This is a genomic window from Thermus sp. NMX2.A1, from assembly GCF_000511705.1.
In the GTDB taxonomy this organism is placed as follows: Bacteria; Deinococcota; Deinococci; order Deinococcales; family Thermaceae; genus Thermus; species Thermus scotoductus.
Map to the genome: position 1 here is coordinate 1 of NZ_ATNI01000025.1, position 51,864 is coordinate 51,864.

58 protein-coding genes and 2 tRNA genes are annotated in these 51,864 nt (G+C 65.1%); 39 read left to right on the top strand and 21 right to left on the bottom strand.

Annotated elements, in window-relative coordinates; translation table 11 throughout:
* Positions 1-74 precede the first annotated feature (74 nt).
* From TNMX_RS01150 to TNMX_RS01175, 6 genes are all read left to right on the top strand, one after another.
* Entirely contained in the window at positions 75-1,271 is a 1,197-nt protein-coding gene (locus TNMX_RS01150) for a maltose ABC transporter substrate-binding protein (protein ID WP_038028629.1), read from the top strand.
* A 131-nt stretch (positions 1,272-1,402) separates the two neighbouring features.
* Positions 1,403-2,731 carry an ABC transporter permease subunit gene (locus TNMX_RS01155; protein ID WP_038028633.1) on the top strand — a complete coding sequence of 443 codons (1,329 nt, stop codon included), beginning with the start codon at positions 1,403-1,405 and terminating at the stop codon, positions 2,729-2,731.
* On the top strand, positions 2,732-4,051 hold the full coding sequence (locus tag TNMX_RS01160) for a sugar ABC transporter permease (protein ID WP_038028636.1): 1,320 nt from the start codon (positions 2,732-2,734) through the stop codon (positions 4,049-4,051). It begins immediately after the preceding gene.
* A gap of 4 nt (positions 4,052-4,055) precedes the next feature.
* Positions 4,056-5,768, top strand: coding sequence for a glycoside hydrolase family 13 protein (locus TNMX_RS01165; protein ID WP_038028639.1), 1,713 nt, complete (start codon positions 4,056-4,058; stop codon positions 5,766-5,768).
* A gap of 10 nt (positions 5,769-5,778) precedes the next feature.
* Positions 5,779-6,171, top strand: a complete 393-nt coding sequence (locus tag TNMX_RS13185) for a hypothetical protein (RefSeq protein ID WP_253269345.1) — start codon at positions 5,779-5,781, stop codon at positions 6,169-6,171.
* 25 nt (positions 6,172-6,196) lie between these two features.
* Positions 6,197-8,437 carry an endonuclease MutS2 gene (locus tag TNMX_RS01175; RefSeq protein ID WP_038028642.1) on the top strand — a complete coding sequence of 747 codons (2,241 nt, stop codon included), beginning with the start codon at positions 6,197-6,199 and terminating at the stop codon, positions 8,435-8,437.
* Here TNMX_RS01175 and TNMX_RS01180 read toward each other — a convergent pair.
* Positions 8,434-8,835: a thioesterase family protein gene (locus tag TNMX_RS01180; RefSeq protein ID WP_038028725.1), complete on the bottom strand. Its 402-nt coding sequence runs from the start codon at positions 8,833-8,835 to the stop codon at positions 8,434-8,436. The two genes, TNMX_RS01175 and TNMX_RS01180, sit on opposite strands and share 4 nt — an antisense overlap.
* A 49-nt stretch (positions 8,836-8,884) precedes the next feature.
* On the opposite strand from TNMX_RS01180, the gene TNMX_RS01185 reads away from it, so the two are divergent.
* Positions 8,885-10,573 carry a M3 family oligoendopeptidase gene (locus TNMX_RS01185; protein WP_038028645.1) on the top strand — a complete coding sequence of 563 codons (1,689 nt, stop codon included), beginning with the start codon at positions 8,885-8,887 and terminating at the stop codon, positions 10,571-10,573.
* Between the two features lie 56 nt (positions 10,574-10,629).
* Complete coding sequence (locus tag TNMX_RS01190) at positions 10,630-11,079, top strand: arsenate reductase ArsC (protein WP_038028648.1); 450 nt, start codon at positions 10,630-10,632, stop codon at positions 11,077-11,079.
* 2 nt (positions 11,080-11,081) lie between these two features.
* Here the strand turns inward: TNMX_RS01190 and ubiE are convergent, their stop codons facing one another.
* A complete protein-coding gene (gene ubiE / locus TNMX_RS01195) occupies positions 11,082-11,801 on the bottom strand; it encodes a bifunctional demethylmenaquinone methyltransferase/2-methoxy-6-polyprenyl-1,4-benzoquinol methylase UbiE (RefSeq protein ID WP_038028649.1) in 720 nt (239 codons plus the stop codon).
* Positions 11,802-11,861: 60 nt separating this feature from the next.
* Between ubiE and TNMX_RS01200 the strand changes: the two genes are divergently transcribed.
* Both TNMX_RS01200 and TNMX_RS01205 read left to right on the top strand, forming a co-directional pair.
* Positions 11,862-13,694, top strand: a complete 1,833-nt coding sequence (locus tag TNMX_RS01200; protein WP_156919383.1) for an ABC transporter permease — start codon at positions 11,862-11,864, stop codon at positions 13,692-13,694.
* Positions 13,691-14,614, top strand: coding sequence for an ABC transporter permease (locus TNMX_RS01205; RefSeq protein ID WP_038028652.1), 924 nt, complete (start codon positions 13,691-13,693; stop codon positions 14,612-14,614). The genes TNMX_RS01200 and TNMX_RS01205 overlap by 4 nt, the downstream gene beginning before the upstream one ends.
* On the opposite strand, the gene TNMX_RS01210 is transcribed toward TNMX_RS01205, so the two are convergent.
* Genes TNMX_RS01210 through TNMX_RS01225 form a run of 4 tightly spaced genes read right to left on the bottom strand, consistent with a single transcriptional unit; the run spans position 14,602 to position 17,162 of the window.
* Positions 14,602-14,877: a hypothetical protein gene (locus TNMX_RS01210; protein WP_015718212.1), complete on the bottom strand. Its 276-nt coding sequence runs from the start codon at positions 14,875-14,877 to the stop codon at positions 14,602-14,604. The genes TNMX_RS01205 and TNMX_RS01210 overlap by 13 nt on opposite strands.
* Before the next feature lies 1 nt (position 14,878).
* On the bottom strand, positions 14,879-15,667 hold the full coding sequence (locus TNMX_RS01215) for a regulatory iron-sulfur-containing complex subunit RicT (protein WP_038028653.1): 789 nt from the start codon (positions 15,665-15,667) through the stop codon (positions 14,879-14,881).
* Positions 15,664-16,473: a DNA polymerase III subunit delta' gene (locus TNMX_RS01220; RefSeq protein ID WP_038028654.1), complete on the bottom strand. Its 810-nt coding sequence runs from the start codon at positions 16,471-16,473 to the stop codon at positions 15,664-15,666. The genes TNMX_RS01215 and TNMX_RS01220 overlap by 4 nt, the downstream gene beginning before the upstream one ends.
* On the bottom strand, positions 16,440-17,162 hold the full coding sequence (locus tag TNMX_RS01225; protein WP_015718215.1) for a metallophosphoesterase: 723 nt from the start codon (positions 17,160-17,162) through the stop codon (positions 16,440-16,442). Before TNMX_RS01225 ends, TNMX_RS01220 begins: the two co-directional genes overlap by 34 nt.
* Before the next feature lie 23 nt (positions 17,163-17,185).
* Here TNMX_RS01225 and TNMX_RS01230 point away from each other — a divergent pair, with 23 nt between their 5' ends.
* Both TNMX_RS01230 and TNMX_RS01235 read left to right on the top strand, forming a co-directional pair.
* The gene (locus TNMX_RS01230) at positions 17,186-17,809 is read left to right on the top strand and encodes a hypothetical protein (RefSeq protein ID WP_015718216.1); all 624 of its coding nucleotides are present in this window, start codon (positions 17,186-17,188) and stop codon (positions 17,807-17,809) included.
* A gap of 13 nt (positions 17,810-17,822) precedes the next feature.
* A complete protein-coding gene (locus TNMX_RS01235; RefSeq protein WP_015718217.1) occupies positions 17,823-18,023 on the top strand; it encodes a hypothetical protein in 201 nt (66 codons plus the stop codon).
* Positions 18,024-18,078: 55 nt separating this feature from the next.
* On the opposite strand, the gene TNMX_RS01240 is transcribed toward TNMX_RS01235, so the two are convergent.
* Complete coding sequence (locus TNMX_RS01240; protein WP_015718218.1) at positions 18,079-18,498, bottom strand: hypothetical protein; 420 nt, start codon at positions 18,496-18,498, stop codon at positions 18,079-18,081.
* Between the two features lie 60 nt (positions 18,499-18,558).
* A complete protein-coding gene (locus TNMX_RS01245; RefSeq protein ID WP_038028727.1) occupies positions 18,559-19,521 on the bottom strand; it encodes a hypothetical protein in 963 nt (320 codons plus the stop codon).
* Between TNMX_RS01245 and TNMX_RS01250 the strand changes: the two genes are divergently transcribed.
* On the top strand, positions 19,487-20,710 hold the full coding sequence (locus TNMX_RS01250) for an MFS transporter (protein WP_038028665.1): 1,224 nt from the start codon (positions 19,487-19,489) through the stop codon (positions 20,708-20,710). The two genes, TNMX_RS01245 and TNMX_RS01250, sit on opposite strands and share 35 nt — an antisense overlap.
* Positions 20,711-20,898: 188 nt before the next feature.
* On the opposite strand, the gene TNMX_RS01255 is transcribed toward TNMX_RS01250, so the two are convergent.
* Positions 20,899-23,067 carry a hypothetical protein gene (locus tag TNMX_RS01255; protein ID WP_156919385.1) on the bottom strand — a complete coding sequence of 723 codons (2,169 nt, stop codon included), beginning with the start codon at positions 23,065-23,067 and terminating at the stop codon, positions 20,899-20,901.
* Between the two features lie 455 nt (positions 23,068-23,522).
* On the opposite strand from TNMX_RS01255, the gene thrS reads away from it, so the two are divergent.
* The 9 genes from thrS to TNMX_RS01300 all read left to right on the top strand — a co-directional run bounded on the left by thrS (position 23,523) and on the right by TNMX_RS01300 (position 32,875).
* Positions 23,523-25,502 carry a threonine--tRNA ligase gene (gene thrS / locus TNMX_RS01260; protein ID WP_038028667.1) on the top strand — a complete coding sequence of 660 codons (1,980 nt, stop codon included), beginning with the start codon at positions 23,523-23,525 and terminating at the stop codon, positions 25,500-25,502.
* Positions 25,502-26,290: a PaaX family transcriptional regulator C-terminal domain-containing protein gene (locus TNMX_RS01265; protein ID WP_019550352.1), complete on the top strand. Its 789-nt coding sequence runs from the start codon at positions 25,502-25,504 to the stop codon at positions 26,288-26,290. The genes thrS and TNMX_RS01265 overlap by 1 nt, the downstream gene beginning before the upstream one ends.
* Positions 26,287-27,477 carry an ABC transporter substrate-binding protein gene (locus tag TNMX_RS01270; protein WP_038028669.1) on the top strand — a complete coding sequence of 397 codons (1,191 nt, stop codon included), beginning with the start codon at positions 26,287-26,289 and terminating at the stop codon, positions 27,475-27,477. The genes TNMX_RS01265 and TNMX_RS01270 overlap by 4 nt, the downstream gene beginning before the upstream one ends.
* A gap of 48 nt (positions 27,478-27,525) precedes the next feature.
* On the top strand, positions 27,526-28,743 hold the full coding sequence (locus TNMX_RS01275) for an ABC transporter substrate-binding protein (RefSeq protein ID WP_015718224.1): 1,218 nt from the start codon (positions 27,526-27,528) through the stop codon (positions 28,741-28,743).
* A gap of 134 nt (positions 28,744-28,877) precedes the next feature.
* Entirely contained in the window at positions 28,878-29,645 is a 768-nt protein-coding gene (locus TNMX_RS01280) for a sugar phosphate isomerase/epimerase (protein ID WP_038028670.1), read from the top strand.
* A 96-nt stretch (positions 29,646-29,741) separates the two neighbouring features.
* A complete protein-coding gene (locus TNMX_RS01285) occupies positions 29,742-30,467 on the top strand; it encodes a c-type cytochrome (protein ID WP_015718226.1) in 726 nt (241 codons plus the stop codon).
* A 13-nt stretch (positions 30,468-30,480) separates the two neighbouring features.
* Positions 30,481-30,963: a cytochrome c gene (locus TNMX_RS01290; RefSeq protein ID WP_038028672.1), complete on the top strand. Its 483-nt coding sequence runs from the start codon at positions 30,481-30,483 to the stop codon at positions 30,961-30,963.
* Positions 30,964-30,973: 10 nt separating this feature from the next.
* A complete protein-coding gene (locus TNMX_RS01295) occupies positions 30,974-31,603 on the top strand; it encodes a ubiquinol-cytochrome c reductase iron-sulfur subunit (protein WP_038028674.1) in 630 nt (209 codons plus the stop codon).
* A gap of 9 nt (positions 31,604-31,612) precedes the next feature.
* On the top strand, positions 31,613-32,875 hold the full coding sequence (locus TNMX_RS01300; RefSeq protein WP_038028675.1) for a cytochrome bc complex cytochrome b subunit: 1,263 nt from the start codon (positions 31,613-31,615) through the stop codon (positions 32,873-32,875).
* A 64-nt stretch (positions 32,876-32,939) separates the two neighbouring features.
* Here TNMX_RS01300 and TNMX_RS01305 read toward each other — a convergent pair whose 3' ends face one another.
* Complete coding sequence (locus TNMX_RS01305; RefSeq protein WP_038028677.1) at positions 32,940-34,559, bottom strand: 30S ribosomal protein S1; 1,620 nt, start codon at positions 34,557-34,559, stop codon at positions 32,940-32,942.
* Between the two features lie 198 nt (positions 34,560-34,757).
* Here TNMX_RS01305 and TNMX_RS01310 point away from each other — a divergent pair, with 198 nt between their 5' ends.
* The 5 genes from TNMX_RS01310 to TNMX_RS01330 are packed head-to-tail and all read left to right on the top strand — an operon-like array spanning position 34,758 to position 37,322.
* The gene (locus TNMX_RS01310) at positions 34,758-35,873 is read left to right on the top strand and encodes a M20 family metallopeptidase (RefSeq protein WP_038028679.1); all 1,116 of its coding nucleotides are present in this window, start codon (positions 34,758-34,760) and stop codon (positions 35,871-35,873) included.
* The gene (locus tag TNMX_RS01315; protein ID WP_038028681.1) at positions 35,870-36,346 is read left to right on the top strand and encodes a YbaK/EbsC family protein; all 477 of its coding nucleotides are present in this window, start codon (positions 35,870-35,872) and stop codon (positions 36,344-36,346) included. The genes TNMX_RS01310 and TNMX_RS01315 overlap by 4 nt, the downstream gene beginning before the upstream one ends.
* 2 nt (positions 36,347-36,348) lie before the next feature.
* Complete coding sequence (locus TNMX_RS01320; RefSeq protein ID WP_038028683.1) at positions 36,349-36,627, top strand: hypothetical protein; 279 nt, start codon at positions 36,349-36,351, stop codon at positions 36,625-36,627.
* Between the two features lie 9 nt (positions 36,628-36,636).
* Positions 36,637-36,921 (top strand): hypothetical protein, encoded by a 285-nt coding sequence (locus TNMX_RS01325; RefSeq protein ID WP_038028685.1) that lies wholly within the window; start codon positions 36,637-36,639, stop codon positions 36,919-36,921.
* A 2-nt stretch (positions 36,922-36,923) separates the two neighbouring features.
* Positions 36,924-37,322: a hypothetical protein gene (locus TNMX_RS01330; RefSeq protein ID WP_038028687.1), complete on the top strand. Its 399-nt coding sequence runs from the start codon at positions 36,924-36,926 to the stop codon at positions 37,320-37,322.
* 30 nt (positions 37,323-37,352) lie between these two features.
* Here TNMX_RS01330 and TNMX_RS01335 read toward each other — a convergent pair whose 3' ends face one another.
* Complete coding sequence (locus tag TNMX_RS01335; RefSeq protein ID WP_038028689.1) at positions 37,353-38,708, bottom strand: sodium:alanine symporter family protein; 1,356 nt, start codon at positions 38,706-38,708, stop codon at positions 37,353-37,355.
* A gap of 2 nt (positions 38,709-38,710) precedes the next feature.
* A complete protein-coding gene (locus TNMX_RS01340) occupies positions 38,711-39,535 on the bottom strand; it encodes a DUF4388 domain-containing protein (protein WP_052037884.1) in 825 nt (274 codons plus the stop codon).
* A 94-nt stretch (positions 39,536-39,629) separates the two neighbouring features.
* Here TNMX_RS01340 and TNMX_RS01345 point away from each other — a divergent pair, with 94 nt between their 5' ends.
* Positions 39,630-40,328, top strand: coding sequence for a carboxylesterase (locus tag TNMX_RS01345; protein ID WP_038028693.1), 699 nt, complete (start codon positions 39,630-39,632; stop codon positions 40,326-40,328).
* 10 nt (positions 40,329-40,338) lie between these two features.
* Positions 40,339-41,085 (top strand): ZIP family metal transporter, encoded by a 747-nt coding sequence (locus TNMX_RS01350; RefSeq protein ID WP_038028695.1) that lies wholly within the window; start codon positions 40,339-40,341, stop codon positions 41,083-41,085.
* Here the strand turns inward: TNMX_RS01350 and TNMX_RS01355 are convergent.
* The 3 genes from TNMX_RS01355 to TNMX_RS01365 all read right to left on the bottom strand — a co-directional run bounded on the left by TNMX_RS01355 (position 41,038) and on the right by TNMX_RS01365 (position 41,976).
* On the bottom strand, positions 41,038-41,748 hold the full coding sequence (locus TNMX_RS01355; protein WP_151165759.1) for a DNA/RNA nuclease SfsA: 711 nt from the start codon (positions 41,746-41,748) through the stop codon (positions 41,038-41,040). The genes TNMX_RS01350 and TNMX_RS01355 overlap by 48 nt on opposite strands.
* 36 nt (positions 41,749-41,784) lie before the next feature.
* Positions 41,785-41,877: transfer RNA gene (locus TNMX_RS01360), tRNA-Ser, on the bottom strand.
* Positions 41,878-41,885: 8 nt separating this feature from the next.
* A tRNA-Ser gene (locus TNMX_RS01365) sits at positions 41,886-41,976 on the bottom strand.
* Positions 41,977-42,030: 54 nt separating this feature from the next.
* Between TNMX_RS01365 and TNMX_RS13190 the strand changes: the two genes are divergently transcribed.
* Genes TNMX_RS13190 through TNMX_RS01375 form a run of 3 tightly spaced genes read left to right on the top strand, consistent with a single transcriptional unit; the run spans position 42,031 to position 42,710 of the window.
* Complete coding sequence (locus tag TNMX_RS13190; RefSeq protein ID WP_253269347.1) at positions 42,031-42,270, top strand: HEPN domain-containing protein; 240 nt, start codon at positions 42,031-42,033, stop codon at positions 42,268-42,270.
* Complete coding sequence (locus TNMX_RS13195) at positions 42,191-42,415, top strand: HEPN domain-containing protein (RefSeq protein WP_253269348.1); 225 nt, start codon at positions 42,191-42,193, stop codon at positions 42,413-42,415. Before TNMX_RS13190 ends, TNMX_RS13195 begins: the two co-directional genes overlap by 80 nt.
* The gene (locus tag TNMX_RS01375) at positions 42,378-42,710 is read left to right on the top strand and encodes a nucleotidyltransferase domain-containing protein (RefSeq protein WP_038028697.1); all 333 of its coding nucleotides are present in this window, start codon (positions 42,378-42,380) and stop codon (positions 42,708-42,710) included. The genes TNMX_RS13195 and TNMX_RS01375 overlap by 38 nt, the downstream gene beginning before the upstream one ends.
* A gap of 164 nt (positions 42,711-42,874) precedes the next feature.
* Here the strand turns inward: TNMX_RS01375 and TNMX_RS01380 are convergent, their stop codons facing one another.
* Positions 42,875-44,311 (bottom strand): SWIM zinc finger domain-containing protein, encoded by a 1,437-nt coding sequence (locus tag TNMX_RS01380; RefSeq protein WP_038028699.1) that lies wholly within the window; start codon positions 44,309-44,311, stop codon positions 42,875-42,877.
* Between the two features lie 72 nt (positions 44,312-44,383).
* On the opposite strand from TNMX_RS01380, the gene amrS reads away from it, so the two are divergent.
* The 3 genes from amrS to TNMX_RS01395 are packed head-to-tail and all read left to right on the top strand — an operon-like array spanning position 44,384 to position 46,798.
* The gene (gene amrS / locus TNMX_RS01385; protein ID WP_015718242.1) at positions 44,384-45,436 is read left to right on the top strand and encodes an AmmeMemoRadiSam system radical SAM enzyme; all 1,053 of its coding nucleotides are present in this window, start codon (positions 44,384-44,386) and stop codon (positions 45,434-45,436) included.
* Positions 45,424-46,236: an AmmeMemoRadiSam system protein B gene (amrB, locus tag TNMX_RS01390; protein WP_015718243.1), complete on the top strand. Its 813-nt coding sequence runs from the start codon at positions 45,424-45,426 to the stop codon at positions 46,234-46,236. The genes amrS and amrB overlap by 13 nt, the downstream gene beginning before the upstream one ends.
* 4 nt (positions 46,237-46,240) lie before the next feature.
* Entirely contained in the window at positions 46,241-46,798 is a 558-nt protein-coding gene (locus tag TNMX_RS01395) for a Uma2 family endonuclease (protein WP_015718244.1), read from the top strand.
* On the opposite strand, the gene TNMX_RS01400 is transcribed toward TNMX_RS01395, so the two are convergent.
* The 5 genes from TNMX_RS01400 to TNMX_RS01420 all read right to left on the bottom strand — a co-directional run bounded on the left by TNMX_RS01400 (position 46,795) and on the right by TNMX_RS01420 (position 49,395).
* Complete coding sequence (locus TNMX_RS01400) at positions 46,795-47,184, bottom strand: hypothetical protein (protein ID WP_038028700.1); 390 nt, start codon at positions 47,182-47,184, stop codon at positions 46,795-46,797. The genes TNMX_RS01395 and TNMX_RS01400 overlap by 4 nt on opposite strands.
* A gap of 75 nt (positions 47,185-47,259) precedes the next feature.
* The gene (locus tag TNMX_RS01405) at positions 47,260-48,009 is read right to left on the bottom strand and encodes an HAD family hydrolase (protein ID WP_038028702.1); all 750 of its coding nucleotides are present in this window, start codon (positions 48,007-48,009) and stop codon (positions 47,260-47,262) included.
* A 13-nt stretch (positions 48,010-48,022) separates the two neighbouring features.
* On the bottom strand, positions 48,023-48,406 hold the full coding sequence (locus TNMX_RS01410; protein WP_038028704.1) for a glyoxalase/bleomycin resistance/dioxygenase family protein: 384 nt from the start codon (positions 48,404-48,406) through the stop codon (positions 48,023-48,025).
* Positions 48,403-48,918: an LOG family protein gene (locus tag TNMX_RS01415; RefSeq protein WP_038028707.1), complete on the bottom strand. Its 516-nt coding sequence runs from the start codon at positions 48,916-48,918 to the stop codon at positions 48,403-48,405. The genes TNMX_RS01410 and TNMX_RS01415 overlap by 4 nt, the downstream gene beginning before the upstream one ends.
* Positions 48,919-48,960: 42 nt before the next feature.
* Positions 48,961-49,395, bottom strand: coding sequence for a universal stress protein (locus tag TNMX_RS01420; protein ID WP_028493756.1), 435 nt, complete (start codon positions 49,393-49,395; stop codon positions 48,961-48,963).
* A gap of 46 nt (positions 49,396-49,441) precedes the next feature.
* Between TNMX_RS01420 and rlmB the strand changes: the two genes are divergently transcribed.
* The 4 genes from rlmB to TNMX_RS01440 all read left to right on the top strand — a co-directional run.
* Positions 49,442-50,158 (top strand): 23S rRNA (guanosine(2251)-2'-O)-methyltransferase RlmB, encoded by a 717-nt coding sequence (rlmB, locus tag TNMX_RS01425; protein ID WP_038028712.1) that lies wholly within the window; start codon positions 49,442-49,444, stop codon positions 50,156-50,158.
* 4 nt (positions 50,159-50,162) lie between these two features.
* The gene (locus TNMX_RS01430) at positions 50,163-51,233 is read left to right on the top strand and encodes a M20 family metallopeptidase (protein WP_038028715.1); all 1,071 of its coding nucleotides are present in this window, start codon (positions 50,163-50,165) and stop codon (positions 51,231-51,233) included.
* Positions 51,218-51,454: a hypothetical protein gene (locus TNMX_RS01435; RefSeq protein WP_038028718.1), complete on the top strand. Its 237-nt coding sequence runs from the start codon at positions 51,218-51,220 to the stop codon at positions 51,452-51,454. Before TNMX_RS01430 ends, TNMX_RS01435 begins: the two co-directional genes overlap by 16 nt.
* Positions 51,451-51,864 (top strand): ROK family protein (locus TNMX_RS01440; RefSeq protein ID WP_038028721.1); only part of this gene is annotated, 414 nt, incomplete at its 3' end. The genes TNMX_RS01435 and TNMX_RS01440, both read left to right, overlap by 4 nt.

Consider the following 51,864-nt stretch of genomic DNA (forward strand, 5'->3'; position numbering starts at 1 on the left):
GGAGTATACTTAAGCCTGCAGGGCGCAGGAAAAAAAGCAAAGCGGAAACGCTACCATGCGCCCGGAGGTGGGATATGAGACGAGCACTGGCGGTACTGGCCCTCGGCCTCTCCCTGGTTCTTGCCCAGGGGAAGATCACGGTGTGGACCCACTTTGGCGGCCCCGAGCTGGAATGGCTCAAGGCCCAAGCCCAGGCCTACGAGAAGACCTCCGGCACCAAGGTGGAGGTGGTGGAGGTTCCCTTCGGGGACATCAAGCAGAAGTTCATCCTGGGGGCACCCCAGGGGCAGGCGGCGGACCTGGTGGTCTCCATCCCCCACGACTGGCTGGGGGAGATGGCCCAGGCCGGGGTGCTGGAACCCATGGGCAAATACGTGACGCAAAGCTACCTCTCTGATCTGCAAAGCGTGGCGGTGGAGGCCTTCACCTTTGGGGGCAAGCTCATGGGCCTTCCCGCCTTCGCCGAGAGTCTGGCCCTCATCTACAACAAGAAGTACGTAAAAGAACCCCCCAAGACCTGGGAGGAGTTCCTGGCCCTGGCCAAGAAGTTCACCACCGGTTCCACCTTCGGCTTCCTGTATAACATCGGCGATCCCTACTTCAACTTCGGCTTCTTCCGGGCCTTTGGGGCGGAGAACGTCTTCGCCAAGGACGCCAAGGGCAACCTGGACCCCTCCAAGCTCTTGATAGGCGGGGAAGTAGGGGAAAAGGCTTTAGGGTTCATCAAGGACCTGCGCTTCAAGTACAACCTGGTGCCCGAAGGGGTGGACTACGGCGTGGCGGATGGAGCTTTCAAGGACGGGGCCTTGGCCATGATCCTCAACGGCCCTTGGGCCTTAGGCGACTACAAGAAGGCCAAGATTGACTTCGGCATCGCCCCCTTCCCCACCCCGCCCGGGGCCAAGAACCCCTGGGGGCCTTTCCTGGGAGTGCAGGGGGTGGCGGTGAACGCCTACTCCAAGAACAAGACCGCCGCGGTCAACTTCGCCAAGACCCTGGTCACCGGCAAGAACCTGGTTTCCTTCAACCAGGCAGGTGGCCGCATCCCCGTGTCCAAGAGCGCCGCCAAGACCCTGGAGAAGGATCCGGTGGTGGCGGGCTTTTCCAAGGTCTTCGCCCTGGGCACCCCCATGCCCAACATCCCTGAGATGGGCAAGGTATGGGGTCCGTGGGCCAACGCCATCAACCTGGCCATCCAGCGGCCTGACTCCAACGTGAGGAAGATCGTGGAGGACATGGTGGCCGAGATCAAGAAGGGCATCGGGAGGTAATACCGCCCCACCCTGGCTGCCGCCAGGGCAGGGACCCCGGCAAACCTCCCCAAGTCTCCGTTGATAGGACTCAATGGCATGTCGGCCCCCCATGGGACCTCCTTCCCCCGTGGGGGGCGTATCTTTAAGCCATGAAACACCCTCCTGGCCTTAAGGGTTTTCTCCTGGCCCTGTCCTTGCTTTTGGGCCTCCTGATCCTGTCCACAGGGGTGGGCATCCTGGGATATCTGGCCCTCGAGGCCTACCTGGCCCCTCCAGGCTGGACCATCCTGGTCCTGGCCCTTCTGGTGCTGGTGCCGGGGGCCATCCTGGTGGGACGCCTTTTCCCCTGGCTTACCGACTGGTACTACTTTCTCCCCGCCCTCTCCTTTCTTTTGGTCTTCACCCTCTACCCCATCGCCCTCACGGTTTACCTGGCCTTCACCGACTACTCGGGGGCCCGAAGCGGCTTTCCCGACCGCTCCACGGAAACCCAGGTGGTGGCCCAGGAGGGGCCACGGCTTCTTCTGGAGGAACCGGTGGAGGAAGCCCTTCGTTGCCGTCCCTGCGCAGGGGAAACCGTGGAGGTGTATGCCGAGGGGCACCGCCTGCGGGCCAGGATCCTCGAGGCTGAGGGAAACACCCTGGTCCTAGACCGCATCCCGCCCTTTCAGGCCGCCTTTGTGGCGAAGGTGAACGCCTTTCGCTTCGTGGGCCTTAGAAACTTCAGCTTCATCCTCTCCCAGGCCAGCAAGGCCCTTTTCCCCGTCTTCGCCTGGAACGTGGCCTTCGCCTTAAGCACCGTGCTCCTCAATGCCCTCTTGGGCCTCATACTGGGCCTTGTCCTCAACAACAAAGCCTTAAAGCTAAGGAACTTCTACCGCACGGTGCTCATCATCTCCTGGGCTCTTCCGGGGGTGATCACCGTTCAGGTCTTCGTGGCCCTCCTCAACTACAACTTCGGGGCCATCAACCGCCTCCTGGGGGTCCTGGGCATCTACCCCATCCCCTGGCTCAACGACCCCGACTGGGCCAAGGTGGCCATCCTCCTAGTGAACCTGTGGCTTGGCTTTCCGTACATGATGACCGCCACCTTGGGGGCTCTTTCCACCATCCCCGACGAGCTCTACGAGGCCGCCAAGGTGGATGGGGCCACTCCCTGGCAGGCTCTATGGGGCATCACCCTGCCCCTTCTGGAAAAACCCATGGTGCCCATCCTCCTCTCCTCCTTCGCCTTCAACTTCAACAACTTCTATATCATCTACCTCCTTACCGGCGGAGGCCCCGCCCAGGAAGGCCGCCTCGCCACGGCTCAGGCCACGGACATCCTCATCTCCTGGGCCTACAAAACCGCCTTCAGCGCCGAGGGGCAGTCCGCCTACGGCCTGGGGGCGGCCATCAGCCTCCTCATCTTTGCCATCACCGTGGCCATCAGCCTGGTGAACTTCCGCATCACCGGGGCCCTGAGGGAGGTGAGGTAGGTGCGGCGGCTTCTGGCCTTCCTCCTCGTGGGCCTTGCCCTTTACGGGATTTATTGGTTTGCCCTAAATCGGCTCTTTGACGCGGGCTCCTACCGCAAACAGGTGGCCTTCGGCAGCGTCTTCGTGCCCTACGGCTGGGCCTATGCCCTGGGCATCCTCTTGAGCCTGGTCCTCCTGCTTCTCCTTTACAGCGTGATTCACACCGCCTTGGCCAACCGCATCCAAGGGCGCAAGCGAAGCCCCTGGCCCCTTTTCTGGCAGGGGGTGACCCACCTCTTCCTCTGGATCCTGATCCTCCTCGTCTACTACCCCGTGGTGCAGGTGGTGGCCGCCAGCTTTGACCCCACCAACAACCTCTTCAGCTTCCGCAGGCCGGACACGGGTTTTCTCCTGCTGGACGCCAAGGTCATCCCCTACGTGCCCGAGCCCTCCTTGGAAAACTACGCCAAGTTGGTGGAGGGGGTGGTGCTTTACCCTTACCAGGTGGGCCTTCTCCTCCTCGGGGGGCTCGCCCTTCTGGGTGTGGCCCTCATCGGCCTCCTGAGGCGGCTTTTAACCCAAGAGGACTGGATGGACTTCTGGCAGGGAAGGCTCCTTCTCCTCCTGACCCTGGCGGTCTTCGCCTTGGCCCTCACCCTTTCCCCCAGGCAGTTCACCGGGCAGGGCACCGAGGCCAAGTTCCTGCTCTGGGTGCGCAACACCTTCCTCATCTCCGGGCTCACGGGACTCCTCGCCGTGTTGCTCACCGCCACCGCGGGCTACGCCTTCGCCCGCTTCCGCCACCTGCCCGGCCGCTACCCCGTGCTCCTCTTCTTCATCTTCGTGCAGATGTTTCCCGGATTTCTGGCCCTGGTGGCCATCTACTACCTCCTTTCCCGGCTGGACCTCTTGAACACCTTCACCGGGCTCGTGCTGGCCTACTCCGGGGGGATCATCAGCTTCGGCACCTGGGTGTACAAGGGGTACCTGGAAAGCATCAGCCCGAGCCTCGAGGAGGCGGCCATGGTGGACGGGGCCACCAAGTGGCAGGTCTTCACCAGGATCCTCCTCCCTCTTTCCGCCCCCATGTTCGTCTTCATCTTCCTTCTCCAGTTCGTGGGCACCTACTCGGAGTTCGTCCTGGCCAACCTGGTCCTCACGGGGGTGGAAAGCTGGAACGTGGGTGTGGGGCTTCGGAGCTTCACCACCGGCCAGTTCCAGACCAAGTGGGGGATCTTCGCCGCCGCCAGCGTCCTCGGTTCCCTGCCCATCCTCTTCCTCTTCTACGGCTTCCAGCAGTACTTCGTTTCCGGGTACACCGCAGGAGCGGTGAAGGAGTAGCCTTATGGCCCACTACCACGACCTCGAGCACATCCATCCCCCTCTGCCCGAGCTGGGGGAGGAGGTGACCCTCCACCTGGAAACCGAGGCCAAGGAAGGGCTCCTCCTTTACGAAAAGGACGGGGAGATCTACAAAAAACCCATGGAACCGGCCAAGGGGGGCCTAAGGGTGCGGGTTTCCGTGCACGCAAGCCCCTTTCGCTACTGCTTCCTCCTGCCCGAAGGCTTCTTGGGTAGCCACGGCCTGGAAAAAACCCTTCCCCGCTACGACCGTTTCTTCCACCTCCTGGCGGGATCCCTTCCCCCCTGGTGGGCCCTGGGCACCGTCTATTACCAGATCTTCCCCGACCGCTTCCGCCAGGGGCGAAAGGAGCTTGCCCCCAAGGATGGGGAATGGCTTCTCATGGGCAGGCCCATCCGCAAGAAGGCCTGGGACGAACCCCCTGGGCCAGAAGGGGCTTGGGAGTTCTACGGGGGGGATCTCTGGGGGATCCTGGAAGCCCTCCCCTACCTGGAGGCCTTGGGGGTGGAAACCCTCTACCTAACCCCCATCTTCCAAAGCCCAAGCAGCCACCGCTACGACACGGAAGACTACCTGCGGGTGGACCCCCACCTGGGAGGAGAAGAGGCCCTGGAAGCCCTCTTCCAGGCTTTGGAAAAGAGGGGCATGCGCCTGGTGCTGGATGGCGTCTTCAACCATGTGGGGGCCACCCACCCTTGGTTTCAAAGGGCCCTAAAGGACCTGGAAAGCCCGGAACGGAGCATGTTCACCTTTTACCCCGATGGCTCCTACGCCGCCTTCTGGGGGGTAAAGTCCATGCCCAAGCTGGACTATGCCTCCCCCCTCACCCAGGAGCGCTTCGTCCACGGTAAAAAGGCTCCCATCCGCTACTGGATGCGCCTGGCCCACGGCTTCCGGCTGGATGTGGCCCACTCCATCGGGGAAGGGGGGACCAACCGCAAGAACGCCCGCTGGCTTCGCGCCTTGGCCCGGGCCGCTAAGGAGGAAAGGCCCGAGGCCGTGGTCTTCGGGGAACTTTCCTACGACGCCACCCCCACCCTAAGGGCCCATACCCTGGACGGGGCCATGCACTATGCGGGCTTCGCCCACCCCGTGATGGAGTGGCTTTCCGGAAGGGATGTGCACGGAAGGCCCGTCCACCTGGATGCCCGGGAAGCTTGGCAGGTGCTTTGGGACCACCACCAGGCCCTGCCCGTGCAGCTTCGGCACAGCATGTACACCCTCCTCTCCTCCCACGACATCCCCCGCGCCCTTTGGCGGCTTAAGGGGGATGTGGAACGGTTCAAGCTGGCCTATGCCCTCCTCTTCGCCTTCCCGGGAAGCCCCGCCATCTATTACGGGGACGAGGTGGGCCTTTCCCAACCCAACCCCTACGCAAAGTGGCAAGGGGATCCCTACTGCCGGGCTCCCTTCCCCTGGAACGAAAGCGCATGGAACCTCGAGGTCTTGACCCTTATCCGCAGGCTGGTAAAGCTTAAGCGCACCCACCCTGCCCTGCGCCTGGGAGGGCTTCTTCCCTTAGAGACTGGCAAAGGAGTGTTGGCCTTCAGAAGGCGGTACCAGGGCCAGGAGGTCTGGGCCTTCTTCGCCCCGGAAGGGGCAAGGCTCACCCTTCCCCCTGGAATAGACCTCATCGCCGAGAAGGAAGTGGCAGGGGAGGTGGAAACCTCCTTCCTGTTATTCCAACCCGTATAATGCAAGCCAGATGCGGCTCAAAAGTTTCAATAGAAAGGTGAGGCGGGTTGGGAGCACCGACGCCAAGCCAGGGGAAGGCATCCAGGATGCAGCCCCCCTTCAAGCCCAGGCTGGGGGAAGGGTTTCCTCAGAAGAGCTATTGGCCCAGATGGAAGCGCTAAAGGGGGAAAACCCCAAGGACCCTGGCTTCCATAGGCGGGTCATCGCACTGGTTCAAGAAGCCTATGCCCGTTGGAATAGCCTCCCCCAGGAACAAAAACAGGCCATCCTTGCCTCTCTTACCACCTTGCTCTCCCTCCTGCCTTGGGGGCGGCTTGGACGGGTAGGGTTGCTCTTGAGGAAGGCTTTAGGCCCTGGGGGACAGCTTGCCCTTGCCGTCCTGCTCCGCCTCCTGAAGCGTTAGAGCCCAAGAGCTATACTGGGCTTTTGTGCGGGATGTCCTCGAGGTCCTGGAGTTCCCCAAGGTCCGCGCCCTCCTTGCGGAAAGGGCCAAGACCCCCTTGGGGCGCAGGCTGGCCTTGGCCCTTGCCCCCCTCTCCCAGGAGGAGGCGGAAAGGCGCCACCAGCTAACCCAGGAGGCCTTAGCCTATCCCTACACCCTTCCCGAGGCGGGGGCCCTCGAGGAAGCCTACCAAAAAGCCCAAGGCGGGGCCAGGCTTTCGGGCCTCGAGCTCCTAAGAGCAGCTCAGGCCCTGGAGGAGGCCATAGCCCTCAAGGAGGAGCTTCTTCCCCTACAAAACCTCCTGAGCCAGGTGGCGGCGGGCATCGGGGACCACGGGGCCTTCCTCGCCAAGGTCAGGAAAGCCCTGGACGAGGAAGGAGCCGTGCGGGATGAGGCAAGCTCCAAGCTTTTCGCCATCCGCCGGGAACTCAAGCCCCTGCGCCAACAGATCCTGGACAAACTCTACGCCCTCATGGACCGCCACCCCGAGGCGATCCAGGACCGGTTCGTCACCCTGCGCCGCGAGCGCTACTGCATCCCCGTGCGCGCGGGGATGGCCCAAAGGATCCCCGGCCTTCTCCTGGATGAGTCCGAATCCGGGGCCACCCTTTTCCTAGAGCCCCTTTCCGTGGTGAGGCTGAACAACCGCCTCCAGGCCCTGCGCCTTCAGGAGGAGGAGGAGGTAAACCGCATCCTACGGGAGCTTTCCGAAGCCCTGGCGGCCGATGAGGAACTGCCCGGCACCCTTAAGGCCCTGAGCCTTCTGGACCTCGTCCAGGCCCAGGCGGCCCTGGCCCGGGATTTCGGGCTTAGCCGGCCCCGCTTCGGGGAAGCCTACGAGCTTTTCCAAGCCTTCCACCCCCTCATCCCCAATCCCGTCCCCAACTCCCTGGCCCTGGACAGGGAAAGGCGCCTCATCCTCATCTCCGGCCCCAACATGGGGGGAAAGACGGCCCTCCTAAAAACCCTGGGCCTTGCGGTGCTCATGGCCCAGTCGGGGCTTTTCGTGGCGGCCAAGAAGGCCACCTTGGCCTGGCCCGACAGGGTCTTCGCCGACATCGGCGATGAGCAATCCCTTCAGGAAAACCTCTCCACCTTCGCCGGGCACTTAAGAAGGCTCAAGGAGATGCTGGAAAGCGCCACGGCCCAAAGCCTGGTCCTCATCGACGAGCTGGGTAGCGGCACCGACCCCGAGGAGGGAGCTGCCCTTTCCCAGGCCATCCTGGAAGCCCTCCTGGAAAAAGGGGTCAAGGGCCTGGTCACCACCCACCTCTCCCCCCTGAAGGCCTTCGCCCAGGGGCGAACGGGCATCCAAAACGCCTCCATGCGCTTTGACCTGGAGGGCCTGCGCCCCACCTACGAGCTGGTCCTGGGGGTGCCTGGGCGGAGCTACGCCCTGGCCATCGCCAGGAGGCTTTCCCTGCCCGAGGCAGTGCTGAAGCGGGCGGAAAGCCTTCTGCCCCAAGGGGGAAGGCTGGAAGCCCTCCTGGAGAAGCTGGAGGCGGAAAGGTTACGCCTGGAGGAGGAAAGAAGCCAACTCCTCTCCCAGATGGCCCAGGTGGAAGCCTTAAGGAAGCGGCTGGAGGAGCGGGAAGCCCGTTTTGAGGAGGAGCGGCAGGAAAGGCTCAAGGCCCTGGAGGAGGAGATCCGCCAGAAACTCCTCAAGGTGGAGGCGGAGCTCAAATCCCTCAAGGAAAAGGCCAAAACCCAAGGGAAAAAGGACGCCCTGCGGGAGCTTTTGGCCCTGAGGGAAAGGTATGCCAGGGCCACGCCCAAGGGGGCCTTGGAGGTGCCTAGGGGCCTCGAGGCGGGACAGATGGTGGAGATCCCCTCCCTGAGGCGTCAGGGAAGGCTTTTGGAGCTAAGGGGAGAGGAAGCCCTGGTCCAGGTGGGCCCGGTGAAGATGACGGTGAAGGCCAAGGAGCTCACCCCCCTTAAGGCCCAGGAAACCCCAAAGGCCATCGGCCTAAAACCGCGAAGGGAGGTGAAGGAGGTGGACCTCAGGGGGCTTACCGTGGAGGAAGCCCTCCTGGAGGTGGACTCCGCCCTGGAGGAGGCCCGCGCCTTGGGCCTCCCCACCCTGCGCCTCCTTCACGGCAAGGGTACCGGAGCCCTAAGGCAGGCCATCCGCGAGGCCCTAAGGCGGGACAAACGGGTGGAAACCTTCGCCGACGCCCCTCCCCACGAGGGCGGGCATGGGGTCACGGTGGTAGTGCTGAAGGGCTAGAAGGAGCGGCCTTCCAGGGCCTCTATGCGCCCTCGGATGACCGGGGGCAAAGGAGCAGGCCTGCCTCCTTCCAGCCAAACCTGAACCGTCTTGCCCCGGGCGGCCTCCTCCCCCCTGGCCAGGAGGAGGTACTCCATGTCAAAGCTACTCCGCCCGATGCGCACCACCCGCACCCCCACCTCCACGGGATCCTCGAGGAGGATGGGCTTCAGGAAATCCACCTCCGCCCGGGCCAGGATGAAATGCCCCTTCTCCACCCAGTCCCTTTCCAATCTCTGGAAGTAGGCGGCGCGGGCCACCTCAAAGTAGGTGAGGTAGACCGCGTTGTTCACATGCCCCAGGGCATCCAGGTCGCGGAAGCGCACCTGTATGGGTACGGATACGGGAAAACCCTCCACGAAGCCAGAGTATACCAGGGCTGACCCGCGGGTCAGGTATAGTGGGGCCATGGAAACCACGTGGGATCTAACCCCCCTTTTCCCGGGCCTGGAAAGCCCCGAGTTCCAGGCAGCCTGGGAAGGCGTGAGGAAGCGGATTGGCCAGCTCAAGGAGCAGGTGGACCAACAAGCCCCTCTAAAGGAGGTCCTGGCCTCCCTGGACGCCCTTTTGGAGGAATCCACTCCCCTTTGGGCCTACCTCTACGCCCGCTTCACCGCCGACACCACCGACGAGGCCGCCTTGGCCAAGCTCTCCGAGCTGGAGGTGCTCTTCCTGGACTTCGCCCGCCTAAGGCCCCGCCTCACCCGCTACCTGGCCCTACAGGACCCGGAGGAGGCAGGTCCTTACCGCATCCTGGTGGAGGAGGCCCGGGAGGAAGCCCTGCACATGATGCCCGAAGGGGAGGAGGTCCTGGCGGCGGAGCTATCCCTCTCCGGGCGCCAGGCCTGGTCCAAGCTCCACGAGAACCTCACCAGCCAGATCACCGCGGTGGTGGACGGGGAGGAGTTGCCCATCACCCAGGTGCGGAACCTCTACTTCCGCCCCGAGGAGGAGGTGCGCAAGAAGGCCTACCAGGCGGAGCTCAAAGCCTGGGAAGGCCACGAGGTGCCCCTGGCCTACGCCCTAAACGGGGTCAAGGGGGAAGCCTCGGTCCTGAACCGCAGGCGGGGCTACCGGGATGACCTCGAGCCCAGCCTGCACCGAAACCGCATCACCCGGAAGGCCCTCATGGCCCTCCTGGAAGCGGTGCGGGAAAGCCTTCCCCTCTTCCACCGCTACTACCTTCTGAAGGCCAAGGCTCTGGGCAAGGAAAGGCTGGACTGGTGGGACCTCTTTGCCCCCATCGGAAAGGGCCGGCGCTGGAGCCTGGAGGAGGCCCGGGACTTCATCCGGGAAAAGCTCGCCACCCTGGTCCCGAACGCCGCTAAAGTGGCGGAAACCGCATTCCAAGAGCGCTGGATGGACCTCCTGCCCCGCAAGGGCAAGATCGGCGGGGCTTACTGCATGGGAAGGGGCGGGGGCAAAAGCCTCATCCTGGCCAACTACGAGGAAAGCTTTGAGTCGGTTTCCACCCTGGCCCACGAGCTGGGCCACGCCTACCACAACTTCGCCCTGGCCCGGGTGCCCGCCAGCCTGCGGGAGGTGCCCATGACCCTGGCGGAGACCGCCAGCATCATGAACGAAACCCTGGTGGTGGAGGCGGCCCTTAAGGAAGTCTCCCCGGAAGAGGGGCTTCTGATCCTGGACGCCTACCTGCAAGGAGCCGCCCAGGTGGTGGTGGACATCTACAGCCGCTTCCTCTTTGAGTCCTGGGTCTTTGAGGGAAGGAAGGCCCGGGAGCTTTCCCCCAGGGAGTTCAAGGAGCTCATGCTGAAGGCCCAGAAGGAGGCCTACGGGGAGGTCCTCGCCACCCACCATCCCTACATGTGGGCGGTGAAGGGGCATTACTACGGCTCCGACTACTACAACTACCCCTACACCTTCGGCCTCCTCTTCGGCTTGGCCGTGTACCAGGAGGCCAAGGAGGACCCGGGCTTCGCCGGGCGCTACGAGGAGCTTCTGGCCACCTCGGGCATGTACCGGGCCAAGGAGCTGGCGGCCCGCTACGGCTTTGACCTGGAAAACCCCGCCTTCTGGCGAAAGGGGTTTGCGGTTCTGGCCGAGAAGGTGGAGGAGCTGGAGAGGAGGCTTGCCTAGCCCAGCTGGGCGCCTTCCTGACCTTCCCCTGACCTGGGGAAGGTTAGGTTTATAGGATGCGCCTTTTGGTTCTTTGCACCCACAACTCCGCCCGCAGCCAGATGGCGGAGGGCTGGCTCCGGCACTGGGCCAGGGAAATGGGAGTGGACCTCGAGGTCCACTCCGCCGGCACCGAGAAGACCTTCGTTAAGGAGGAGGCCAAGCGGGTGATGGCCGAAGTGGGGATTGACCTCACGGGGCACTTCTCCAAAACCCTTTTTGAGCTCCCCGATCCCTGGAACTTCCACCTGGTTCTCACCGTGTGCGATGCCGCCAAGGAAGCCTGCCCCGCCTACCCCGCAAAGACGGAAAAGCGCCACGTTTCCTTCCCCGACCCCTCGGGAAAGCCCCTGGAGGAGTGGCGCAGGGTGCGGGACGCCCTCGGGCGCATGGCCCGCTACCTGGTGGAAAACCTGAAAGTTGGCCGTATCCCCACAGACGAGGGGTTGGAGGAAGCCGCAAGGTAGCCCTATCGGGCTGACCCGGCCTCGAGGTCCCCAATGTGGATGGCCGCCACCCCGAAGGTAAGGAGTTCGTAGCGCACCTTGAAGCCCGCTTCCTCCATCATGCCCTTTAAGGCTTCCGGCGGGGGAAAGGCCTCCACGCTTTCCGGCAGGTAACGGTAGGCCCCGAAGCTACCCGAGACCACCCCCCCCAGGAAGGGAAGGAGCCTCTGGAAGTAAACCCGATAAACCAGGCCAAAGACCCCCCTGGGAGGCGGGGGAAACTCCAGGATGACCAGCCGTCCCCCCGGGGCCAGGACCCGGCGGAGCTCGAAAAGAGCCTTACGGTAGTCGGCGAAGTTGCGGAAACCGAAGGCGATGGTGATGGCCTCAAAGCTCCCTTGGGGAAAAGGCAGGGACAGGGCATCGGCTTCCAGAAACTCCACCGCAAGGCCCTGCGCCCGGGCTTTCCTGCGGGCGATCTCCAGCATGGGCAGGGCGAAGTCGGCCCCCACCACCTGGGCCGTGGGCGCCTTCCTCTTCAACATAAGGGCCAGGTCTCCCGTGCCCGTGGCCAGGTCCAAGATGCGCCCGGGATTTTTTTCCAAAGCCAGGGCCACCGCCCGCCTGCGCCAGCGAAGATCGGCGCCAAAGGAAAGAAGCCGGTTCAAAAGGTCGTAGCGGGGAGCGATCTCCGCAAACATGCGCCGCACCCGCTCGGCCTTTTCCCGGGGAGAAATCTCCACGAAAGAAGTCTAGCACCGCCTGGGGCCGTAGACCTACGGGGCTAGGGTACAATCGTGGGCGTGTGGAAGGACCGTAAGCGCCTGGGAATCCTGGTGGCCTTGGGGGGAGGGGTTCTCCTCCTCCTCTGGTACCTGGCGCCCTGGGCGGTACCCCATCGCCTTTTTGGCGGCGAAGGCGTGCTTCTAAGCCCCTTCGGCCACCACCTGCCCCAAGGAACCCTGCCCCCGGGTTACCGGGATGGCTGGCTCTCTTGGGTCTTCTATCCCTCCTTGGCCTGGCTGGCCCTCGCCCTGGTCCTGGCCTGGACTCCTAAGCCCGCCCGGAAGCTTTACCTCATGGGGATCCTGGGCCTAGGCCTCTTCCTCCTCACCTACCTTCTCTTTCAAGCCAGCGTGGCCCAGGTGAACGCCGGCGCAGAAAGACCCATCCTCAGGCGGTACACCCTGGGGCTTGGCAGCTACGCCACCTTGGCCTATAGCCTCTACCTCCTCCTCCTGGCCCGGCTTTTCTCCCCTGGGGGGATGGCCTTTCTGGTGCGCCGCCGGGGGGTGGTGGTGCCCCTTTTCTCCCTCCTCCTGGCCTCCTTGTTGGGCGGCGTCATCGTGGCGGTGATGAAGAGGGCACCGGGGGAAGCCCAGACCCTAAGGGAAGCCTGGATGCTGAAGCTGGACCTCATCACCTACACCTATCAGCTCCTCTATAGCCCCTTGGTCAACCCCTCGGGCTTCCTGCAAAGCCTCCTCCTGGCTACTCCCCTGATCTTCACCGGCTTGGCCGTGGCCTTAGGCTTCCGCGGAGGGCTTTTCAACATCGGGGCCCCAGGGCAGCTCATCCTGGGGGCCATCGCCGCCATGCTGGTGGGGGTGTACCTGCCGGGACCCAGGTGGCTGGTTCTGCCCCTCGCCATCCTGGCCGCCGCTTTAGCCGGAGGGCTTTGGGGTGCCCTGCCCGGCTGGCTTAAGGCCCGCTTCGGGGCCCACGAGGTGATCAACACCATCATGCTGAACTACATCGCCGCAAGTCTGTTCCTTTTCCTCATCTCCGCCAACGAGTACAAGTTCTTCGGCCGCACCCTGTACCTGCCCTTCAAATACCCAGGGTACGAGGCCCGTAGCCACGAGATCCGTCCCGAGGCCCGCATCCCCCATTGGACCGAGCTTTTGGCCCCGGGGGGAGAGCTATCCTGGGCCTTGCCCTTCGCCCTCCTTCTGGGCCTATTGGGCTACTTCCTCACCCGGAAGAGCCTGGGCCACCGGGTGCTCATGGGCCTCCTCGGAGGAGTGGCGGGCTACGCGGTGGGCGGCCTTCTACCGGGACCTGCGGTGAACTTCGGCCCCGACCTCACCTCGGTGCGGCTCAACGGGGCCTTCCTTTTGGCCCTTTTGGCCCTTCTCTTCTTCCACTTCTACGTCTTCCGCACCGTGGGAGGGTACGAGCTTAGGGCCATGGGCCTGGCCCCCAAGGCGGCGGAGTACGGAGGGGTGCTGGCCGGGCGGAAGATGGTCCTCATCATGTTCCTGGCGGGGGCCTTGGCGGGCTTGGCCGCCACCCACTACGTGCTGGGCGGGGGGATTGACGAGTACCGCCTGAAGCAATCCCTTCCCTATTCCGTGGGCTTTGACGGCATCGCCGTGGCCCTGATGGGCCAGAACACCCCCTTGGGGGTGGGCCTCGCCGCCTGGCTTTTCGGCATCCTCCTCACCGGGGGGTTGCAGGTGAACCTGCAACTGGGCATCAGCCGGGAACTGGTGGCGGTGCTTCAGGCCTTGATCGTGCTCTTCATCGCCGCAGGGGGCTTTTTGCCCCGCTACTTCACCGACCCCCTGCGAGCAGCCGAGGTGGAGCTTAGGGAAGAAAGCCGAAAGCGAGAGGAAAGGGAGGAGACCCCATGAACCTGGACGCTGCCTTTTGGATCGCCCTCTTCTTTTCCACCCTGCGCCAGACCACGCCCCTTTTGCTCACCGCCTTGGGGGGGATGTTCTCCGAAAGGAGCGGGGTGGTGAACATCGCCCTCGAGGGCATCATCCTCTTCGGAGCCCTCACCGCCGCGGTGGTGGTGGAAAGGGTGGAACACACCTTAGGCCCCGGCCCCCATCCCTGGCTTCCCTGGCTTGGGGTCCTAAGCGCCATGCTGGTGGGAGGGCTGGTGGCCCTGGTGCATGCGGTGGTCTCCATCAAATACCGGGCCGACCAGATCATCAGCGCCACCGCCATCAACCTCCTGGCCCTGGGAGCCCCCAGCCTGGTGCTCACCTACTTCTACGGCAACGCCACCAGCTCCAAGGAGGTGGCCAACCGCCTGCCCCTTTGGGGCCCCGAGGGTTTTGCCCTATCCCCCTTGGTCTACCTGGCCTTCCTCCTGGTCCCCCTGACCTGGTGGGTCCTCTTCAAGACCCCCTTCGGCCTGCGCCTCAGGGCCGTGGGCGAGCATCCCGAAGCCGCCGACACCCTAGGGATCAACGTGTACCGCATGCGCTACATCGGGGTGGTGCTCTCCGGAGTTTTGGCGGGTCTCGCCGGGGCCTACCTGGCCATCGGCTTCCTCAACCAGTTCGTGCGGGGCATGTCCGCGGGGATGGGGTTCATCTCCCTGGCGGCTTTGATCTTCGGCAAGTGGCACCCCTTGGGCATCCTCTTCGCCACCTTGCTCTTCGGCTTCGCCAGCGCCTTAGCCATCCAGCTTCAGGGCACGGAGATCCTGCCCGCGGTCTTGGTGCAGGCCTTCCCCTATGTGGTCACCGTTCTGGTGCTGGCGGGCTTCATGGGCAAGAGCCGACCCCCGGCGGCGGTGGGAAGGCCCTACGAGAAGTGAAGGACCTTGACCCACCGCCCCAGGCGGTAGCGGAGGGTGAGGGCGCTGCCGTCTTGGAAGCGGAGCTCCACTCGCCCCTTTCCCAAGGCGAAGCCCACCACCTCCTCCGCCCCTAGACCCTGGGCAAAGTGGGCGAAGCCATCCGAGCGCAGGTAGAGGAAACCCTCCCCCCCAGGGGTGAGAAGGAAGATCTGGGCCTCGGTGCCCTGGCGGTTCAGCACCAGGCGGCGCACCTTTCGGGCGAAAACCTGGGCCCCGCTCATCCTAAGCCAGTTCCTCCTTGGACACCTCCACCGCCTTCCCCTCCTCCAGGAGGAGTTCCACCGTCCCCTTCAAGGGGTTCACCTTCTGCACCTTGCCGCACACCCCCTCCTTGGTGCAGACCCGGGCGTTTTTGCGGGGAAGCTCCGCCAAAAGCTCCTGGTACACGGGATGCTCGTAAGCCAGGCAGCAAAGGAGCCGGCCGCAAGGACCCGAGATCTTCTCGGGGTTCAGGGGAAGCCCCTGGTCGCGGGCCAGCTTAATGGATACCTGGGCAAAGCCCTGAAGCCAGGTGGAGCAGCAACTTTCCATCCCGCAGGCCCCCAGGGTCCCCAAGTAGGCGGCTTCCTCCCTGGGTCCTTCGGCCAAAAACTCCACCCGGGCCCCGAAGCGCTCGGCAAGTTCCCGGGTAAAACGCCTGAGGTTCACCCGCTCCTCCGCGGCGTAGTGCACGGTGAGGTGGCGGCCATCCAGGGTGAAGTCGCACCCCAGGACCTTGGCCCTCACTCCCTCTTCCTGAAGGCGGGCCCGCAGGTAAAAGGCCGCCTCCTCCGCCCTGGCCCGGAGCCTCGAGGCCAGGTCCAGATCCTCCTTGGTGGCCAGGCGCACCACCTCCCCGGCCTCCTTCTCCTTGCGGGGCGGGGTGCGCACTTTGCCCACCTCCAGGCCCCGGCTGGTGCGCACCACCACATACGCCTCCAGGGGTGGGGGATCCCCTTGGAAACGGAAGTAGCGCAGGACAGGGGTGCGGGCTTTGCGCAGATCGGCGTGCAGGCGAACGCCCACGGTCATGTTTCCAAGTCTAAGGCCAATCGGGCCAGGACCAGGTCCGGGCTCACATACCGCTCCAGAGCCTCCCAGGCGGCCTCGAGGGCCAGAAGCGCCTGCGGACGGTGGCGGAAGGCGACATAAAGGGCGAAAATCCCTTCCTCGTCCGCGAAGAGCTCCTTCAGGAGGGCAAACCGCCGCCAGGAGGAGGCGCCACCCACCTCCCTGGCCTTCTCCATGCGGGCGCGAAAGGCAGTGGGGTCGGCCAGAGCCCTTAAGAGCCGGCCTGGAGCCCCGCCGGCGTAAGCCAGAAGCTCCGGGTCCTGGGTCAAGGGGTAAAGCCGCTCCTCAGGCACCGGGGCAAAGGCCACCTCCAGGGCCCGGCTGGCCAAAGTGGGAAGCAGGGTGGCGCGGCTTGGGGCGATGAGGACGATGCGCCCGTAGGAGGGAGGTTCCTCCAGAAGCTTCAAAAGGGCGTTGGCCGCCGCCTCGGTGAGGAGGTGGGCGGCATCCAGGATGGCCACCTTGACCCGCTCCCGGGGGTGGGTGGCGAACCAGTCGAAAAGGGGTTCCACTTCCTCGAGGCGGATCTCCACCCGCCCCTTCAAACCCCGCTCCGGGGGACCTATCTCCAGAAGGTCGGGATGCTCCCCCAAGGCGGGGGGAGGAAACCCCCGGTTCAGCCCCCAGGCGTACCAGCGGGCCACCAGGCGCCTCCCCACCCCTTCCGGCCCCGAAAAGAGCAGGGTGGAGGCGCCAAGCCGGGGCAGGAGCTCCAGGACGGCCTCATGGCCGATTATTCCCCAAGGGTCAGGCGGGTGTAGAGCCACGCGGGAAACCCCTCCTCCGCCAGGCGCTGGGCCACCTGGTCCAGGTTGTACCCCACCCGGAAAAAGGTGATCCCGTCCCCCTCCCACAGGGCAAAGGCCGCCCCCGGCACGTGGTCGCGGGGCTGGCCCACCGAACCTGGGTTGACCAGGGCCCGCACCGTAGAGGGAAGGATCAGCTCACCCCCTTCCGCCAGGCGCTGGTAGCGCACCCAGGGGCGGGGTCCGGAAAGCTCCAGAAAGGCCCCGGCCAGATGGGTGTGCCCGTGGAAGGTGAGGCGGTGGTCCGTACAGGCGAAGGCCTGGCGGGCCAGTTCCAGCGCATCCAGGTACTCCATGGGATCGCAGGGGCTGCCGTGGACCAGAAGCGCCCCCTCCACCTCCTTTTGCCAGGGCCAGGAGGAGAGGAAATCCAGGTGCCTGGAGGACAACCGCTCCCGTTGCCAGGCCAGGATCTCCAGGACCACCCCTTCTTGGGGCAACCGGTCCAGGGCCAGAAGCCAGGCATCGTGGTTGCCCAAGACGCACTGGGCCTCCACCTCCATGAGCCAGTCCAGCACCCGGTCCCCATCCGGATAGTAGCCCACCGCATCCCCCAGGAAGAGCACCCCATCAAAAGAAGGGGCCGCCTCGAGGACCGCCTGCAAGGCCGGCCAGTTGCCGTGGATGTCGGAGAGGACCAGGTAGCGCACGGGGTTTAGGATACCATGAGAACATGGCTTCCTCCTTGCTGGAACAGCTTTCCGCAGACCTCGAGGTCCTCTCGGAACACCTCCGGGCAGGACTGGACGAATTCGGCACCCTTTACTGCTACCTGGAAGGCGGCCGAGGAGGAAGGACCTACCTCCTCCACGCCCCCTACGAGGAGGCCTTGGCCGTGCTCCAGGCCCTAAACGGCCTCTCTTTTCGGGGACGGATCCTTCTGGCCCTGGATCCCTCGCCCCTCTCTCCCACCCTAGAGGGCCTTCCCCTTTCCGGCCCCACCCGGGCACCCCTGGCCCACCTCCTGGAAAAAACCCGCCCAGACCGCCTCCTCTTAGCCTTTCCCGGGGAGGGGCTTGGCCAAAGCTTCCCGGGAGCCAAGGAAACCCCAAGGGGCTGGCAACCCCTGGAAGCCGAGGAGGAACCTCTGGTCCTGCGGGTGGAGGCGCCCACGGGCCTCACCTACCAGGAGGTGCGGGCCTACGGGCCCTGGGAAAGCCCTCCTCTACCCCTTGGGCTACCCATAAGCCCAGGGCCCTATTGGGGAAGCGTGGGCTTGGCCTTGGGGATTCCCACCTACGGGGTGGGTTTGGTAAACTTACGGGCAAGCCTGGAGGCGCTTCTCAGCCTCTGGTAACAGGAGGGAGAATATGGTGTACATCGCGCTGTTTGCCTTGGGAGCGGCCCTGGTTACCCTGCTCTTCTACCTGATCCTGAACCCCCGCGTGCTCACCACCGAGGGGGAAACCTTTGACCTGCGCTTTATCCTCTTTATGTTGATGCTCATCGTCCTGGCCGCCAGCACCGTGGCCCTGATGCTGATCCTGGGTAGGATGTACCACGTGATTTAAAGCGCCAGGGGCCAAAGGGCGCCTTCTTCATTTTGATCTTGGCGGGTTTCCCACCTCAGGAAACCCGGCTCGTTTCCCTTTCGGAAAGCTCCTTGCGAAGATACTCCAGGTCCTTTTCCAGGGCCTTGCGGGTGGCCTCGAGGACCGGGGTAAACTCGGGGGGAAACTCCCGGGTCAGGTGGCCCATGCACACCAGAAGCCCTTCCACCATGGCCTTCTCCTGCTCCCGCCGGCGCTTGCCCCCCCGCAGGGCGCTGTAGGCCAGATGCTCCAGCCGCCGCACCACGCACACCCTGGGCTCCCCCCCCACCCCAGCACAGGGAAGCCCCTCCGCACCCCCACAGGCCGCATAGGCCTTGGAGTACAGGGGAGCCAGCTCGGGATGCCCTAAAAGGGCAGGCCCCAGGGGCCCCGCGTGGGCCGCGGCCAGGCGGAGGTATGCGGCGTGGCGGGCACGGCGAATCTCCACCTCCATGTTTTCATTGTAGGCAACCCTCCTCGGGACAAATGCCCCGATTCGCCTCCCGCCCCAACCTCAAGAAAGGAGCCGGAAAGGTGCCCTCAACCCAGCCAGGGCAATGGCCCTAGCCTCCTCCGGAGCCCAGGAGAGGGCCAGGACCCCCCGGTAGGCCCTCAGAGCCCTTTCCCGCTCCCCCGCCAGGTCCAATAGCTGGCCAAAGCGGGCCAGCACGTAGCCCGGCAGGTAGCCGGGGTGCTGGAAGTCCATGCGGAACACCTCCTCCATGAGGCTTAAGGCCTCCTGCCACTCCCCGGCCGCCAGGTAGATCTGGGCCGCCAGGTACAGGGCCTCGGGATCCCCTATTTGGAAGAGCTCCTCCAAGAGCCCCGCCCAGTCGTCCTCCTCCCTAAGCTGCCAGGCCCGGTCCAAAAGGGCCCTCTGGCGTTCCTTCTCCGTGGGCTCATGGGCCTTGGGCAAGGCCTCGGGAAAGCTCTTGGCCAGAAGGAGGTAGTCCAGAAGCTCCGCCACCACTACCCCTTCCCGGCCCCTCAAAGCCTCCGCCACCCTTTCCATGCGGCGGGCCCGGAATCCCGTGGCCGGACCTTCCCCGAAGGTCTGGGCGTACCCCTCGTAGATTTGGCCCAGATGGTCCAGGAAGGCCTGGGAGCCCAGGACCTCCGGGGTAAGGGGGGTCTTGAGGAGCTGCAAAAGCTCCTGGTCAAAGGCGTGCATCCTCTCCAGATGGGGCTTACCCAAGGGATGCTGGGCTAGGGCTTGGCGGAAGGCCTCGGCTTCCTCCTTAAGGTGCGCCTCCTCGTCCAGGGCCACCACAGGGATGCCCCTCGCCTCCGCCCAGGGAAGCAGGTGAAAGAGAAGGGGGTCCTCCTCCCGCCAAAGCCCTTCCCGCAGGCTTTCCTCCGAGTGGGAGGCCAGGTAGAGGACGAGGGCACCGGCCTTTTCCAAAAGGGCCAGCACCGTGGCGGCGTTGTAGCGTGGATGCAGGATGTGGAAGGGCCCAAGGGAAGGAAGAAGCAGCATCCTCACCATCTTAGACCTTCGGGAGCGCAACTACCGCCTGGCGGTGCTCAACGGCTGGCTGGTGTGGCTGGGGGATACCTTCTTGAACCCCAACATCGTCCTCACCAGCTTCGCCGCCAAGCTGGGGGCCCCGGGAGCCTTAATCGGCCTCCTCCCCGCCTTGCTGCAGGCTGGAGGTATGATCCCCCAGGCCTTCCTGGCCCCCTGGGTGGCGAGGCTTCCCCGGAAGATCGTGCTCTACCGGAAGGTGGCGGCCCTAAGGCTTTCCGGGGTGATCCTCATGGCCCTGGCCACCTTCTTCCTGGGTCCCTGGCCCCACCTCCTCCTTGCGGGCTTCCTCGCGGGCCTTCTCCTGAATGCCCTCTTCACCGGGGTCAGTAGCCTCCCCTTCTGGGAGGTGGTGGCCAAGACCACGCCCGTGGAGCGCCGGGCCCACCTCTTCTCCGCCCGGAACCTCATCGGAGGGCTTCTGGCCTTCCTGGCGGGCTTCGGGGTCCGGGGAATCCTTGCCCTTCCCCTTCCCTTTCCCCTTCCCTACGCCCTCCTCTTCGCCCTGGGAGCCTTGGCCTTTGGCATGGGCTGGTACCTTTTCGGCCTCACCCGGGAGCCGGAAGAACCCCCCAAGGAGGAAAGGATCTCCCTGCGCCTGCCCCTCCAGCACCAAGGCTTCCGCCGCTACCTCCGGGTGCGGGTTCTCCTGGGCCTTGCGGGGATGGCCGAGCCCTTTTATGCGGTGTATGCGGTGCGCACCCTGGGACAGGGACAGGAGCTGGGCCTTTACCTCTCCCTTTACGCCCTTTCCTTCACCCTTTCCAACCTGCTTTGGGCCAGGCTGGCGGAGCGGGGCTCCAAGGGGGTGCTCCAGGCCGGGGCTTTCCTGGCCCTCCTCACTCCCCTTCTGGCCCTTCTCCTACCCCGGCACCTCTTCGGTTTGGTCTTCCTCCTCCAGGGGGCCTACCTGGCCGCCTTGGGCCTTTCCACCACCACCTACCTCCTGAACCTGGCCCCGCCCGGGGAGCGGAGCGCTTTCATCGGCCTGGCCAACACCGTGGCAGGGGTTTTCGCCTTCTCCCCGGTTCTCGGGGGATACCTGGTGGACCGCCTGTGCTTTCCCGCCCTCTTCCTCCTGGCCGCGGGGCTTTACGCCCTGGCCCTCCTCCTGGGGAGAAGGCTTCCCGAGGAGGGGTGAGGCCGCCCGGGGCTTGGGCTAAGCGCCCGCACCTGGGTTTCGTAACACAGGATGCCCTGGCCAAGGTTGCGGGGAAGCCTTCCGGGGGCCCCCACCAGGGCGGGGTACTTAACCTCCCGGGGAGGCCCATGGTAGGGAAAAAAACGCCCGGCCCCTCCAGGGGGGCCGGGGGCTGCCACTAGGGTTGCCTAGAAAACCGACGTAAACGCGCCGCTGTCGTAGTTGTAGGTGTACCCCAGGGCCAGGCCGTTGTCGTACTCCACCACGAAGAGGACGCTCGGGGTGGAGAGGTTCGCCGGCGCGGTGACGACCACGGCGTACTGCCCGCCGCCGATGGGGCTCGCGTCGGCCACGTAGTCGTAGTAGTCGAAGCCGCCAGCGCTATTGCTCCAGAGGTAGACGTGGATGGCCTTCACCTGGGCCGTGCCACCGGTGTGCGTAACGGTCAGGGTGGTGGAGCCGCCGCTCATCTGGGTAATGTCCGGCGTCTCAGTGACGGAGGACAAGGAGCCCGCGGTGTTCGCGTTCGCCGGGGTGACGCTGAGGGCAAGGGTGCTGGTGGCGGGGACGTTCCGGGCCATATCCTGGACCCAGGCGAAGAGGCTGAAGTCGCCGACCAAAGAAGAGGGCTTCAAGGCGGTGAGCGTGCCGCTGTAGTCCTGAGAGGTCACGCCGGGGGCGCCGAAGGCCTTGGGCGTGGAGGAGAAGGCCTCAAAGCGAATAGAAGAGCCGTAGCTCCAGTAGACCCTGCCCCAGCGCAGGTCGGCGTTGTCCGTGGCCCTGGCGGTGGCGGTGAAGCTCGTGCCGCCGGTGAGCGCCGTAACCGTGGGCTGGATGAAGACCACGTTGGGGACGGTGTTGTCGTAGAGGACCTGGAGCGTCACCGGGTCGGAGACGTTCCCGGCGTTGTCCGTGGCCTGGACGGTGAGGGTGTAGTAGCCCTGGGGCGCGCTCCCGAGGGTGGCGGAGATGTCGTTCAGGCCAGGGATTTGGTTGGTGGTGACAGTTGTGATCGTCTCGCCGTTCACCTTCCAGATGTACCCGTTGGTGTTGATCCCGGAGGCCACGGGCGGCGTCCCGCTCGTCGGGTCGTTCACGTTCAGCCAGCCGGCGATCGTCGCGCCCACCGAGTTGCCGTTGAGGTCGGCGCCCGCGACAGACCCGGTGTTCAGGGAAGCGGAGTTGAAGTAGGCCTGGTTGGTGTACCCGGTGGCGAGGGCCACGGTGGGCTTCGTGTCGTCAATGCCGAAGGCGTTGCTCAGATAGGCAGGGGAGAAGGTGTAGGTGTTGCCCAGGGCGTCCTTCACCGCCTTGACGTGGACCCGGAAGAACCCGCCCTCGGAAAGCCCGCTGAGGGCCCCTGCGTTGGCGCACCCGGAACCGCTGATGGCGATCTCCCTGTCCGTGAGGACGGTGGTGTTTGTGGTGGTCTTCACGTCCACCACCAGAGTATCGCCGCCCACGCCGGCATCCGCCGTGTACCCGTTAAGCCCCGCCTTCAGGTTGCCGGAGGTGGCGAACCCACCAGAGGGCAGGGAGGTAGTGCCTTTGCAGACGAGGGCAGTGGCCCCCGCGGCGTTAATAATGTAGAAGTCCACCTTCAGGTCGGCCAAGCTAAAGGGCGGGTTGTTGGAGAAGAGCCCGGTGGAATCCACCAGCACGTCCGAGCCGTCCAGGACCGCCCAAACCCGGTTGTTGAAGGAAGTGGAGTCGGTGTAGGTAACGGTAACTACACCACTCCCAGAAAGGAAGGTGGCCCCGTTCAGCGTAGCAACTTTGTTAGCAGCGTTGTAGGGGATGGTGAAGACGTAGGGCGCGCTGGTGAGGGTCTTCACGGGTTGGGTGCCGGAGACGTCGGGGTTAAGGTCAATCCCGGACCCGGTGAAGTTCAAGGTCACGCTCTGGACCGCCTTGCCCGAGTAGAGGACCGGGACCACCTCCACGGTCACGGGCCCGCCGCCGTAGTAGCGGTCGCCCCCCTTGTTAACGGCGTTCCCCGAGAGCTTCACCACGGCGAAGTCGGGGTTGTTGAACACCACCTGACTCGCCTCGGTAGTGGCCACCACATTGCCGCCCTTCACCAGCCGGGCCTTCACGCTGTGGGCGCCGTTGAGGTACTTGGGCGCCAGGTTGGCCAGGGCGGCGGTGTTCAGGTTCCACTCAAAGGTGTAGGTGGCCTGCTGGGGCCGCACCCCCTGGGTGGCCGCGCCGAAGCTCACCTCGTACTCCACGTTGTCGTCCAGGAGGAACTGGACCTTGTCCGGCACCACCGAGCCCAGGGCCACCTTGGCCCGCACGATGACGAGCGAGGACACGTTGTTGGGGTCCACCGGAGAGAAGGTGTTGGAGTCATACAAACCCTCCAGCGCGATGGTGGTGGGCTCCGTGCTGGGCGGCGTCTGCGCCTGCTGCCCGCACCCCGCGAAGAGCAGGGCCAGGCCGCCCAACAGGGCGAAACCTAGAGTCTTGAGCCGCGTTCCCTTCATAGCCTCTTACCTCCCTTTCTCTGCGTTCGCCCGGAAAGGTTTCCGCCGTTGCCCTTCCCGGCTCCGGCGCCGCGCGGGCCGGGCCCGCTCCTTTTGAATCCCTTCTCGCGCGGCATCCGAGGCTAATCTTACGCACACCCCTCCCTCATGTCAAGCCCAGCCGCCCTTGCCTTAAGGCTTCCTTTAGCTTCCCAGGACCGCGCTTCCCCCACGCCTTTCACCCCCTTTCTCCAAGTTGCCCGGGCCCCGTCAGGCCAGGGCCAGGGTAGCCCCGGGGGCCTGAACGGAGCCTGAACGGGGCGTGAACAGGGGATATAGTAGAGGCCATGACGGTCTACCTTCCAGACGGCAAGCCCTTGGAGCTCCCCCCGGGGGCCACGGCGAAGGACGTGGCCCGGGCCCTGGGGGAGGGCTGGGAGCGGCGGGCGGTGGGGGCCATCGTGGACGGGGAGCTTTACGACCTCTTGAAGCCCCTCCCCGAGGGGGCCAGGGTGCGCCTCCTCACGGAGAAGGACCCCGAGTTCCAGACCCTCTTCCGCCACACCCTGGCCCACGTCCTGGCCCAGGCGGTGAAGGAGTTCTTCCGGCAGAAGGGCTATGACCCGGAAAGCGTGAGGCTCGGGGTGGGGCCCGTGATTGAGAAGGGCTTTTACTACGACATAGAAGCCCCCGAGCCCCTCTCCGACGAGGACCTTCCCGCCATAGAGGAGAAGATGCGGGAGATCCTCAGGCGGGACCTCCCCCTAAGGCGCTTCGTCCTCTCCCGGGAAGCGGCCCTCGCCCGCTACCGGGGGAAGGACCCCTACAAGACGGAGCTCATCCTGGAGATTCCCGAGAGCGAGGAGATCAGCTTCTACCAGCAGGGGGACGAGGCCTACGGCTTCACCGACCTCTGCCGCGGCCCCCACGTCCCCTCCACGGGCCGCATCCCCCCCCACTTCAAGCTCACCCACGTGGCGGGGGCCTACTGGCGGGGGGACGAGAAAAGACCCATGCTTCAGCGGGTCTACGGGGTAGCCTTCCGCACCGCCGAGGAGCTAAAGGAATACCTCTGGCAGCTGGAGGAGGCCAAAAAGCGGGACCACCGCCGCTTAGGGCGGGAGCTGGAGCTATTCCTGATCGATCCCATGGTGGGGAAGGGGCTGGTGCTTTGGCTTCCCAAGGGGAACGTGATCCGGGAGGAGCTCATGGCCTTCATGCGGGAGGAGCAGATCAAGCGGGGCTACCAGCTGGTCACCACCCCCCATATCGGGAGCCTCGAGCTTTACCGCACCAGCGGCCACTACCCTTACTATGCGGAAAGTCAGTTCCCCCCCATCAGCTTCAAGGAAAGGGGCGAGGAGGAGGAGTACCTCTTAAAGCCCATGAACTGCCCCCACCACATCCGCATCTACGCCTTTAAGAAGCGCTCCTACCGGGAGCTTCCCTTGAGGCTTGCCGAGTTCGGCACCGTCTACCGCTACGAGAAGGCGGGGGAGCTTCTGGGCTTGACCCGGGTACGGGGCTTCACCCAGGACGACGCCCACCTCTTCTGTACCCCCGAGCAGGTGAAGGAGGAGTTTTTGGGGGTCTTGGACCTGGTTCTGAAGGTGCTTTCCACCCTGGGCCTTAAGGACTATAGGGCCCGCATCGGCACCCGGGACCCCAAAAGCGACAAGTACGTGGGGGACGAGGCTAAATGGTCCCTGGCGGAAAGGCAGATTGAGGAGGCAGCCCTGGAAGCTGGTCTCCACTACACGGTGGAGGAAGGGGATGCCGCCTTCTACGGCCCCAAGCTGGACTTCGTGGTGAAGGACGCCCTGGGAAGGGAGTGGCAGCTCGGCACCATCCAGGTGGACTACAACCTCCCTGAGCGCTTCGGCCTCACCTATGTGGGGCCGGATGGGGCCGAACACCGCCCTGTCATGATCCACCGCGCCCCCTTTGGCTCATTGGAGCGCTTCATCGGCATCCTCATCGAGCACTTCGCCGGGGACTTCCCCCTTTGGCTTTCCCCGGTGCAGGTGGTGGTGGTGCCGGTTTCGGAAAAACAGGAGGACTACGCCAAGGAGGTGGTCTTTAAGCTCAAGGAAGCGGGCCTCAGGGCCGAGGCCGACCTCCGCCCCGAGCGCATGCAGGCCCGTATCCGCGACGCCGAGGTGCAGAAGGTGCCCTATGTCCTGGTGGTGGGGGACAGGGAAAAGGCCGAGGGCACGGTGAGCGTCCGCAGACGGCACCGGGGGAACCTGGGAAGCATGCCCCTGGCGGCTTTCCTCGAGGCCGCCCTTAAGGAATACAAGGAACGCCTTTTGGAGCCAACCCTCTGATGCGGGCCAGGTCCACCATCTTCACCCTCTTTGTGGAATACATCTACCCGGAACGGCGCGCCCGGGTGCGGGACCTCATCACCATGATGGAGGTCCTGGGCTTCTCCGAGGCAGCGGTGAGGGCGGCCCTCTCCCGGAGCGCCAAAAGGGGCTGGGTAGTGCCGGAGCGGCGGGGGCGCATCGCCTACTACGCCCTTTCCAACCGGGTCTACTGGCAGGTGCGCCAGGTTCGGCGGCGCCTCTACGAGGCCAGGACCTCCTGGGACGGGCGTTTCCTCCTGGTCCTGCCGGAAGGCCCAAAGGAGCGGGGGGAAAGGGAACGCTTTCGGCGGGAGATGGCCCTTTTGGGCTACGGCAGCCTGCAAAGCGGGGTCTACCTGGGGGCGGGGGTGGACCTCGCCGCCACCCAAGAGCTCCTCGCCTTTTACGGGCTTTCCGCCACCCTCTTCCGGGCGGAACACCTCGGGCCGAAGGAGGAAGTGCTCCGCGCCTTTTCCCTTAAGGAGGCCTCGGCCCATTACCAAACCCTCTTCTCCAGCGTGCCCCCGGTGCTCGAGGACCCCCTTTTGGCCTTCCGGACCTTGACCCGTCTGGTGCACGAGATGCGCAAGCTCCTTTTCCTGGACCCTCTTCTTCCCCCCGAGCTCCTTCCCCCAGGCTTCCCAGGCCCCTCCGCCCGGGAGCGCTTCCTCACCCTTCGGGAAACCCTTTACCGGCAGGCCGAACCCTTCCTTAAAAGGCTCTCTCTCAGCCCTCTCACCCCGGGCGGGATAACCTTTAGGGGATGAGGCGGTTTCTATCCCTCTCCCTGATCGTCGCCACCCTGGCCCAGGGCCAGGTGGTCATCCCCTTCTGGCACACGGCAGGCCCCCCAGGGAATACCGTCCTGGAGGAGGCCATAAAAAGCTTCAACAAGTCCCAGCGCACCTACCGGATTGAGGCCCGCTACGTGGGGGACTACCGGGAGGCAGGGGTAAAGCTCCTGGCCGCCTTGCGCTCGGGGGGTGCCCCAGTCCTTTTCCACGGGGAGCTTTCCTTCCTCCCCCGCCTGGCCCAGGAAGGGGTGGCCTTGGCTCTGAACCCCTACCTCCAGAACCTGCCCAGGGACCTCTATCCGGAGATGATGCGAACCACCCAGGTCCGGGGGCAGACCTATGGCCTTCCCTTGGGGCTATCCGTGCCCGTCCTCTACTACAACAAGGATGCCTTCCGCGCCCGGGGCCTTAAGCCCCCCAGGACCTGGGCCGAGGTGGAGGAAGCCGCCAGCAGGCTCACCAGCCGCACCAGCAAGGGGCTTGTTATCTCCACGGACATCTGGAGCTTCAACGCCATCGTCATGAGCCTGGGGGGAAGCTTGGTCAAGGATGGGCTTCCCGCCTTCACCTCCAAGGAGGTGGTGGAGGCTTTGGAGATGCTTTACCGCATGGTGCAGAAGGGGCACGCCCAGGCCAGAAACCTGGCCGAGGCCCAGTTCGCCGTGGCCGATTTCCTGCGCACCAAGGCCTTCATGGGAATCGGACCCACCACCGCCTTGCCGGTGGTGCTGGCCCAAACCTCCCTGCCCTTTAGCGTGGGCCTGGCCCCCCTGCCCCGGCGGGAAGGGGGTGCGGTACCCCTTTCCGGGGCAGCTTTGGCGGTGCTCAAGGGGGCAAGCCCGGAGCAGGCCCAGGGAGCCGTGGCCTTCTGGCTCCACTTCCTGGAACCCAAACGCCAGGCGGAGTGGGTGCGGACCACCTGGTACCTGCCCTTGCGAAAAGAAGCGGAAAGGGAGCTTGCCGATTTCCTGAAAGACCCCGAAAGGCAGGCGGTCTTCGCCCAGGCGGAGGTGGGGCGCCCCTGGAGCCAGGACCCGGAGCTGGTGGTCTGGTATAGCTATCTGGAGGAAGCCCTGGAACGAAGCCTGAAGCAGGGGGTGAAGCCCCAGATGGCCCTCGAGGAGGCCCAGAGGAAGGCCATGGGGGTGGAGAGGCGCTAAAGAAGCCCCTGACCCAGGCTTGACTTTTGGGATGGTAAAATCCCCCCCATGAAACAGCCCTTAGCTCTGGCCCTAGGGTTTCTCCTCCTTCCCCTGGCCTTGGCCCAGGCCGGCACCCGCACGGAGGTTTCCTTCTGGCACTCCATGGATGGCCCCGCGGGGAGGCTTCTTTCCACCTTCGCCCAGGAGTTCAACGCCCGCCAGGGGCTCTACCGGGTGGTACCCCAGTATGCAGGGGACTACCGGGATGCCGAAACCAAGCTGGTGGCCGCCCTACGCACGGGAAGCCAGCCCGTGCTTTTCCAGGCGGAAATCAGCTTCTTCCCCCGGCTGGTGGGGGAAGGCCGGGCCCTGGCCCTGGATGGTTATCTGAACCTGGAACGCGCCTTCCTGGAGGATCTCTTTGAACCCGCCTGGAACTACGGGGTCATGGAGGGGAAGCGTTACGGCCTTCCCCTAAACACCTCCACCCCGGTTCTCTTTTACAACCTGGACGTCTTCCGGGCCAAGGGGCTTAAAGCCCCGAGGAACTGGAAGGAGTTTGAGGAGGTGGCCAAGGCCCTCACCTCCCGCCAGGCCAAGGGCTTCATCTTCGTCACCGACCCCCAGGCCTGGCTCTTTGAGGCCATGGTGACCAGCCGGGGGGGGAACCTGGTGTGGGAAGGCAAGCCCAACTTCACCTCCAAGGAGGCCCTCGAGGCCCTGGAGATGCTGGTGCGCTTAAACCGCGCCGGGGCCCTTTCCGCAAGGAGCATGGCCGAGGCCACCTTCGCCCAGCTGGACTTCGTGCGCACCAAGGGGATGATGGTCATGGCCTCCATCGCCAACTGGCCCGCTGCAGAAAACTTCTCCTTCGCCTTCACCTTAGGGGTGGCCCCGGTACCCCGGGAACCCGGGGGCAAGGTACCCATGGGCGGGGCCCAGTTGGTGGTCCTGCGGGGGGCCACGGAGGCCCAGGTGCGGGGTGCCCTGGAGTTTTGGAGGTACCTGATGGAGCCCGAAAACGTGGCCCGCTGGGTGGAGGCCAGCTACTACGTGCCCGTGCGCAAGTCGGCCATCCCCCTCCTGGAGGGCTTCTACCGGGAAAACCCCTTCCGCAAGGTGGCCTTCGAGCAGATCGCCCACGCCCAGGAACGCCCCCGCATTCCCCAGTTCTCCGCCTGGGCCGGCGTCCTGGCAGAAGCCCTGGAAAAAGCCCTAAAGGGCGGGGTTCCTCCCCAGAAGGCCCTGGAGGAAGCCCAGCGGAAGGCGGAGGCCATCCGGTAATACCACTCCACCCTGGCTCTGCCAGGGTGGGGACCCCGATAAACCCCTCCTCCAAGCCACGTCTGGGAGTACCTAAGGGGCACAATAGGGCGAGAAGGGGTTAGCTCCTCCATAAAAACCCTAAAATGGCAGGGATGCGCCTAGGTTTCAGTCCCTTCAATGCGGAGATGGGCTATGAGGAAGCCTTCCGCCTGGCGGCGGAGCTGGGGCTGGACCTCGAGGTTCCCTACGACTTGCACGAGGTCCTGCCCCTTCCCGACGCCAAGACCTTGCGGGCCACGGGGGAAGCCCTGGGGGTGGGGTTCACCCTGCACCTTCCCTTCGTGGAGATGAACCCAGCCAGCCTCATCCCCAGCGTCCGTGCCTTGGCCGAGGAGCGCCTCAAGCGGGCCCTGGAGTTTGGCGAGGCCCTGGGGGCCAAGGTGGGGGTCCTCCACACCGGCCAGGTACCCGTGCGCCACCCCATGGCCATAAGCCTGGCCCGGGAGACCCTGGAAAAGACCCTCTCCGCCCTCCTTCCCCTGCCCTTCCCCGTGGCTTTGGAAAACCTGGCCCTTGCCGAGGAGGATCTCCTCCGGGGCCCGGAGGAGCTAAGGGCCCTCCTGAATCGCTTCCCCCAGTACGGGTTCTGCCTGGATGTGGGCCACGCCCTGGTGGAGCTAGGTCCCCTGGGTCCTTTCCTCTACTGGGAGGCCTTGGGGGATAGGCTTCTTCACCTGCACCTCCACGACAACCACGCCCGCCGGGATGACCACCTGCCCGTGGGCACGGGAGCCGTGCCCTGGGAAAGGCTGGCCCCCCGGCTGAGGAGCTTCCCTGCCACCGCGGCCCTCGAGGTGGGTGGGAACATCCAAGGAGTACGCCAGAGCCTTTCCCGTCTGCAGGCCCTCCTTGCCTCCTGAGCCTCCCCTTCCATAAGCGGGGACATCTGTCCTTGCCAGGGTACGCTTATAGTAGTGGAGTGGGGGTTTGTACCCCCCTTCACAAAGGGAGGCAGAATGGTCGTAGACCGGATTGAGGTGTACCTGGACGGGGCCAGCGAGCCCCTGGCGGTTCTGAAGGAACCCCCTTACCGGCTAAACCTGGACACCCGAAAGATCCCAGACGGGGAACATGTCCTGCGGGTGGTAACCCACTTCCGCGGCGGAGGCGAGGAGATTCGAGAAATCCCCTTCACCGTTAACAACTACCCCGACGTGATGGTCCTGGGCCTGGACGAGGGGGGAGAGGTGGCGGGGACCCTCGAGCTCCGCCTGGCCGTGGGGGAACCCGAGCTCCCCGTGGAGCCGGTGCGCTTCAACCCCATCTGGTACGTGGTGGCCTCGGTGATCGTGCTGGGCGGCATCTGGGCCTACTTTGCCCTTTCCCCTACGGCGGAGAAGGTGGCGGCCGAGCTGGCCCCCCCAGCCCAGGAAGCCCAGGCTCCCAAGGAAGGCGCTGGCCAAGCCGCCAACGTGGACCAAGCCCTCATGGAAAAGGGCAAGTCCATCTACGAGGCCAACTGCGTCGCCTGCCATCAGGCCAACGGCCAGGGGATGCCCCCTGCCTTTCCTGCTCTGGCGGGAAATCCCAACCTCAAAGACACCCAGCTGGTCCTGAACACCATCAAAAACGGCCGTGGGGCCATGCCAGCGGTGGGCGCCGCCTTCTCGGACGAGGACCTCAAGGCCGTGGCCACCTACATCCGCAACAGCTTCGGCAACAGCTTCGGCCCGGTGGAATAAGGAGGGCTAAGGTATGTACCGCAATGACCCCATCGTACCCACCTTCGCCCTCATCCTGGCCGCAGGCCTCTTCTACATGGCCTACCTGGATGGGCTCCACATCGCCCGCCTCCTGGGCCACACTCCAGAGGAGCTTTCCGTGGGCCAGATCGGGCTGATGGCCTTCGGCGCCGTCTTCCTTCTCTACGGCCTCATCGGCCTGGTGTCCTACTGGTTGGAGGGAGTAGAGCTGCGCCCCGGCCGCCATTTCCCCACCCCTTCCACGGCTCCGGTGGCAGTAGGGGTGATCCTGGTCCTCCTCCTCACCGCCCTTTCCGGTTTCTTCGTGCGCCTCATCGTTTACTCCGCCCAGACCGGCCACAACCCCACCTGGCTCCAGGGCTTTGTCTTCGGAGCCATCAGCCTGGTGGTGGCCGCCCTTTTTGGCATTTACAAGAAGTTCTTCGGCCGGGACGAGGTGGTCACCGAGGAGGAGAAGAGCCACTTCCCCTGGTAAGAGGTGAAGCATGGACGAACGCGAGATTCGCTTGCAAAGATCCCGCAGGCGGCTTTTCCTGAAGACCGCCATCGGCACCGGAATCGGCCTCTCCCTGGTTTCCGCCTTCTACGTGGGGGCGAGCCTGCGCCCCAAGGCCGAGGTCACCCCGGAGAAGGAACCCCTGAAGCCGGGGGACATCCTGGTCTACGCCCAAGGCGGGGGGGAGCCCAAGCCCATACGCCCCGAGGAGCTCAAGCCCGGCGACCCCTTCGTTCTGGCCTACCCCATGGACCCCAAGACCAAGGTGGTGAAAAGCGGCGAGGCCAAGAACACCGTCTTGGTGGTGCGGTACAACCCGGGTGAGCTTTCCCCGGAGGTGGCCCAGAACGGGGTGGAAGGGATCGTGGCCTACTCCGCCGTCTGCACCCACCTGGGTTGCATCGTGAGCCAGTGGGTGGCGGACAAGAAAGCGGGCCTTTGCCCCTGCCACGGTGGAATCTATGACCTCGCCCACGGGGCCAGGGTCATCGCCGGCCCCCCGCCCAGGCCTGTCCCCCAGCTTCCCCTTAAGGTGGAAGAAGGCGTCCTGGTGGCCGCCGGGGAGTTCCTGGGCGAGGTGGGGGTGAAGGCGGAAGCGGGCTTCTGCCGCCACGTCTAGGAGGGAAGCATGTACAAGTGGTTAGACGAACGCCTAGACCTCACAGGCTTTTACCAGAAGGTCTTGCGCAAGGCCTTCCCGGTGCACCACTCCTTCTTCCTGGGGGAGATCACCCTCTTCGCCTTCATCGTCCTGGTGCTCACCGGCATCTTCCTCACCTTGAACTTTGAGCCTTCCATCCGGGAGGTGAAGCTCCCCGACGGCCGCACCGTGCCCGCCGCTTACGCCAGTGTTCTCTACATAGACAGCCTTCCCTTCGGGGCGGTGATCCGTAGCCTCCACCACTGGTCGGCCCACGTGATGATCGCCGCCGCCTTCCTGCACATGCTCCGCATTCTCCTCTCGGGGGCCTACAAGAAACCCCGGGAACTCAACTACCTGGTGGGCCTGGTCCTTTTGGGCCTGGCGGTGGTCACCGCCTTCACCGGCTACGCCCTTCCCTACGACAACTACGCGGTCACCGCCACCCGCATCGGCTACGGGATCGCAAACTCCATCCCCTGGGTGGGTACCACCCTGGCCCAGGTGATGTTCGGGGGAGAGTTCCCGGGCTCGGAGAAGTCCATCCCCAGGCTTTACAGTCTCCACGTCCTCTGGCTGCCCCTGCTTCTCATGGCCCTCATCGGGGCGCACATGGCCATCATGATGAAGCAGAAGCACACCCAGCCCCGGTATGCGGAAAGGGTGGCCCCTGGAAGGATTCTCGGCGTGCCCATGTACCCCCAGCAGCTGGTGATGATGGGCATCCTCTTCGCCCTGTACGTGGGCATCATGACCATGATCGCCGGGGCCTTCCTGGCCCACCCCATCGAGGCCTTCGGCCCTCCCACCCCCAACACCCCGGCGGTCAAGCCCGACTGGTACTTCCTCTGGATCTACGGCATCCTGCAGATCATCCCCTCCAGCTGGGAGTTCCACCTCTTCGGGGCCACCATAGGACCGGAGTTCATCGGGGGGGTGGTGATCCCGGGGATCCTGGCCCTGGTGGGGCTTCTTTTGCCCTTCGTGGACACCCGCAAGGACAAGATGCGCTACATGGAGCTTCCCTCGGAGCATCCGGTGCGCACCAGTGTCATCCTGGCCCTTTTGGTCTTCTTCCTCATGGCTACCCTGGCCGGGTACAAGATCGACTTCCAGCAACAGGGCTCCATCCTGGGGAACAACGCTGTGCTCTGGACCCTGGTTCTGGGCGGGCCCTTGCTCACCTACATCGTTTCCTACACCCTGCTCCGCATCTTCTACGGAAAGGAGGAAGCCCCGCACAAGGCCTAGGCCCCTTGGCCTACTAGAAGGAAGGCCCCCGCCTGTGGCGGGGGCCCTTGCATAATCCTTCAGCCTAAGAGGACTTTTCCTCCTCGAGGCCCAGGCTCGCCAGCAGGTCGCCGTAGAGGTCGCCCAGCTTCACGCTGGCGCTTGCCGTGGGCACCGCCGAGGCATCGTACAGGTTGTACTCGGCCACCGCCCCGTACTCGTACTCCCGGCGCTCCTCCCGGCGGGGTCCGGGCTTCCTCTTGCCCCGGGCCTCCTTGCCCTTGGCCCGGCGGGGCCGCTCCTCCTCGGTCTTGGGAGGAGGCGGGGGCAGCAGGCGCTTGCGGGAGAGGGAGATCCGCTGCTCCACGGGGTCGATGTTGAGGACCACCACCTCCATCTCCTCCCCCTTCTTGAAGAGGGCGGCGGGGTTCTCAATGCGCCCGTGATCCAGCTCGGAAACGTGGACCAGCCCCTCCATGCCGGGTTCCAGCTCCACGAAGACCCCAAAGTCGGTGATCCCGGTGATCTTGCCCTTCACCACGGTGCCCGGGGGATACTTCTCGGTGAGGAGCTGCCAGGGATCGGGCTGGGTTTGCTTGAGGCCCAGGGAGAGGCGGCGCTCGGCGGGATCCAGCCTCAGCACCACCGCCTCCACCTCGTCCCCCTCCTTCACCACCTCGGAGGGATGCTTGGGCCTTTTGGTCCAGGAAAGCTCGGAGATGTGGATGAGCCCCTCGAGGCCAGGCTCCACCTCCACGAAGGCCCCGAACTGGGTGAGGCCCACCACCTTGCCCCGAACCCGGCTTCCCACCGGGTACTTCTCGGCCACGGTGGTCCAGGGATCGGGGATCAGGGCCTTGATGGAAAGGTTGACCCGCTCCTTCTCGGGGTCCACGGAAACCACCTGGGCCCGCACCTTCTGCCCCTTGTGGATGACCTCCTTGGGGTGGTTAAACCGCCCCCAGGTGATCTCGGAACGGTGCACCAGGCCGTCCACCGGGCCCAGGTTCACGAAGGCCCCGAAGTCGGTGACGTCCACCACCGTACCCTCCACCACCTGGCCGGGCTGCAGGCTTTGGAAAAAGGCCTCCTTGGCCCGCTTCTGTTCCTCTTCCAAAACCGCCCGACGGGAGAGGAGAACCCGCCCCTTCTTGCGGTTAAACTCGATGATCTTTACCAGGATCTGCTGGCCCACGTAGGCATCCAGGTTGGGGATGCGCTTGAGGTCCAGCTGCGAAGCGGGGATGAAGGCGGACACGCCATCCAGGTCGGCAACCACGCCCCCCTTGACCTTCTCCTTCACGGTGACGGTCACCGGCTCGCCCTTCTCATAAAGCTCCCGGATGCGGTCCCAGTGCTCCGTGGCCTCCACCCGCTTGCGGGAAAGAAGGACCTGGCCCGTTTCGGGGTCCACCTTGATCACCTGGACCCGCACCAGATCCCCGGGCTTCAAAAGGGCCTTTAGCTCCTCCTCGGGAAGGGACTTCTCCGTAAGCTCGTTAAAGGGGATGATGCCTTCCGTCTTCGCGCCGATATCTACCGCCACACCCTCCGAGCCCACCAGGACCACCTTGCCCGTCAGGATGTGGCCCGGGCGCACGCGCTTTTCCAAGCGGGCCTCGGTTTCCTGAAGGGCCTCCTCCATGCTGAAGGTCTGGCCTGGGGTCAAGTTGGCTTCGCTGACCTGGGTCGCCTTTTCTTCCATGCCGCCTCTTTCCTCCTTACGCGCCTTCCAGGGAAGGCGGGCGCATTTTGCGCACGTCCACACGAAAAGGAGGGGGAGAAGCCTCACTCCCCGCTTCCGTGTGAACCGGCCCCGAAGGGCATACCCTTCTTTTATACCACGGAGAGGCCCCCTTGCCAAGAGGCACCAGGCCCCTTGGGCTTAGGTCATAATGAGCCCATGGAAACCCTAGCCTGGATGCAGGCGAAGCTCCCTGAGTTTTTAAAGGACCTCGAGGCCTTCGTGCGCCGGGAATCCCCCTCCAAGGACCTGAAGGGCCTAATGGAAGCGGCGGCCTTCCTGGAAGAGGCCTTCGGGCCCCTCCAGGGGCGGCTTTCCCGCAAGGACACTCCCTTGGGCCCCATCCTTCTCTTGAGGCGGGAAGGGGAAGGGGCCCCGGTCCTGGTGCTTTGCCACTACGACACCGTCCACCCCAGGGGAAGCTTTCCCGAGCCCTTCCGCCTGGAAAGGGACCGGGCGGTGGGGCCAGGGGTCTACGACATGAAAGGGGGCATCGTGGCCTTGCTCTATGCCCTCCGCCACGCGGAGGCCGCGGGAAGGAAGCTTCCCCCTTTGGAAATCCTCTTCACCCCGGACGAGGAGATCGGCTCCAAGGAAAGCCGGCCCCTCATCGAGGCCGCCGCCAGAAAGGCCCGGGCGGTGTTGGTCATCGAGCCCCCCACGGCGGAAGGGGATCTCAAGGTGGCCCGAAAAGGGGTGGGGCTTTACCGGCTTAAGGCCCTGGGCAAGGCTGCCCACCAGGGGGTGGAGCCGGAAAAGGGAGTGAACGCCATCCTGGAACTCGCCCACCAGATCGTGAGGGTGGCAGCCCTCGAGGACCGGGCAAAGGGCACCACCCTGGGCCCCAACGTGGTGGCGGGGGGCACGGTGAGCAACGTGGTGGCGGAGGAAGCCTGGGTGGAGATCGACCTCCGGGCCTGGACCCTGGAGGAGGTGAAGCGGGTGGAGGAGGGCCTCAAAAACCTCACCCCCATCCTCCCCGGGGCCAGGCTGGAGCTTTCCGGAGGCCTGAACCGCCCTCCCATGGAGCCCACGGCGGAAAGCCTGGCCCTCTTTGAAAAGGCCCGGGCCATCGGCGAGGCCCTGGGCCTCTCCTTGCGCCCGGGGCGGGTGGGCGGGGGATCGGACGGCAACTTCACCGCCGCCCTTGGGGTGCCCACCCTGGACGGCCTCGGCCTCTTTGGGGGCGACGCCCACCAGAAGACCGAGTACGTGGTGGTCTCGGAGATCCCCCGGCGCACGGCCCTGCTGGCCGAACTCCTCTATGCCCTATGAGCCTCTCCCCTTCCGCAAAGAAGGTGCAAAGGTTGTTGGAGGAAAAGGGCTTCGGCCATCTAAGGGTGGTGGAGCTTCCCACCTCCACCCGCACTGCCCAGGAGGCGGCGGAGGCCGTGGGGGCCGAGGTGGGTCAGATTGTGAAAAGCCTGGTCTTCCTGGGAGAAAACGGGGCCTACCTCTTCCTGATAAGCGGCAGAAACCGCCTGGACCCCTCCAAGGCCCAAAGGGCCACGGGCGAAGCCCTGAGGCGGGCCACCCCGGAGGAGGTGCGCGCCCTGACCGGCTACGCCATCGGCGGGGTGCCCCCTGTGGGGCACGAAACCCCCCTTCCGGCCTTTTTGGATCCGGACCTCCTGGCTTACCCCCTGGTCTGGGCTGCAGGGGGTACTCCCAAGGCCCTCTTCTCCCTGACCCCAGAGGAGCTTCTGGCCCTCACAGGGGCCCAGGTGGCCGATCTCAAGGAGGCCTAGGCATGTGGTTCCTCCGCAAAGACCCCCATGTGAAGCCCGAAGGGCCTTTGGCCTTCCGGGTGCGGGTGCGCACGAAAAGCGGCGAGGTGGTGGAGCTAAGGCTCTCCAAGAGCATGGAGATCAGCCCGGTGGAAGGAGGCTACTACGTGCGCAAGGAGATCGTGGCCCCCAAGAGCCTGGACCGGGCGGTCCTGGAGATCTGGTTTGACACCCGTTATCGCCCCATGCGCAAAAGTATTGAGGGAGGAGAGCTTATACCTATTCGGGAATGGAACGGCTAGAATAAGGCCATGGAAAAGTTCTTGCTACTCCTGGGCCTTTTGGTCATGGTGTACAACGTCTTTTACGGCTTTCGGCTCAAGCGGGCCATCCCCGGCGGGGTCATGGGGGAAAGGGGCGGGCAGATGCTCGGGCTCATCGTCTTCTTCGCCCTTGCCTACCTGGTGGTCCTGATCCTCACCTGGAGCGAGCCCAGTAGCCTCCTCCTCCTTCTCCTCTCCCTGATCCTCCTTTTGGGGGCGGTCTTCGTCTACATGGTCCTGCGCCTGGTGGACGCCATCGTGGCCTCCTTGTAGCCATGGTCTTCCGCCGTAACCCCAATCCCCCGGAAACCGACTGGAAGCCCACCCAAGAGGAGTGGCGGGTCTACACCCTCTGCGACGGTCGGCGCACCGAGGAGGAGGTGGTGCGGGAAAGCGGCCTCGGGGAGGAGGCCTACGTCATCCTGGCCGCTCTTCTCAAGCGGGGTTTGATCCTGCCCGTGGAGGGCGCCAAGGAGCTTTGCCAGAAGCTGGTGGGCCTCCTCAAAACCCGGCTCGGCCCCAAGGCCAATCCCTTTGTGGCCCGCCTGGAGGGGTGCCAAAGCCGGGAGGCCCTCGAGGAGGAAGCCTTACGGGTGGCCCTCAAGGTCAAGCTCACCCTGGACCGCAAAACGGGGGAGGAGCTGGAAAAGGCCATACGGGCGCTATTCCATTGAACGAGAATCGTCCCTTGGAAAAACCGCCGGTCAGCGGGGTGGTATCCAGGGCTCGCCCCGGAAGAAGCCGTAGACCAGCCGGCCCACCACCGGCCCCAGGAGGATGAGGCCCAGGAGGTTGGGGATGGCCATGAGGCCGTTTAGGGTGTCGGAGATGGCCAGGAAGGCCTCGAGGCCCCCCAAGGGCCCCACGAAGGCCAAGACGGCGAAGGTGAGGCGGTAGGGCCAGCGGATCCCCTCCCCGAAGATAAAGGCCGCGGCCTCCTCCCCGTAAAACCCCCAGGAGACCATGGTCCCCAGGGCGAAGACCGCCACGGTGACGGCCAGGATAAGCCCGCCCAGGGGATGGACCTGAAAGAGGGCACCTGCCACCTCGGTGGCGCTTCCTCCCCCTCGCCAAAGCCCCGAGGCGATGAAGGTAAGGGCGGTGAGGCTGGTCACCAGGAAGCTCACGAACATCTCCGTGACCCCCCAGAAGCCCTGGCGCACGGGATGGTCCACCTGGGCCTGGGCGTGGGCGATGGGCGCGGAGCCCAAGCCCGCCTCGTTGGCGAAGATGCCCCGGCCAAGCCCGGCGTTGATGGCGGCAAAGAGGCTATACCCCGCCGCCCCCCCCAAGGCTGCCTCCGGGCTGAAGGCCGCCTGGAAGACCAGGGCCAGGGCCTCTGGAATCTGGCCCCCGTAAACCACCAGAAGGGGAACCACCGCCACCAAAAAGAGAAGGAGCTTCAAGGGCACCACCACCTGGGCGAAGCGGGCCACCCGCACGATGCCTCCCCCCAGCACCACCCCCACCAGCAGGGCCAGGAAAAGCCCCACCAAAGCTGGAGGCGCCCCTAAAGGAGCCAAGGCACCCCCCACCGCCCCAGCCTGGGAGAGATTGCCGATGCCAAAGGCGGCCACGGCGGCGAAGAAGGCGAAGAAGTAGGCCAGAAAACGGAGCCTGGGTAGGCCCCGGTACAGGTAGTACATGGGCCCGCCGGAAACCGAGCCATCGGCATAGCGGCGGCGGAAATGAACCGCCAAGGTGGCCTCGGCGAACTTGGTGCCGGTGCCGAAGAAGTAGCCCAGCCACATCCAGAAGACCGCCCCCGGGCCCCCTACGAGCACCGCCGCCAGCATGCCCAAAAGGTGACCGGTCCCCACCGTGGCGGAGAGGGCCACCATGGTGGCCTGGAAGGGCGTGATCTGCCCGCCGAAGCCGTAGGTGCGCTCGCGGATGGCTCCCAGGGTTTCGCTGAAGGAAACCCGCATCATCCGCAAGGGGGCGCTGAACCAGCGGACCTGGAAGATGACCAGATAGGCCCCCACCAGGAGGAAGACCAGCTTCATGGGAAAGCCGTATACGACCCGGTTGAGATACTCGTTTAAGGCCAGGATATCCATGGCTATACCTCCGGCACCACCTCCACCCTATCCCCCCGCCTGAGGCGGAGGCGCCTGAGATCCTCCTCCAATAGGCCCAGCCGGCCCGGGATGTTGGGCCTGGGCCGCACCTCCATCACCACCTCGGGAGGCCTTAGGCGCAGGCGGAACCCGTGGCGGATGGCCCGGGCCCACTCGGCGTAAAGGGCCTCGTCCACATAGGCCACCCCGGACCCCGGGCCGTAGATGGGAAGGACCAGAAGGGAAGCGGGAGGCACCTCCACCAGGGGGACCGCCTCGAGGGCCCCCATTTGCAAGAGGGTATGCAGGATGCGGGCCAGGCGCAGGGTCCCGGGGGCCAGGAGCACCTCCACGATGCGTTTTCCCTCCACCTGGGCAAGAACCCGCAAGGCCTCGGGGCCAAGTTCCACCGCACCTCCCTTTGCGGGCAGGCGCAGGACATACCCCCAGTCGGCGGGAAGGGCAAGCCCCCGCCACTGAGCCTCGGCCTCGGCCAGGCGAGCAGGCACCGCAAGCCCCCCAAGAAGGGTGGTATGGGGAGGCGACACCTCGGGCTCAAAGCGGTAGGGAGCCCGTTTGATCCCGGTGAGAAGGTCCAAGGCTTCCTCCCCCTCCAAGACCTTCTCCCCCGAGCGCACCCGGGCGTGGACCACCTGGCCGTTTTGCAGGAAGACCTCCCCCTCCAGGTAAGGGGTGCGGAGGAGAAGCCGGCCCGTGCGCCCGGTGCTCATCAAAGCCCCCACCAAAGCCGAGAAGGGAAACTCCGCAAGGTTGCCTTCAAGGTGGCCTGAAGGTTGCCCAGAATGGCCCGGCGGTTGACCCAGCATTCCCCCCCGTTTTACCACGCCACCTCCCAAGCGTCCAGGCGGGGTACCCTGTTGCTTTGCCCGAAGGGCAAACCCATTTGCGTAAGCTAGGGGCATGAACCTCCTCTTGCTTCACGGGTTTACCTCGCATCCCGTCCTCACCCTGGGTCCCTTGCCCCAGGTGTTGCGGGAGGCTGGGTTTCAGGTGAGCCAGCCAGCCCTTCCCGGCCACGGCACCCGGCCGGAGGACCTCCTCAAGGTGCGGTGGCAGGACTGGCTGGAAACAGCCCGGGCTTTTTACCGGGAACTGCCCGAGCCTCGATGGGTGGTGGGGCTTTCCATGGGGGCCCTGCTTTCCGCCCACCTGGCGGCGGAAACCCCCACCCAGGCCCTGGTGGCCCTGGCCCCGGCCATGGCCCTCAAGCATCCCCTTGCCCCCCTGGCGCCCCTCCTGGCCTGGCTGATCCCCCGCTTTCCCGGCCCCGATTCCATCCAGGACCCCGAGCTCAAGAAGCAAAACCCCAACTACCCCTACTTCCCCACCCGGGCCCTGCTTCAGCTTCTGGCCTTAATGCGCCGCACCCCGGAGGTCCTGCCCAAGGTGAAGGCCAACGCCCTGGTGATCGAGGCGGGCCGGGACAAGGTGGTGGACCCCGCCGGGGTGCGGGGCTACCATGCCCTTTTGGGAAGCTCGAGGAAGGAGTACCTGGTCTTTCCCGAAAGCGGACACGACCTTCTTCTGGACCGGGACCGGGAAGCGGTGGCCCTGGCGATCCGGGATTGGCTTATTGCTAATAGTACTCACTCGCATTAAGATAAAGGCCATGGAGCCTGCCCCTATCTCCCCCTGGACCGTCTTCCTATACGCCCTTTTCACCGCTATCGCCACGGGCCTGGGAGCCCTACCCTTCCTCTTCACCCGCCGCATCCTGGCCCACCACCTGGGCCTGGCCAACGCCGCGGCCGCTGGCCTGATGCTCTCGGCCAGCTTCGGCCTCATCTACGAGGGGGTGCACTACCACCTGGGCCGCACCCTCTTGGGGGTGGTCCTGGGTCTTCTTTTCATCCAGCTTTCCCACCGCTTCCTCCATGGCCGGGAAGTAAGCTTCGGGAGCCTGAACGGCCTGGATGCCCGCAAAGCCCTCATGATCGTGGGGATCTTGACCCTTCACTCCTTCGCCGAGGGCGTGGGGGTGGGGGTGGCCTTCGGGGGCGGGGAGGCCTTGGGGGTTTTCATCACCCTGGCCATCGCCGTGCACAACATCCCAGAGGGCTTGGCCATCAGCCTGGTCCTGATCCCCAGGGGGGTTAGCGTCCTGGGCGCTGCCCTTTGGAGCGTTTTCTCCAGCCTGCCCCAGCCCCTTATGGCCGTACCCGCCTTTCTCTTCGTGGAGGTCTTCAAGCCCGCCTTGCCGGTGGGCCTGGGCTTCGCCGCCGGGGCCATGATCTGGATGGTGGCGGCGGAGATCCTCCCCGAGGCCCTGAAGGAAGCCAAGGCCGAGGGGGTGGCCACGGTCCTCACCCTAGCCGCGGCCGTGATGGTGGCCTTCCAGATCCTCCTGGGAGGGTAACCAGATCCAGGGAAGCTGTTCCTCCAGGTGGAGGGCCTCGAGGGTCGGCCGCACCCGGTAGGCCAGAAGCTGCACCCCAGCCCGCTTTGCCTCCCGGGCTGCCTGGTAAAGAACCCGGTCCTCAGGGTCGAGGGCAAAGGCTCGGGCCAGGGGATGCTGGACCATCCACACCGCATAGGCCAAGCCCCCGGCCCGGGCAAACCCCGAAAGAAGCCTCAGGTGCCGGGCCCCTCGAGGGGTAGGGGCATCGGGGAAAAGGGCCAGGTCTCCCTCCACCCGGTTGCAGTTCTTGGCTTCCAAAAGGGCTTCCTTCCCCCCAATCCGGGCGGAGAAGTCCAGCCTCTCCCCTTCCAGGCGCACCTCTTTTCGCAAATCCGTAAGGGAGCCGAAAACCCCTTCCCTCAAAAGCAACTCCAGGAGACGGTTGGCCAAGGAGGCATCCACCCCCACCAGCACGCCCCGGCTCTCCAAAAGAAGAAGCCGCCCCACCGTCTTGGGGGTAGCCCTGGGATGGTAAAAGCAAGGGGTCCCGGGAAGGAGAAGCTCCCCCATCCGCCCGGAGTTGGGAAGGTGCAAGGGCCCCACGTCCGACTCCACCAGGAAGCGGTTTTTCCTCTTCAGGAAACGGCAGGGTTTTAGGGGAGACAAGGGCAAGGCCAGCATGACCAAAACGTTAGCCCGGTCTTAGACCGGGCTTTCTGGCGGAGAGGGCGGGATTCGAACCCGCGGTACCGGTTTTCCCGGTACAACACCTTAGCAGGGTGCCGCCTTCGACCACTCGGCCACCTCTCCAAGCCTTCTGGCGGAGGGTGAGGGATTCGAACCCCCGGTGGGCCTGAAGCCCACAGCGGTTTTCAAGACCGCCGCCTTCAACCGCTCGGCCAACCCTCCAAGGTATGGCCGCAAGGTTTACTATGCGGCAAGCTCCTCAGGTTGTCAATCGGGATGGGCTATACTGCCTTTGTGGAGCGAAGCCGGGACTTTATCCTTCAAGCAAGGAGGGACTTGGAGCACGCCCGCTTCGCCTTGGAAAAGGGGTTTTACGAGTGGGCCGCCTTCTCCGCCCAACAATCAGCACCTAGGGGCTGTGGCCTGGGGGCACTCGGTGCTGGGTCTTTTGGAGGAGCTGGCCAAGCGGCATCCCATAAGCGAGTCCCTCCTAGACGCAGCCAGCGAGCTGGATAAGGCCCACATCCCCACCCGTTATCCCGATGCCCTCCCTGAAGGGGCTCCCTTTGAGCGCTACCGGCGCCCCGAGGCCGAGCGGCTTTTGCAGCATGCCGAGGAAATCTATGCCTTCTGTCAGGGTCTTCTTCCCTCCTTGGACTAAAGAGGAAATCCTAAAGCGCCTGAAGGAAGGGCTAGCGGTGCTAAGGGAAGAAGTTCCCCTCCGGCAGGCCTACCTCTTCGGTTCCTGGGCCACGGGTCGGGCGCTACCGGGAAGCGACGTGGACCTCCTCCTCATCTACCAAGGCCCTGCCCGCGGGGACCTTCACCGCCTGGCGCGGAAGGCTTTTAAGGGCCTTCCGGTGGAACTCCATGCTTACACGGAGGAGGAAGCAAAGGCTTTAGAACCCCTTCTTAGGCAGATGCTGGCCCAGGCCATCCCCCTTCTGGACTCTTAGCGGAGCCAGGCCAGGACAAACCGCGGTTCACCGCCGCCAGAAGATGCGATTCCCAGCCTCCCGGATCAAGCTCCCGCAGGAAGCGGCCCGTAACATGATGGAGAACCACTTCCAAAATGGCAGGCCCTTGGAAGACCTCCACCCAGGGAAAGCGCTCCACAGGGCTATTCTGTCATAGGCCCATGGGGCTTTTCCGAGAGCCAAAAGCTGAGCTCCTCCTTCAGGGCGCGCCGACGGGGATAAGCCTGCAGCAAGGCCAAGGCCGCCTCACGGGCTGCCTTGGGGTCCAAACGGGAAAGGCGCCCAAGGAGCCTGGCTGCCTCCCGGTAAGCCTTGCGGGTTCCCTTTTCCACCTCGCGCCTTGCCGCCTCCAGGTAAAGCCTCTTGGCCTCCTCGGGAAGTTTCTCCTCCAGGGCCTCTGCCAAGGCGGGATAGGCCTCCGGCGGGGCGTTCCTCAACAGGCGGTCCAAGGCCTTCCAATCCTCCTCCAAGAGGTAGATGCGGGCGAGAAGAGCAGGGTCCCGCACCTGCCTGAGAAGAGCCTTGCGCTCCCGGTAAAACTCCCGGCCCAGCTTGGACTTTAGGGCCAGGTAGTCCTCGAGGTTCGGCCGTACCCCAAAGCGGGCCCGGTGGTCCTCCGGGCTCCCCCGATGGGCCACCAACAGGTCCAGAAGGGGAAGGAGCCTGGGGTCTTTTCCAAACCAGTCCCGGGCTTCCTCCGCATACCTTAATGCCTCCTCCACCCGTCCCAAGGCCATAAGGCGCTCCACCAGGAGGAGGTAGTCCCCAACCCCCTCCAGCCCCTCCCGCAAGGCGGAAAGCCCTTCCTCCACCCGCCCCAGGCGGAAGAGAAGCTCGGCCCTGAGCCCCCGCTTAAGCTCCAAGCCATCCCCACCCCTTAAAAGGTGAAGGGCCTCCTCCCCCCTTTCCCCCGCCACCTGCAGGAAAGCCTCCCGCAAGGCCTCGGAAGGGTGCCTCAGGTAAAGGTTCAGGAGGAAGGAAAGCCTAGGGGTGAGGGCCAGGTAGCGCTCCAGGGCTATCCGCAAGTAGGGCTCCGGGTCAAAGGGAGCTTCCAATAGCGCCTCCAGGTAGGCCTCCACCTCTTTCCTCCCCACCCGGTCCAGGCGCAAGGACAGGGCCCGGGCCTCCTCCTGCCCTCCCCCCAGCCGGAAGGCCCGGCGCAGGTCCTTCACCCCTTCCAGAAAGGCCTTTTCCGGGGCCAGGGCTTCCGCCAGGTAAAGGCCCACCTCGGGAAGGAGGGCGAGTTTTTTCAGGAGGCCCCTGGCCTCCTCAGGGGTTAGGGCCTCAATCAGGGGCGCCAGGTCCGGTGCCTTTTCCTCCACATAGGCGTAGAGGAGGGCCACCGCATGTTTGCAAGGGAACTCTGGATAAGGGCAGGTGCAACGGCCCCAAAGCCCCGGGCCCACCTCCACCCGGTAGGGCGCCTCTGCCGAGCCCTGCACCAAGCCCAAAACCTTCTCCCCCACCCGGAAGACCCTGAGCACCCGGCCCTCCTGGTAGTAGGCCAGCCCCCGGCGCAGCACCTCCCGGGGAACAAGGGAGGCGAAGTCCCTTTCCTCCCTGGGGGGGAAAGGCGGCACAGGATCAGTTTAAGGCTCGCCATCGGATGGAAACCCCCTGGGCGTGGTATCATGAGATGAGAAGCATATGAAATGACCCTGACGGTTACCCTTAGGGAAGCGGATCTGAAGCGCCCCCTGCCCAAGGGCTACGTGCAGTGCCGGGCCTGCGCCCACTACTGCGCCATCGCGGAAGGAGAGGCCGGCAAATGCGGGGTCAGGCGCAACTTTGCAGGCAGGCTTTATTTGGTGACCTATGGAAAAGCCGCCGCGGTTCACCTGGATCCGGTGGAGAAAAAGCCCCTCTACCACTTCCACCCCGGGGAGGGAATCCTTTCCCTGGGAACCGTGGGGTGCAACCTCTTCTGCGCCTTCTGCCAGAACTGGGAGATCTCCCAGTTCCGGGAGTTCAAGGTCACGCCGGAAGGCCACCTGGACCGGCCCATCGGGGAGGACTGGCCCCCCGAGGCCATCGTGGAGAAGGCCGAGGCCCTGGGGGTGAGGCTTCTCGCCTACACCTACAACGAGCCCGCCGTCTGGATTGAATACGCCCACGACACGGCCAAGCTCGCCAAGGAACGGGGCATGAAAAACGTCTTCGTCACCAGCGGCTTTGAAACCAAGGAGGCCTGGGAGTATATCCGGCCCTTTCTGGATGCCGCCAACGTGGACCTGAAGGGCTTCACCGAGGAGTTCTACCGGAAGATCTGTGGGGCCCGGCTCAAGCCGGTTCTGGAAAGCCTCGAGCACCTTTTGGCCCAAGGGGTCTGGGTGGAGGTGACCACCCTCCTCCTGGAGGGCTACAACGACTCCCCGGAGGAAGTCCGGGCCATGGCCCGCTTCCTCAAAGGCCTTTCCCCCGAGGTTCCCTGGCACCTCACCGCCGCCCACCCCGACTACCGCATGCTGGACCTGAGGCCCACCCGGCACAGCACCCTGGTGCGGGCCTACGAGATCGCCAAGGAGGAAGGGCTTAAGTTCGTGTACGTGGGCAACGTCCTGGACGAGGAAAGAAGCTCCACCCACTGCCCGGATTGCGGAAGGCTCCTCATCCGGCGCCGGGGCTTCCGGGTGGAGCCCCTTTGGGAGGTCCCCGGGGTCTGCCCGGGGTGCGGGAGGAGGATTCCCGGGGTATGGACCTGGTGAGGCTCCCGGCGGTGGCCGGCTACTTCTATCCCCTCGAGGCAGAGCGCTTAAGGCAGGAGGTGGAAGGCCTTCTGCAAAAAGCCCAAGCCTCCCCTGACCCAAGGGTCAGGGGGCTTCTTTCCCCCCATGCCGGCTACTTTTACTCGGGGAAGGTGGCGGCGGAGGGCTTTAAGGTGCTTTCCGCCTGGCGGGGAAGGGCGAGGAGAATCCTCCTCCTGGGGCCCAGCCACTTCGTGCCCTTCTTGGGAGCGGCCTTTTACCCTTACCGGGCCTGGGCCACTCCCTTGGGGGAGGTGGCGGTGGACCTGGAAGGGGGAAGCCGGCTTGTGGCCAAGGGCTCTCCCTTTCTGACCTACGAGGAGCCCTTCCGGGAGGAACATAGCCTCGAGGTCCTCCTTCCCTTCCTCCAGGTAGCCTTGCCGGACACGCCCATCCTGCCCCTCCTCTTTGGGGAGGCGGACCCTAAAGAGGTGGCCGAGGCCCTGTTGTCGGAGCTTGGGGAAGGGGACCTGGTGGTGGCCTCCAGCGACCTCTCCCACTACCATCCCGACCCCGTGGCCAGAAACCGGGATCAAAAGACCCTGGAAAAGGCCCTGGCCCTGGATGTGGAGGGAGTGGCCCAAGGGGAAGCCTGCGGCCACCTTCCCTGGGCCACCCTCACCGCCTTGGCCGGAAGCCTGGGTTGGAAGCCCACGCTTCTGGCCTACGCCACCAGCGCCGAGGCCTCCGGGGACACAAGCCGCGTGGTGGGGTACGCCGCGGTGGCCTATTTAGGGCAAGATCCACCCGCCTTAAGATGAAACCATGACCCCGGTGCGCAAGCGGTTCACCGTGGAGGAGTTCCACAGGATGGCCCAGGCGGGCCTCCTGGGAGAGGACGACCGGGTGGAGCTTCTGGAAGGGGAGGTTTGGGAAATGAGCCCCATCGGTAGCCGCCATGCCGCCGCCGTGCGGCGCCTTCGCCGCCTGTTCACCCCCTTGGAGATGGAAGGGGTCTGCCTTATCGCCGTACAGGACCCCGTGCGCCTTAGCCCTTTCAGCGAGCCCCAGCCGGACCTGGCCCTTTTGCGGCCCCGGCCTGACCTTTACCAGGAGGGTCACCCCGGCCCCCAGGATGTCCTCCTCCTGGTGGAGGTGGCGGAAGCCTCCTTGGCCTACGACCTGGGGGTTAAGGCACCCCTATACGCACGCCACGGAGTCCTTGAGCTTTGGGTGCTGGACCTGGAGGGCAAGCGGCTTCACGTCTTTCGCTCCCCCTCCCCCGAGGGTTACCGGGAAGTCCAGACCCTGGCCCCAGGGGACCACCTGGCTCCCGTGGCCTTCCCCTCCTTTTCTCTCCCGGTGGCCGAGCTCCTAGGCTAAAGCCTGAGAAGGGGCCGGAACCAGGGAATGGAAAGGAGCACCAGCGCCAGGGCCAGGGCGAAGAGGAGCCGGGCCCGGGGCTTTCCCTTTCGGGCCTGGGAAAGCCCAGCGTGGGCCAGGCCCAAGGCCACAAGCCCCCCCACCCAGTGCTCGGCCACGAAGTAGCGGGCCTCGCCCGGGGTTTGCATCACCGCTTCCAGGTTGGCCAGGGCTCCCTGAAAGAGAGGGCTCACGAAGGCCAGCAGGATTCCCAACACCACCTGCAGGGTGAGGGCATGGGCGAAAAAGGCTCCTTCTTTAGCGCCAGGGCGCCAGAGGGCCAGGAAGCCAAAGGCCAAGACCACCCAGCGCACCAGGTTGTGTAGGAAAAGGACCGCCTCGTACATGGTCCAAGGCTATCCCAGGAAGCCCTTGGCCCACGGAAGGAAATCACAAAGGGTATTAAATGCGGCCAAGGAGGGTCAAGCCTCCAGGAGGGCCAAGGCCTCCCGGAGGTCCTGGACTTCCAGGTGGGCGGGATACCGGGGGTCCTTGGAGCGGTGGCCCCGGTCCACCCACACCGCCCTTATCCCCGCCGAAAGGGCTCCCTTGATGTCCCTCTCGGGGTTATCCCCCACCATCACCGCCTCCTCCGGGCCCACGCCAAAGGCGCAAAGGGCCATGCGGAAGAGCCTGGGGTCGGGTTTGCCAAGCCCCACTTCCCCGGAAACCAGGGTGAGGGAAAAGGCCTCCTCGAGGCCTGCCCCAACGAGCTTCTCCCGCTGCAGGTCGGGCACGCCGTTGGTGAGGAGGACCGGGATGGCCCCCCTGGCTCCAAGGGCCTCCAGAAACTCCGGCACCTCGGGGAAAAGGGGGTAGCGGCGCCTCTCCCGGAAAAAGGCTTCCGCCAGCTCCCGGGCCTGCTTCTCAGGACTGCCAAGCTCCCTAAGGGCCTCCTGGAAAACCCTTTCTCGAAAGGGCCAGGCCCACTCCGCCAGGGCTTCCAGCCCCGGGGTGGAGTAGCGGGCCCAAAGGGCCTCCAGGGCCGAGTGGCCGATGCGCTCGGCCCAGGGGTAGAAGGGAGCCTGCCGGAAGAACTCCTCTGCTTTTCTCCGCACCGCCTGGGGTAGCCCCTCCACCCCTGCTTCCTGCCCCAGGCGGCCCAAGACCTCCTCGCTCACCCGGTGGTCCACAAGAAGGGTATCGTCCAGGTCCAAAAGCCAGAGCTTCATGTATCTCCTCGGGTCAGGAATGTTTCTCTGGGGGAAGCTCCCGCACCAAGACCGGGTTCTCCCCCGGGTCAAAGAGGAGGAGGTGCTCCCCTGCCTCGCGGAAGGGAAGGCCGTACTTGGCAAGGCGAAGCTTTTCGTGCTCCAGGTTCTCCACGAAGAACACCAGACGGCCTTCCTCCACCCCCAGCCGGGCAAAACCATGCCCCTCGGGCCGGGGTCGGTTGGGCCCCTGCTCCACTCCCCCGCTTCCAGGGCGCAGGAGGAGGAGGGGCCCCTCGAGGGGAGCCAGAAGGGCCTCCCGTTCCGGGATCAGCTCCTCCAGGGCCAGCCCCAAAGCCTGATAGAAGCTCACGCCCTGGCCCAGATCCGGCACGTACACCACAAGGGTTTCGCTCATAGGCTCCGCAAAAACGCCCGCAAGTCTTCTTCGTCCGCCACCACCTGCAAAAGGGCCAGGTCCTCCGGGGCGATCTCCCCGTGGGCCTTGAGGAAGGAAAGCCAGTAAGGGTCCACCGCCAAGGGCCGCCCCAAGCCCCGCCGCAGGTAGAGGAGGTTCCAGGCCAGGGTGAGCTCGGCCAAGGTGCCCACCCCACCCGGCAGGGCCAGGTACCCCGCACCCAGGTCCAAAAGCCTCCCGATCCGCTCGGGCAAGGAGGAGGCGGGAAGCTCCAGGTCCACATAGGGGCTTGGGCCTTTGCGTTCGGGGAAAAGGGCCGGGGCGGTAACCCCCACCACCATTCCCCCCTTGGCCTTCACCCCCCGGGCCAAGGCCTCCATTCCTCCCTGGTAGCCCCCACAGGCCAGGCCAAAGCCTTCCTCGGCCATCACCTCCCCGTAGCGGACCAGGCGGGCGTATCGGGGGTCGCTGGGGGCCACCCTCGAGGAAACGAAGGTGCTAATAAGCCGCATCGCTACAGCCAGGGCTCCCCCAACCGGGCGGGAAGATGGAGTTTAACGGCACCGCACCACCAAAACGGGTATCCCCACCCGGTGCAAGACCCCCTCGGTCACCGAGCCCAAAAGGAGCTTGTCCAGCCCGGTGCGCCCGTGGGTGCCCATGACCAGGAGGTCGAATCCCTTGGCCGCCTCCACGATGGTGGGTATCGGTACCCCCTCCTTCACCTCCCCCGTGGCCTCCACCCCCTTTTCCTGGGCCAGGCTCAAGGCCTTGGCGATGGCCTCCTCCCCCGCCTTCTTCAGGTCCTCCAAAAGCTCAAGGCCATAAGGAACGCTTTCAGGAGCGATCCAGATGGCCTGGGCGGGATTCTCCAGCACGTAGAGGAAGTGAACCTTGGCCCCCAAGGCCTTGGCCAGGGAAAGGCCGTGCTCCAGGGCCTGGAAGCTACAGGAGCTTCCGTCCGTGGGCATCAGGATGGTCTTGTACATGGCTCGCCTCCTTCGCCTTCATGATACCCCGTCGTAAACTCAGGCCATGTGGATCTACGGAAGGAACCCGGTCCTCGAGGCCCTGAAGGAGGGCCGGGTGCGGCGGGTTTTGGTGGCCCGGGGGGTGGAGGCCTGGCTTTTAAGGGAGCTGGAGAAACTCGGGGCGGAGTACACCCTGGTGCCCCGGATCGAGCTGGATACCCTCCTGAGAACCACCCACCACCAGGGCCTGGCCGCGGAGGTGGAGGAACCCCGCTACGCTCCCTTGGAGGAAGCCTTCCTTCTGGCGGAAGCCCGCAAGGAGCTTCCCCTGCTGGTCTTCCTGGACGGCATCACCGACCCCAGGAACTACGGGGCCATGATCCGAAGCGCCCTGGCCCTGGGAGCCCACGGGGTGGTGTCCGAGGAGCGCCGAAGCGCCCCCCTTTCGCCCCTGGCCCTGAAGGCCAGCGCCGGGGCCGCCTTAAAGCTTCCCGTGGTGAAGGTGAAAAACCTTCCCCGGGCCCTCGAGGAGGTTAAGCAAAAGGGGCTTTGGGTATACGGCCTGGATGTTAGGGGGGGGAAAACCCCCAAGGAGCTGGACTTCCAAAGGCCCCTGGCCCTGGTGGTGGGCTCGGAAGGGGAGGGTATGCGCCGGTTGGTAAGGGAAAGCTGCGACGAGCTTTTCCGCATCCCCATCCGGGAGGAGGCCGAGTCCCTGAACGCCTCCGTGGCCTTGGGGATAGCCCTCTACATGGCAGCCCTGGGCCGGGGTGTAGGATAGGGTCGTGGACTGGATCCGGCTTCTTTCCCGCCTCCTCCAGGCGGAAAGCCTCCCCGGGCAGGAAGGGGAGGCGGCGGCCCTCCTCCTGGAGGCCCTTAAGGGCATGGGCCTGTCGGCCACCCTGGACGAGGCGGGAAACGTGGAGGCCCTTCTGGGGGAGAAGGAACCCGAGGTGGTGCTAACCGGGCACCTGGACGTGGTGCCCGTGGGGGATCCCCTGCACTGGCCCTACCCCCAGGGCACCGTGGCCCAGGAGGCCGTCTGGGGCCGGGGGGCGGTGGACATGAAAGGGCCTTTGGTGGCCATGCTCCTGGCCCTCGAGGCCCTTGCCCAAAGAGCCCTCAAGGGACGGGCGCGCTTCCTCGCCACGGTGCAGGAGGAAGTGGGGGGCCTGGGAAGCCGCCATGCCGCAAAAAGGCTTTCCCCTCTGGCCTTCATCCTGGGGGAGCCCTCAGGAAGAAGGCTCATGCGGGGCCACCGGGGCCGGGCGGAGGTCTGGGTTGACTTTGAAGGGGAGGAAGCCCACGCCGCCCTCTCGGGCCCGGAAAACCCCCTCTTCGGCCTCGGAGAGTACCTCCTGACCCTAAAGGAGCTTCCCCTTCCCCCCGGCCTCAAGCTCACCCCCACCCGGGTGGACACCTACCCCGGGGCCCGGAACCAGACCCCCGGAGTGGTGCGCCTGTACCTGGATGTGCGCTACGAGCCCGAGGCCAACCTGGAAGCTCTTTTGGAAAGGCTCAAGGCCCTGGGGGATGCCTCGGTCTACATTCCCGAGGAGGAGCGGGCCTCGGGGGAGGTGCGCCTCGTCATCCCCGCCCTCTGGCCTCCCTACCGCCTGCCGGAGGACCACCCCGTGCTCCTTGCGGCCCTTAAGGCCCTGGGCCAGGAAGGGGCGGGCCTTTGGCCCTTCACCACCGACGCCCCCTATCTGGGCACCAAGGCTCCCGTCTTGGGCTACGGCCCGGGGGATCCCTCCTTAGCCCACACCCCCAGGGAGCATATTCCCTTGGCCGAGGTGGAAAGGGCCGCCCAGGACTACGTGCGCCTGGTGGAGGCTTTATGGAACGCCGCTTGATCGCCGGCACCCCCTACCGGAAGCTCCTCACCGCCCCCCGGCCCGTGGCCGAGGGAGTGAAGGCGAGGCTCGAGGCCAGGGGCATCCCCGTAATCCTGGAAACCCCTTTTTCCGGTCTGCCCGAGGCGGCCCTGGGCACCTACATGGGAGACGTGAACCTCTTTGTGCCCGAGGCCCTTCTGGGGGAAGCGGAAGCAGCCCTGGAGGAGGAGATCCCATGACCGTGGTGGGCCTGGACCTAGGGGGCACCAAGATCGCCGCCGGGGTCTTTGACGGAACGAGGCTTCTTTCCAAGGTGGTCCTCCCCACCCCCGAGGAAGGTGGGATGGCGGTGGTGCAGGCCCTGGCCGAGGCCACCAGGAAAGCGGAGGCGGAGGCTGGGGTGGAGGGTGTGGCCATCGGCCTGGGCACCCCGGGGCCCCTGGACTTCAAGGAGGGGGTGATCCGCTTCACCCCCAACATCCGGGGCCTCGTGAACTTCCCCATCCGCCGCCTTCTGGAGGAGGCCACCAAAAGGCCCGTCCATCTGGAAAACGACGCCAACGCCGCCGCCTTGGCCGAGCACCACCTGGGGGCGGCAAGGGGAGAGGGTAGCTCCCTCTTCCTCACGGTATCCACGGGGATCGGGGGT

Excerpts from the sequence above, each read along its gene's own strand:
- TNMX_RS01150 (WP_038028629.1), top strand. The coding sequence starts at position 75 with ATGAGACGAGCACTGGCGGTACTGGCCCTCGGCCTCTCCCTGGTTCTT.
- TNMX_RS01155 (WP_038028633.1), top strand. The coding sequence starts at position 1,403 with ATGAAACACCCTCCTGGCCTTAAGGGTTTTCTCCTGGCCCTGTCCTTG.
- TNMX_RS01165 (WP_038028639.1), top strand. The coding sequence starts at position 4,056 with ATGGCCCACTACCACGACCTCGAGCACATCCATCCCCCTCTGCCCGAG.
- TNMX_RS13185 (WP_253269345.1), top strand. The coding sequence starts at position 5,779 with ATGCGGCTCAAAAGTTTCAATAGAAAGGTGAGGCGGGTTGGGAGCACC.
- TNMX_RS01185 (WP_038028645.1), top strand. The coding sequence starts at position 8,885 with ATGGAAACCACGTGGGATCTAACCCCCCTTTTCCCGGGCCTGGAAAGC.
- TNMX_RS01190 (WP_038028648.1), top strand. The coding sequence starts at position 10,630 with ATGCGCCTTTTGGTTCTTTGCACCCACAACTCCGCCCGCAGCCAGATG.
- TNMX_RS01205 (WP_038028652.1), top strand. The coding sequence starts at position 13,691 with ATGAACCTGGACGCTGCCTTTTGGATCGCCCTCTTCTTTTCCACCCTG.
- TNMX_RS01210 (WP_015718212.1), bottom strand. The coding sequence starts at position 14,877 with ATGAGCGGGGCCCAGGTTTTCGCCCGAAAGGTGCGCCGCCTGGTGCTG.
- TNMX_RS01215 (WP_038028653.1), bottom strand. The coding sequence starts at position 15,667 with ATGACCGTGGGCGTTCGCCTGCACGCCGATCTGCGCAAAGCCCGCACC.
- TNMX_RS01230 (WP_015718216.1), top strand. The coding sequence starts at position 17,186 with ATGGCTTCCTCCTTGCTGGAACAGCTTTCCGCAGACCTCGAGGTCCTC.
- TNMX_RS01235 (WP_015718217.1), top strand. The coding sequence starts at position 17,823 with ATGGTGTACATCGCGCTGTTTGCCTTGGGAGCGGCCCTGGTTACCCTG.
- TNMX_RS01240 (WP_015718218.1), bottom strand. The coding sequence starts at position 18,498 with ATGGAGGTGGAGATTCGCCGTGCCCGCCACGCCGCATACCTCCGCCTG.
- TNMX_RS01250 (WP_038028665.1), top strand. The coding sequence starts at position 19,487 with ATGTGGAAGGGCCCAAGGGAAGGAAGAAGCAGCATCCTCACCATCTTA.
- TNMX_RS01245 (WP_038028727.1), bottom strand. The coding sequence starts at position 19,521 with ATGCTGCTTCTTCCTTCCCTTGGGCCCTTCCACATCCTGCATCCACGC.
- thrS (WP_038028667.1), top strand. The coding sequence starts at position 23,523 with ATGACGGTCTACCTTCCAGACGGCAAGCCCTTGGAGCTCCCCCCGGGG.
- TNMX_RS01265 (WP_019550352.1), top strand. The coding sequence starts at position 25,502 with ATGCGGGCCAGGTCCACCATCTTCACCCTCTTTGTGGAATACATCTAC.
- TNMX_RS01270 (WP_038028669.1), top strand. The coding sequence starts at position 26,287 with ATGAGGCGGTTTCTATCCCTCTCCCTGATCGTCGCCACCCTGGCCCAG.
- TNMX_RS01275 (WP_015718224.1), top strand. The coding sequence starts at position 27,526 with ATGAAACAGCCCTTAGCTCTGGCCCTAGGGTTTCTCCTCCTTCCCCTG.
- TNMX_RS01280 (WP_038028670.1), top strand. The coding sequence starts at position 28,878 with ATGCGCCTAGGTTTCAGTCCCTTCAATGCGGAGATGGGCTATGAGGAA.
- TNMX_RS01285 (WP_015718226.1), top strand. The coding sequence starts at position 29,742 with ATGGTCGTAGACCGGATTGAGGTGTACCTGGACGGGGCCAGCGAGCCC.
- TNMX_RS01290 (WP_038028672.1), top strand. The coding sequence starts at position 30,481 with ATGTACCGCAATGACCCCATCGTACCCACCTTCGCCCTCATCCTGGCC.
- TNMX_RS01295 (WP_038028674.1), top strand. The coding sequence starts at position 30,974 with ATGGACGAACGCGAGATTCGCTTGCAAAGATCCCGCAGGCGGCTTTTC.
- TNMX_RS01300 (WP_038028675.1), top strand. The coding sequence starts at position 31,613 with ATGTACAAGTGGTTAGACGAACGCCTAGACCTCACAGGCTTTTACCAG.
- TNMX_RS01305 (WP_038028677.1), bottom strand. The coding sequence starts at position 34,559 with ATGGAAGAAAAGGCGACCCAGGTCAGCGAAGCCAACTTGACCCCAGGC.
- TNMX_RS01310 (WP_038028679.1), top strand. The coding sequence starts at position 34,758 with ATGGAAACCCTAGCCTGGATGCAGGCGAAGCTCCCTGAGTTTTTAAAG.
- TNMX_RS01315 (WP_038028681.1), top strand. The coding sequence starts at position 35,870 with ATGAGCCTCTCCCCTTCCGCAAAGAAGGTGCAAAGGTTGTTGGAGGAA.
- TNMX_RS01320 (WP_038028683.1), top strand. The coding sequence starts at position 36,349 with ATGTGGTTCCTCCGCAAAGACCCCCATGTGAAGCCCGAAGGGCCTTTG.
- TNMX_RS01325 (WP_038028685.1), top strand. The coding sequence starts at position 36,637 with ATGGAAAAGTTCTTGCTACTCCTGGGCCTTTTGGTCATGGTGTACAAC.
- TNMX_RS01330 (WP_038028687.1), top strand. The coding sequence starts at position 36,924 with ATGGTCTTCCGCCGTAACCCCAATCCCCCGGAAACCGACTGGAAGCCC.
- TNMX_RS01335 (WP_038028689.1), bottom strand. The coding sequence starts at position 38,708 with ATGGATATCCTGGCCTTAAACGAGTATCTCAACCGGGTCGTATACGGC.
- TNMX_RS01340 (WP_052037884.1), bottom strand. The coding sequence starts at position 39,535 with ATGCTGGGTCAACCGCCGGGCCATTCTGGGCAACCTTCAGGCCACCTT.
- TNMX_RS01345 (WP_038028693.1), top strand. The coding sequence starts at position 39,630 with ATGAACCTCCTCTTGCTTCACGGGTTTACCTCGCATCCCGTCCTCACC.
- TNMX_RS01350 (WP_038028695.1), top strand. The coding sequence starts at position 40,339 with ATGGAGCCTGCCCCTATCTCCCCCTGGACCGTCTTCCTATACGCCCTT.
- TNMX_RS01355 (WP_151165759.1), bottom strand. The coding sequence starts at position 41,748 with ATGCTGGCCTTGCCCTTGTCTCCCCTAAAACCCTGCCGTTTCCTGAAG.
- TNMX_RS13190 (WP_253269347.1), top strand. The coding sequence starts at position 42,031 with ATGGGCTATACTGCCTTTGTGGAGCGAAGCCGGGACTTTATCCTTCAA.
- TNMX_RS01375 (WP_038028697.1), top strand. The coding sequence starts at position 42,378 with ATGCCTTCTGTCAGGGTCTTCTTCCCTCCTTGGACTAAAGAGGAAATC.
- amrS (WP_015718242.1), top strand. The coding sequence starts at position 44,384 with ATGACCCTGACGGTTACCCTTAGGGAAGCGGATCTGAAGCGCCCCCTG.
- amrB (WP_015718243.1), top strand. The coding sequence starts at position 45,424 with ATGGACCTGGTGAGGCTCCCGGCGGTGGCCGGCTACTTCTATCCCCTC.
- TNMX_RS01395 (WP_015718244.1), top strand. The coding sequence starts at position 46,241 with ATGACCCCGGTGCGCAAGCGGTTCACCGTGGAGGAGTTCCACAGGATG.
- TNMX_RS01400 (WP_038028700.1), bottom strand. The coding sequence starts at position 47,184 with ATGTACGAGGCGGTCCTTTTCCTACACAACCTGGTGCGCTGGGTGGTC.
- TNMX_RS01405 (WP_038028702.1), bottom strand. The coding sequence starts at position 48,009 with ATGAAGCTCTGGCTTTTGGACCTGGACGATACCCTTCTTGTGGACCAC.
- TNMX_RS01410 (WP_038028704.1), bottom strand. The coding sequence starts at position 48,406 with ATGAGCGAAACCCTTGTGGTGTACGTGCCGGATCTGGGCCAGGGCGTG.
- TNMX_RS01415 (WP_038028707.1), bottom strand. The coding sequence starts at position 48,918 with ATGCGGCTTATTAGCACCTTCGTTTCCTCGAGGGTGGCCCCCAGCGAC.
- TNMX_RS01420 (WP_028493756.1), bottom strand. The coding sequence starts at position 49,395 with ATGTACAAGACCATCCTGATGCCCACGGACGGAAGCTCCTGTAGCTTC.
- rlmB (WP_038028712.1), top strand. The coding sequence starts at position 49,442 with ATGTGGATCTACGGAAGGAACCCGGTCCTCGAGGCCCTGAAGGAGGGC.
- TNMX_RS01435 (WP_038028718.1), top strand. The coding sequence starts at position 51,218 with ATGGAACGCCGCTTGATCGCCGGCACCCCCTACCGGAAGCTCCTCACC.